General features: G+C 35.1%; 46 protein-coding genes (2 of these 46 cut by a window edge). 26 read left to right on the forward strand and 20 right to left on the reverse strand.

Features of this window, described 5'->3' with window-relative positions; all coding sequences use genetic code 11:
• From AB674_RS11405 to uvrC, 3 genes are all read right to left on the reverse strand, one after another.
• A protein-coding gene (locus tag AB674_RS11405; RefSeq protein WP_047776686.1) for a homogentisate 1,2-dioxygenase crosses the window boundary here: on the reverse strand, positions 1–390 show its 5' end (the start). It extends 768 nt beyond the left edge of the window; only the first 390 of its 1158 coding nucleotides appear in the window; the start codon lies at positions 388–390; the stop codon falls past the left edge of the window.
• Between the two features lie 211 nt (positions 391–601).
• Positions 602–2911 (reverse strand): patatin-like phospholipase family protein, encoded by a 2310-nt coding sequence (locus AB674_RS11410; protein WP_047776687.1) that lies wholly within the window; start codon positions 2909–2911, stop codon positions 602–604.
• A 9-nt stretch (positions 2912–2920) separates the two neighbouring features.
• The gene (uvrC, locus tag AB674_RS11415) at positions 2921–4714 is read right to left on the reverse strand and encodes an excinuclease ABC subunit UvrC (RefSeq protein WP_047776689.1); all 1794 of its coding nucleotides are present in this window, start codon (positions 4712–4714) and stop codon (positions 2921–2923) included.
• A gap of 137 nt (positions 4715–4851) precedes the next feature.
• Between uvrC and AB674_RS11420 the strand changes: the two genes are divergently transcribed.
• A complete protein-coding gene (locus tag AB674_RS11420) occupies positions 4852–5832 on the forward strand; it encodes a succinylglutamate desuccinylase/aspartoacylase family protein (protein WP_047776691.1) in 981 nt (326 codons plus the stop codon).
• Positions 5819–6388 carry a 5-formyltetrahydrofolate cyclo-ligase gene (locus AB674_RS11425; RefSeq protein ID WP_047776692.1) on the forward strand — a complete coding sequence of 190 codons (570 nt, stop codon included), beginning with the start codon at positions 5819–5821 and terminating at the stop codon, positions 6386–6388. Before AB674_RS11420 ends, AB674_RS11425 begins: the two co-directional genes overlap by 14 nt.
• A gap of 404 nt (positions 6389–6792) precedes the next feature.
• Here AB674_RS11425 and AB674_RS11430 read toward each other — a convergent pair whose 3' ends face one another.
• From AB674_RS11430 to AB674_RS11465, 8 genes are all read right to left on the reverse strand, one after another.
• On the reverse strand, positions 6793–7539 hold the full coding sequence (locus AB674_RS11430; RefSeq protein WP_047776694.1) for a tetratricopeptide repeat protein: 747 nt from the start codon (positions 7537–7539) through the stop codon (positions 6793–6795).
• Between the two features lie 90 nt (positions 7540–7629).
• Entirely contained in the window at positions 7630–9378 is a 1749-nt protein-coding gene (locus AB674_RS11435; RefSeq protein WP_047776696.1) for a BatD family protein, read from the reverse strand.
• A gap of 126 nt (positions 9379–9504) precedes the next feature.
• Positions 9505–10281 (reverse strand): tetratricopeptide repeat protein, encoded by a 777-nt coding sequence (locus AB674_RS11440; protein ID WP_047776697.1) that lies wholly within the window; start codon positions 10279–10281, stop codon positions 9505–9507.
• Between the two features lie 44 nt (positions 10282–10325).
• A complete protein-coding gene (locus AB674_RS11445; RefSeq protein WP_047776849.1) occupies positions 10326–11360 on the reverse strand; it encodes a VWA domain-containing protein in 1035 nt (344 codons plus the stop codon).
• Positions 11361–11559: 199 nt separating this feature from the next.
• A complete protein-coding gene (locus AB674_RS11450; protein ID WP_047776699.1) occupies positions 11560–12561 on the reverse strand; it encodes a vWA domain-containing protein in 1002 nt (333 codons plus the stop codon).
• Entirely contained in the window at positions 12561–14192 is a 1632-nt protein-coding gene (locus AB674_RS11455; protein WP_047776701.1) for a hypothetical protein, read from the reverse strand. The genes AB674_RS11450 and AB674_RS11455 overlap by 1 nt, the downstream gene beginning before the upstream one ends.
• A 150-nt stretch (positions 14193–14342) precedes the next feature.
• Positions 14343–15206, reverse strand: a complete 864-nt coding sequence (locus tag AB674_RS11460; protein ID WP_047776702.1) for a DUF58 domain-containing protein — start codon at positions 15204–15206, stop codon at positions 14343–14345.
• Between the two features lie 81 nt (positions 15207–15287).
• Positions 15288–16292 (reverse strand): AAA family ATPase, encoded by a 1005-nt coding sequence (locus tag AB674_RS11465; protein ID WP_047776704.1) that lies wholly within the window; start codon positions 16290–16292, stop codon positions 15288–15290.
• 223 nt (positions 16293–16515) lie between these two features.
• Between AB674_RS11465 and AB674_RS11470 the strand changes: the two genes are divergently transcribed.
• From AB674_RS11470 to AB674_RS11480, 3 genes are all read left to right on the forward strand, one after another.
• A complete protein-coding gene (locus AB674_RS11470; RefSeq protein ID WP_047776705.1) occupies positions 16516–17391 on the forward strand; it encodes an aldo/keto reductase family oxidoreductase in 876 nt (291 codons plus the stop codon).
• Positions 17392–17545: 154 nt separating this feature from the next.
• The gene (locus tag AB674_RS11475; protein WP_047776850.1) at positions 17546–18298 is read left to right on the forward strand and encodes an SDR family NAD(P)-dependent oxidoreductase; all 753 of its coding nucleotides are present in this window, start codon (positions 17546–17548) and stop codon (positions 18296–18298) included.
• 354 nt (positions 18299–18652) lie between these two features.
• On the forward strand, positions 18653–19792 hold the full coding sequence (locus AB674_RS11480) for an ATP-binding protein (protein ID WP_047776707.1): 1140 nt from the start codon (positions 18653–18655) through the stop codon (positions 19790–19792).
• Between the two features lie 8 nt (positions 19793–19800).
• On the opposite strand, the gene AB674_RS11485 is transcribed toward AB674_RS11480, so the two are convergent.
• Together AB674_RS11485 and AB674_RS11490 are read right to left on the reverse strand one after the other, a co-directional pair.
• The gene (locus tag AB674_RS11485) at positions 19801–20109 is read right to left on the reverse strand and encodes a hypothetical protein (protein ID WP_047776710.1); all 309 of its coding nucleotides are present in this window, start codon (positions 20107–20109) and stop codon (positions 19801–19803) included.
• 271 nt (positions 20110–20380) lie between these two features.
• Positions 20381–21124: a DUF3298 and DUF4163 domain-containing protein gene (locus tag AB674_RS11490; protein ID WP_047776712.1), complete on the reverse strand. Its 744-nt coding sequence runs from the start codon at positions 21122–21124 to the stop codon at positions 20381–20383.
• A gap of 105 nt (positions 21125–21229) precedes the next feature.
• Between AB674_RS11490 and AB674_RS11495 the strand changes: the two genes are divergently transcribed.
• Positions 21230–22372 carry a cystathionine gamma-synthase gene (locus AB674_RS11495; protein WP_047776714.1) on the forward strand — a complete coding sequence of 381 codons (1143 nt, stop codon included), beginning with the start codon at positions 21230–21232 and terminating at the stop codon, positions 22370–22372.
• Positions 22373–22721: 349 nt separating this feature from the next.
• Here AB674_RS11495 and AB674_RS11500 read toward each other — a convergent pair whose 3' ends face one another.
• Both AB674_RS11500 and AB674_RS11505 read right to left on the reverse strand, forming a co-directional pair.
• Positions 22722–23069 carry a T9SS type A sorting domain-containing protein gene (locus AB674_RS11500; RefSeq protein WP_047776716.1) on the reverse strand — a complete coding sequence of 116 codons (348 nt, stop codon included), beginning with the start codon at positions 23067–23069 and terminating at the stop codon, positions 22722–22724.
• Positions 23070–23472: 403 nt separating this feature from the next.
• A complete protein-coding gene (locus AB674_RS11505; protein WP_047776717.1) occupies positions 23473–24264 on the reverse strand; it encodes a THC0290_0291 family protein in 792 nt (263 codons plus the stop codon).
• 325 nt (positions 24265–24589) lie between these two features.
• Between AB674_RS11505 and gdhA the strand changes: the two genes are divergently transcribed.
• The 10 genes from gdhA (at position 24590) to AB674_RS11555 (ending at position 43081) form a co-directional block, all read left to right on the forward strand.
• Complete coding sequence (gene gdhA, locus AB674_RS11510) at positions 24590–25933, forward strand: NADP-specific glutamate dehydrogenase (protein ID WP_047776719.1); 1344 nt, start codon at positions 24590–24592, stop codon at positions 25931–25933.
• A gap of 543 nt (positions 25934–26476) precedes the next feature.
• Entirely contained in the window at positions 26477–28759 is a 2283-nt protein-coding gene (locus AB674_RS11515; protein WP_047776721.1) for a T9SS type A sorting domain-containing protein, read from the forward strand.
• A 91-nt stretch (positions 28760–28850) separates the two neighbouring features.
• Positions 28851–29564 (forward strand): DNA repair protein RecO, encoded by a 714-nt coding sequence (gene recO, locus AB674_RS11520; protein ID WP_047776852.1) that lies wholly within the window; start codon positions 28851–28853, stop codon positions 29562–29564.
• Positions 29565–29694: 130 nt separating this feature from the next.
• Positions 29695–33096, forward strand: a complete 3402-nt coding sequence (gene ileS, locus AB674_RS11525; RefSeq protein ID WP_047776723.1) for an isoleucine--tRNA ligase — start codon at positions 29695–29697, stop codon at positions 33094–33096.
• 7 nt (positions 33097–33103) lie between these two features.
• Positions 33104–33484, forward strand: coding sequence for a TraR/DksA family transcriptional regulator (locus AB674_RS11530; protein WP_035681592.1), 381 nt, complete (start codon positions 33104–33106; stop codon positions 33482–33484).
• Positions 33485–33567: 83 nt separating this feature from the next.
• Complete coding sequence (locus AB674_RS11535) at positions 33568–34164, forward strand: lipoprotein signal peptidase (RefSeq protein WP_047776727.1); 597 nt, start codon at positions 33568–33570, stop codon at positions 34162–34164.
• 85 nt (positions 34165–34249) lie between these two features.
• On the forward strand, positions 34250–37408 hold the full coding sequence (locus AB674_RS11540) for a UvrD-helicase domain-containing protein (RefSeq protein WP_047776729.1): 3159 nt from the start codon (positions 34250–34252) through the stop codon (positions 37406–37408).
• Between the two features lie 71 nt (positions 37409–37479).
• Positions 37480–38673 (forward strand): glycine C-acetyltransferase, encoded by a 1194-nt coding sequence (gene kbl / locus AB674_RS11545; protein WP_047776731.1) that lies wholly within the window; start codon positions 37480–37482, stop codon positions 38671–38673.
• A gap of 114 nt (positions 38674–38787) precedes the next feature.
• On the forward strand, positions 38788–40251 hold the full coding sequence (locus tag AB674_RS11550) for an OmpA family protein (protein WP_047776733.1): 1464 nt from the start codon (positions 38788–38790) through the stop codon (positions 40249–40251).
• Between the two features lie 64 nt (positions 40252–40315).
• Positions 40316–43081, forward strand: coding sequence for a PD-(D/E)XK nuclease family protein (locus AB674_RS11555; RefSeq protein WP_047776735.1), 2766 nt, complete (start codon positions 40316–40318; stop codon positions 43079–43081).
• Between the two features lie 414 nt (positions 43082–43495).
• On the opposite strand, the gene AB674_RS11560 is transcribed toward AB674_RS11555, so the two are convergent.
• A complete protein-coding gene (locus AB674_RS11560) occupies positions 43496–44269 on the reverse strand; it encodes an alpha/beta fold hydrolase (RefSeq protein WP_047776737.1) in 774 nt (257 codons plus the stop codon).
• Between the two features lie 256 nt (positions 44270–44525).
• On the opposite strand from AB674_RS11560, the gene AB674_RS11565 reads away from it, so the two are divergent.
• Positions 44526–44882, forward strand: coding sequence for a hypothetical protein (locus AB674_RS11565; RefSeq protein ID WP_047776739.1), 357 nt, complete (start codon positions 44526–44528; stop codon positions 44880–44882).
• Positions 44883–44970: 88 nt separating this feature from the next.
• On the forward strand, positions 44971–45489 hold the full coding sequence (locus AB674_RS11570) for a ferritin (RefSeq protein WP_047776742.1): 519 nt from the start codon (positions 44971–44973) through the stop codon (positions 45487–45489).
• A gap of 621 nt (positions 45490–46110) precedes the next feature.
• Here the strand turns inward: AB674_RS11570 and AB674_RS11575 are convergent.
• Both AB674_RS11575 and AB674_RS11580 read right to left on the reverse strand, forming a co-directional pair.
• On the reverse strand, positions 46111–47010 hold the full coding sequence (locus AB674_RS11575; protein WP_047776743.1) for an alpha/beta fold hydrolase: 900 nt from the start codon (positions 47008–47010) through the stop codon (positions 46111–46113).
• A 7-nt stretch (positions 47011–47017) separates the two neighbouring features.
• Positions 47018–48310, reverse strand: coding sequence for an aminopeptidase P family protein (locus AB674_RS11580; protein WP_047776745.1), 1293 nt, complete (start codon positions 48308–48310; stop codon positions 47018–47020).
• 380 nt (positions 48311–48690) lie between these two features.
• On the opposite strand from AB674_RS11580, the gene AB674_RS11585 reads away from it, so the two are divergent.
• The 4 genes from AB674_RS11585 to AB674_RS22830 all read left to right on the forward strand — a co-directional run bounded on the left by AB674_RS11585 (position 48691) and on the right by AB674_RS22830 (position 51419).
• Entirely contained in the window at positions 48691–49443 is a 753-nt protein-coding gene (locus AB674_RS11585; RefSeq protein ID WP_047776747.1) for a LytTR family DNA-binding domain-containing protein, read from the forward strand.
• A gap of 89 nt (positions 49444–49532) precedes the next feature.
• Complete coding sequence (locus AB674_RS11590) at positions 49533–50078, forward strand: hypothetical protein (protein WP_047776748.1); 546 nt, start codon at positions 49533–49535, stop codon at positions 50076–50078.
• 212 nt (positions 50079–50290) lie between these two features.
• Positions 50291–50770 (forward strand): hypothetical protein, encoded by a 480-nt coding sequence (locus AB674_RS11595; RefSeq protein ID WP_047776749.1) that lies wholly within the window; start codon positions 50291–50293, stop codon positions 50768–50770.
• Positions 50771–51242: 472 nt separating this feature from the next.
• Positions 51243–51419 (forward strand): hypothetical protein, encoded by a 177-nt coding sequence (locus AB674_RS22830; RefSeq protein ID WP_165579373.1) that lies wholly within the window; start codon positions 51243–51245, stop codon positions 51417–51419.
• A 563-nt stretch (positions 51420–51982) separates the two neighbouring features.
• Here AB674_RS22830 and AB674_RS11605 read toward each other — a convergent pair.
• Positions 51983–53344 (reverse strand): hydroxymethylglutaryl-CoA synthase family protein, encoded by a 1362-nt coding sequence (locus AB674_RS11605; protein ID WP_047776753.1) that lies wholly within the window; start codon positions 53342–53344, stop codon positions 51983–51985.
• 320 nt (positions 53345–53664) lie between these two features.
• Between AB674_RS11605 and AB674_RS11610 the strand changes: the two genes are divergently transcribed.
• From AB674_RS11610 to AB674_RS11625, 4 genes are all read left to right on the forward strand, one after another.
• Complete coding sequence (locus AB674_RS11610; protein WP_047776755.1) at positions 53665–54330, forward strand: succinate dehydrogenase cytochrome b subunit; 666 nt, start codon at positions 53665–53667, stop codon at positions 54328–54330.
• Positions 54331–54341: 11 nt separating this feature from the next.
• On the forward strand, positions 54342–56342 hold the full coding sequence (locus AB674_RS11615; RefSeq protein ID WP_047776758.1) for a fumarate reductase/succinate dehydrogenase flavoprotein subunit: 2001 nt from the start codon (positions 54342–54344) through the stop codon (positions 56340–56342).
• A gap of 19 nt (positions 56343–56361) precedes the next feature.
• On the forward strand, positions 56362–56739 hold the full coding sequence (locus AB674_RS11620) for a four helix bundle protein (protein ID WP_047776759.1): 378 nt from the start codon (positions 56362–56364) through the stop codon (positions 56737–56739).
• Positions 56740–56823: 84 nt separating this feature from the next.
• Complete coding sequence (locus AB674_RS11625; RefSeq protein ID WP_047776761.1) at positions 56824–57570, forward strand: succinate dehydrogenase/fumarate reductase iron-sulfur subunit; 747 nt, start codon at positions 56824–56826, stop codon at positions 57568–57570.
• Between the two features lie 63 nt (positions 57571–57633).
• Here the strand turns inward: AB674_RS11625 and AB674_RS11630 are convergent, their stop codons facing one another.
• A protein-coding gene (locus AB674_RS11630) for a family 20 glycosylhydrolase (protein ID WP_047776763.1) crosses the window boundary here: on the reverse strand, positions 57634–57671 show its final stretch. 2269 nt of this gene lie beyond the right edge of the window; 38 of the gene's 2307 nt are visible here — the last part of the coding sequence; its start codon lies beyond the right edge, outside the window; its stop codon occupies positions 57634–57636.

The following is a 57671-nucleotide window of genomic DNA, read 5'->3' on the forward strand; positions in this document are numbered from 1 at the left end:
TCCTTTATGGATGAAAAGCATTTCGTCGGCATCGGCATTTTTATAGAAATAATTTCGAAGTGATTCTTTAGGAGCTGCCAAACCAATAATACAGTCTTTATTGACCATCATTGCTTTACGACTGTCTAAAAAATCATTTTCCGGTTTTAATTCAAATCCTTTAAATAGTAATGATTTTATGTTTTTTCCGATTGCAATTTTAGGTTCAACCGAATAAGAATTTAAAATTTCTTTAACCTGCGTTGGTCTGTGAACATGATAAGACAAGGAGGAATGTCCGTGAAAACCTTCAGTTCCGAATAATTGTTCGTAATAAAAACCTCCGTTTGGTTTCTCGAATTGGGTGTGTCTTTTTTGAGGAAAATCTCCAAGTTTGTGGTATAATGGCATCGTTTTTCAATTAGATAATTTATAAATTAGATAATTAGAAAATGTAAATTGTGAACAGATAACTAGCTCATTTTCTAAGTTGGCTAATTATTCAATTCGATAGCATTACTCCGGATTTCTCTTAATAAGAAATTGAAGATACTCCAATAAACCTGTCCATTCTGTTTTCATTATAACAAATGTCGTAATTTTTATTGATTTAAATTGCAAATTAAAATAAAAATCCAATACTAAACCAAGTAAAATTCTTTGACATCTCAGGAGACCAGGAATGTTTAATTTCGATAGGACCAATAATGGTTTCGAGTCCGTAACCTACGGCATAGCCTGAATATTTGGGCATTGAGATCCAGTCTGTCGTGGTGAAAATATCATCACCGAGGTTGGCAAAATTGGCTGAAATATTAACGTGGTTCTTTTTAAATATTTCATAATCAACGGTCAGATCTGCTTTTATGTAACTGTTTCCGGTAATGCTTAAGAAGTCGTATCCGTAAAAATAATTGAAGTTGTTTATTTTGTTAAAGCCGTATCCTCCAAAAATATAATCGAAAAAAGGAACACTATCACTGCCAATATTAAATCCGGCATCCGTTCCGATTTTGAAGGTCGCTTTTTTATAAAGTGTGCCAGCAAAGGCAATTTCGGCCTTTGCAGTTGAGAAAGGCTTGAATGCTTTGGTGTAATTGGAAGATGTTAAATAGGTTTGCAGGTCGGTAGAAAAATACAATCCCGAATGAGGAAAGCTTTTGTTGTCAAAAGAATCATATTTCAGATAACCAAAAACACTGAAGTAGTTACTTTTCTCAATAACCTGCTCGATGTCTGCTAGAGTTGGGGAACTTATTTTTAAATATTTGTATTCTAAACCTCCGCCCATGAGAAACTTTTGGACAAAGATCGTTTGAAAATAAGCTTGATTGGTCAGGTCGGTAAAATCTACGTTGATCTGATTTGTTTCCACATTTTCCTTTGGAAGATTGTTAAAATTACTAGTAACGTTTCGGTTGAACTTGTTTAATCTGGAACGAAATCCAAAGCTGATGTTGAAACCGTTTTCAACATAATAATTAAAATCATATCTGAAATTATCTCCTAAAATAATGTCCAGAGAAGTGACATCATTTTTCAGTAATGTCTTTTTATGGGTAAGGTTCAGCAAAATGCCACTTTTGTAAAGACCATCATAGTGCAAACCAAGTTTTAGAAAAGTTTGCGTTGGATTTTCTTGTAAAGTAAGGTCTAAATCGTCCTGATCTCCGTCGGGTTCTAAACAATACGAAATCGTGCTAAAGTTTTGCGTAGCGTTCAGATTGTTTATTCCCGTTTTCAAATCGTCGTACGTTATAGTACTTCCGGGTTTAAAACGGAGTTTACCCCGAATGTATTCTTTAGTGTAATTGTCTAGTTTGTCGTTGTTTATTTTTTTTATTTGAAGGGTGTCCGTGCCTATTTTTAATTTTGGTTTTTTGTAAAAATGATTTTCGTCGGTTAACGATTTGATTTTTTCGTAAACGGCAAAGGCTGCTTCTTCTCCTTTTCGGATTATTTCTTCTCCTTTATCAAACGAAACCACACCATAATCGCGGATATCGGGTCTGATGTAAATATCGGTATCCTTTATTTTGCTTTTCATTTTATCAATCGATTGTAGATTGGTAATCTGAACTAATATTCGGGTTGCATTTTTAAGTCCCTTTCGATTTAATAAATCATCCTGAACATCGACCCCAATAATAATATCGGCGCCAAGGTTTCGAACTTCTTTTATAGGGTAATTGTTGACAACTCCACCATCTACTAATAATTTTCCGTCTATTTCTACAGGAGTAAATAAGGACGGAAAGGCGGCACTTGCTACCATTGCCTGAACGAGATTCCCTTTATTAAGTAAAACCTCTTCACCTGTTTCGATATTCGTTCCAATACACAGGAAGGGTGTTGGCAGTTTATTGAAATCGCGAATATGACGTACATTTCGTGTCAGACTGCTCAATAAATTATAATTGTACATTCCTTTTGAAAGTGCTTCGGGAATACCAATTCTGAAATTACTAAAGGGTAAAATAATGGCATATAACTCGTCATTCTTTTTGCCATAAAAGTTTTTTGACGAGCGCGGAATATAGTCGTTTATTAGTTCGTCGAAATTGGTCTTTTTGAATATCGAATCAATTTGAGCAGCGTTGTAACCGGAGGCATAAAGACCGCCAATAACAGATCCCATACTGGTTCCTCCAATATAGTCAATTTTTATTCCGGCTTCTTCTAATACTTTCAGAACACCAATATGAGCAAATCCTTTGGCGCCACCACCACTTAAAACCAAACCAATTTTGGGTCTTCTCACCGTGTCTTGTGTCGCTTTTTTTTCGTTTTCCTGAGAAAAAGAGCTTTGAGTATTTAAAAACAAGCATATAAAAAGAAGCAACGGCACATTCCGTATTGAAAGGAAAGGCTGTGGGAGACGTAAAAATCTTTGTGACTGAGTATTTGAAATGGACGGCTGAATTGGGCGCATAAAAAATAACTAGTTGGTTTTGTAAAAGTCGACAATTTTTTTGGCTTTTGATACTCCTATTACATCTGATATTTCTTTTTCTGTAGCCAGTTTTAATCTTTTAACACTTTTGAAATGTTGTATTAACGTGAGCATGGTTTTTTCGCCAATACCCGGGATGCTTTCTACAGAAGAGTTTAGTGCTGCTTTACTGCGTTTATCACGGTGAAAAGTAATCCCAAATCGGTGCGCTTCATTTCGCAATTGCTGGATTACTTTTAACGTTTCCGATTTTTTATCTAAGTACAACGGGATCGAATCTCCGGGATAGAATAATTCTTCCAGACGTTTTGCAATTCCGATAATGGCAATTTTTCCTCTTAAACCTAGTTCATCAATACTTTTTAGAGCGGCAGATAATTGTCCTTTTCCACCATCGATAATGATAAGTTGTGGCAAAGGCTCGTTTTCTTCCAGTAAACGTTTGTATCGGCGATACACAATTTCGGTCATCGAAGCAAAGTCATCAGGGCCTTCGACCGTTTTTACATTAAAATGGCGATAGTCTTTTTTGCTGGCTTTTCCATCTTTAAAAACAACGCAGGCCGCAACAGGATTTGTTCCCTGAATGTTCGAGTTGTCAAAACATTCGATGTGGCGTGGTTCAGTCGGTAACCGTAAGTCTTTTTGCATTTGTGCCATGATACGGTTGGTATGGCGATCCGGATCTACAATTTGCAATTGCTTGAGCTGTTCTATGCGGTAGAATTTGGCATTTCGAATCGATAAATCCAGAATTTGCTTTTTATCTCCAAGTTGAGGAACAGTTGTTTTGATTTTTTCTCCCAAATCAATTTCAAACGGAACAATAATTTCTTTGGATAGTAATTGAAAACGTTCCCGAAGTTCAATAATGGCAAGTTCCAATAATTCTTCGTCGCTTTCGTCCAGTTTCTTTTTCATTTCTAAAGTATGTGAACGAATAATCGATCCATGCGAAATCTGAAGAAAGTTGACATAAGCCGCACTTTCATCCGATACAATAGAAAAGACATCTACATTGGTAATTTTTGGATTTACAATAGTCGATCGCGACTGGTAATTTTCCAGAACTTCTATTTTTTCTTTTATTTTTTGTGCTTCTTCAAAATGCAAATTCTGAGCATATTGGGTCATCAGACGTTTGAAATCTTTCATGCTTTCTTTGAAATTTCCTTTCAGAATTTCACGAATAGCATCCAGCTGTTTTTGATAGTCCTCTAAAGATTGCAATCCCTCGCAAGGTCCTTTGCAGTTGCCGATGTGATATTCCAGACAAACTTTAAATTTTCCTGAATTGATGTTGGATTCACTCAAATCATAGTTACAGGTTCGTAACGGGTACAATTCTTTGATTAAATCTAAAATGGTGTGTACCGTTTTGAAACTGGTGTAAGGACCAAAATATTCAGAACCATCTTTGACCATTCTTCGGGTAGAGAATATTCTCGAAAAAGATTCTTTTTTTATGCAAATCCAAGGATAACTTTTGTCATCGCGCAACAAGACATTATAACGCGGTTGCAAGGTTTTGATTAAGTTGTTTTCTAACAAAAGCGCATCGGTTTCGGTTGGAACCACGATGTGTTTTATCGTAACAATTTTTTTTACCAGTACATTTGTTTTGGCGGTATCGTGAATTTTATTGAAATAAGAAGAAACCCTTTTTTTTAAGTTTTTGGCTTTTCCAACGTACAATATTTTCCCGTCTTTGTCATAATATTGATAAACACCGGGATTGTCCGGCAAGGTTTGGATTTGAAGATCTAAAGACGGTTTTTGCATTCTTTTTTTATTACTGAAGATAGTTACGAAACTTTTTCAAAAAGTGTTCCGATTTTGAAAATAAGCGTAACATTGATTTAGTTTCAAATTTACGAAATCAAAAGAATAATTTCTATATTTAGATTTTATAATTCTATATGAAAAATAACACGCCCATTATCATTTTTGGTGAGACGATCCTGCCGGGAGAAAGCAGAACCATAAATGTCGAAATCGCCAGATTGCATACCACTACAAAACTTAATATTCCCGTTATCGTCCGTCGTTCAAAATTAGAAGGCCCTGTAGTGTTATTCTCTGCCGGAATTCATGGAGACGAAATTAATGGTATCGAGGTGGTTAGACAGTTAATCAGCAAGCGAATTAATCGACCAAGCAGAGGAACTATTATTTGTATTCCGGTTATTAATATGTACGGTTTTGTAAATAAATCACGCGAATTTCCCGACGGACGTGACTTGAATCGTGTTTTTCCGGGAAGTAAAAAAGGTTCTTTGGCCAGTCGTTTTGCTTATAATATTGTAGAACATATTCTTCCGATTATAGATTATGCGGTAGATTTTCATGCAGGAGGTGCCAGTCGTTTTAATGCACCGCAGATTAGAATTACGGAAAATAATCCCGAGTTGAAGGTTTTGGCCGATGTTTTTAATGCGCCATTTACCTTGTACTCTAAAAATATTAGCGGTTCTTTTCGAAATACTTCTGAAAAAGCCAATGTCAAAATGCTTCTTTTTGAAGGAGGAAAATCATTAGATATCAATAACGAAGTGGCCAATGAGGGAGTGATGGGAGCGAAGCGCCTGCTTCATTATTTAAAAATGCTGGATGCAAAACAAATAGTAGAAGAGGCAGAGGATCCTTCGATTTATATTAAACACTCTGTTTGGCTGCGGGCGAAATGTTCGGGTTTGTTGCATGATTTTAATATGATTGGTCGATTTGTAACTAAAGGAACAATTTTGGCCATAATTACAGATCCCTTTGGTAAATTTGAACAAAAAGTAAAAGCGCCTCACGACGGATTTATAATCAATGCCAATCATTCGCCGATTGTTTACGAAGGTGACGCGATTTATCATATGTCTAAAAATTTCCCCGATCATGTCGACGAATAAAAAAGAGTTAAGAATACAGTATAAAAATTTCCGCAAAGAGTTACCCCTTGATGTTGCTGAAGATAAAAGTCTGGCCATCGCTAATAATCTAATCGAACTGCCTATTTGGAATAAAACCTATTTCCATGTTTTCCTCCCTATCGAAGAGCAAAAAGAAGTAAATACCGAATATATTTTGCATTTGCTTTCGGGGAAAGATAAAGAAATTGTGGTTTCTAAAAGTGATTTTGAAACCAGAGAGATGACTCATTTTTTATTGACCGATAATACCAAAATCAAAAAAAACGAATACAATATTCCTGAACCGGTAAATGGTTTGCCAGTAGCAGCGGAAATGATAGAAGTTGTTTTTGTGCCGCTGCTTGCTTTTGATCTTGCAGGAAATCGTGTGGGGTACGGAAAAGGCTTCTACGATAAATTCTTAGCAGCATGCAAACCCGAAACCATCAAAATTGGACTTTCTTTCTTTGAGGCGGAAAACCTGATTGAAGACGTTTTTGAATTAGATATAAAATTAGATTATTGCGTTACACCAGAGAAGGTATATACGTTTTAATGGTTACTGTTTTTTTAACCATATAAGTTATAGAAGTAAATATAAGTTTGGCTGCTTGTTTGTGGGAATGGCTAAGCAAGTAAATATAAGTTTAGTTGCTTGGGTAATGGCGACAATTTAAAAAACAGGAGCTTACATGCTCTTATATTTACTTCTATAACTTATATGGTTCAAAAAGAAGTTATTTTACTTCTTTGATAGTTGAAGCATCGATCCAGCTCTCAGTTCTGTCCGCTCTTCGTTGAAAGGACAAGATTGCGTAAAATAGGAGTAGGTGCTAATTCTTTAAACCATATAAGTTATAGAAGTAAATATAAGTTTGGCTGCTTATTTGCGGGAATACCGACAACGTAGAAAAACGAGAGCTTAAATGCTCTTATATAACTTATATGGTTTAAAAAAAGTTATTTTACTTCTTTAATAGTTGTAGCATCAATCCAGCCTTCACTTCCGTCTGTCAATTCTATTTTTTTCCAGCTTCCTACTGTTTCCATAACATAAACTTTTGCTCCTTCATGCAATAGGATAATTGCAGAGCCCGCCTTTTGAGGTTCGCTTCTTACTTCACTCATTTCAGAAAAAACAATGGCAGGACGGTCATTATCAAAATGACTTTTTTCAGACACACCGGCTGTAACACTTAGGACTAACGCAATCAAAAGAACAAACATTCCGATGAAATAGATTCTTTTTGAAAGGGTAAGTTGTGAAAAATAATACCCGATAAAACTTAGTAAAAAGGCGAAAGCAATTCCAACGGCAATTTTTGCCCAGGTATTGTAGTTAAAAATACCCGTAAAATTCTGAATGAGTTTGGCAAAACCGACTTTTGGAACTTCTTTGATTTCGTCAATAGTCAGTTTTTTGGCGAATTTTAAATTGTTTAAAGTCTGTTCGTCATGCGGTTTTAGAACCAATGCTTTTTCATAATTGTATATGGAAGGCGCTACTTTGTTGAGTTTGTAATAACTGTTGGCTAAGTTAAAATACAATTCAGCCGATTGTAGTTTGTCTTCCTTAATAACGTTTTCATATTCTTCTACCGCTTGCTGATATTGGCCTTTTTGATACAAAACATTTCCTTTCTCAAAGCCATTCTGGGCAAAGAAAACCTGGGAGATTAATAAAAAGACGTAAAGTATATTTTTCATTTTATGTTCTTTATTGTAACAATAATTTAAACCGTTCGAATTGGCATGCGGTCCATTGTTATCTAATTTCTTAGTGTACTGCTGTAAGCGTTAAACAATTTGTTTCTCTAATTCAGAGATAATCAAAACGGCTCTGTCATAATCCTGTTGAATTGAGGTGCTTGATGCCGGAGCATATCGCGCAAATTCACAGTTTTCTGTTAGGTTGATAAAATTCTGCACCGATTCCGGATTGGCATTTCGGGATAATAACAACTCCCTGATATTGTCTTTACTCATTTCTGAAGTCTCAATATGTAATTTGGCTTTCAGGAAATTGTGCATTGCTTTTTCAAGTGCAATATAAAAAGGCTCTTTATTAGCAAGCTGTTTTTTAGCTTCAGATAAATATTTTTTAGCCAGTTTATTGTTCATTTTAATTCTGTTTCCAGTTACGTCACCATCAATTGCTTCTTTTCTCTTTTTAGCCAGAATGATAATAGGCAGAATTACAAAAGGAAGAAACAACAATCCGTAATACAAATCCGAACCATAAAAGTCGTCTTTAACGATTGAAACTAATGTTGTTTTAGGTTTGATGTATTTGAATTGTTCTGTTTTTGAAAGAGTATTTTTCGATGCATTTGCGGTAGCACTTGCTTCAGCCTGCATAGGACCGTCTAAAACATCAACCATTATTTCTGATGAAGTAATCGTTTTATAAGAACCGGTATTCAAATCAAAATAAGAAAATTGCATTGGTTTGATCGCATATTTTCCTTTGTATTGTGGAATAATGGTATACTTATCAGATATTCTTCCGGACATTCCGTTCAACGAAGTGGTTACTTTTTCATCATGAACCGGATCGTACATTTCTAATGCATTTGGCACAACCGGTTTTGGCAAGGTAAACAATTTCATGTTTCCGTTTCCGGTGGCGCTTACAACTAAGTCCAGACTTTCACCGTTTTTAAGGGTTGTTTTAGAAGGAGTAACTCTAAAGTCAAATTTACCTACAGCACCACTAAATCCTTCGGGTTTACTCGATTCCGGAAGTGGTCTTACGTTAATTGTTTTAGCGCCGGCTGATACGACTTTGTTCCCGTCAGAGAGAATCATTTGTCCAAACATATCGCGACGATTTGTTGGAAATTGAACACCAATATCTAAAGAGAGTGGCTCAATAGTTAGTCTTCCTGATTTTTGCGGATATAAAATAGTCTTCTTCAGTACAACAAAATAACATCTTTGCCCTTGATAGTTTCCTTCTTCAATAGACAACTGTTTTACATCTATATTCTGATTCCAGAAATCATTGTATTTGGGTTTGGCCAGCTCTTTAAATCCGGTTACTCCAATGTTATTGAAATACAATTTATAAACCACTGTAATCGGTTCGTTCAGATACGGGTTTGTTTTTGAAATTTCTGCTACCAGATTCAGTGTTTCGCTTCCGGATCCCTGTGGTCGGTCGTTAGGATCTCTCTCCTGAGCAACGGCATTGGTAACCGTTATTTTTATAGGGGATGTTTTATAGGTCTGACCATTATAATCTATAGAAGATTGTTTGATCATTAGAGTTCCTTTTTGTGCCGGTTGTAAAATATAAGAGTAGATTTTCTGGAAAGAACTTCTTCCATTAACCCAAGACTGACTGACCTGCTGACTCGGTCCCGCTACGACTTTAAATCCGTCAAATGTAGGCTGATCGAAATTATCTCCGTCAACATTCATGATAAAGTCAATTCGAAGTCTTTCGTTTAGTCCAAGCGTGTTTTTACTTACTTTGGCTTCAAATTGAACTTGAGCCATAAGCCCTTGAAAAGTGAATAGTAATAGAATTAAATATCGTTTCATTAATTGTTTAACTGTTTAATCGCTTAATCGTTTAGCTGTTTATGTGTTTGGCTGTTTGGACGTTTAACTGTTTAATCGTTTATTTGGCAAATTAACAATTAAACAAATTAACGATTCAACTTATATTTACCAGTCTTTTTCGGTTTTTTTAGGACTTCCTTTTACTTTTTGAGCGTTTACTTTATCTTGAATTTTCTTCTCTTCGTTATTTACGGCATCTAATAAATTCTGAACACGTTCTTTTGAAATTCCGCCTGGCATTGGTTTTGGCTCTCCGTTGTTGTCGGACTTATCGTCTTTCTTCGGATCGTTTTTTCCGTCTTTTTTATCCTTGTCTTGATCGCCTTTGTCTTTTTTCTTCTGATCGTCTTTTCCGTCCTTTTTGTCTTTATTGTCGCCGTCTTTTTTCTGATCGTCTTTTTTGTCGTTCTTTTTATTCTTGTCCTTGTCGTCTTTGTTCTTGTCTTTTTTAGGCGGATTTTCTTTTAGCTTTTGCTTGGCCAATGCATAATTGTAACGTGTTTCATCGTCTGTAGGATCGTTACGCAACGCTTGTTTGTACGCTTCTACTGCCTGCGTATAATCTTTCTCTTTCATGAAGACATTTCCTATATTGTGAAAAGCCTTATGTTTATCAGGTCGGGTTTTGGCATTCTTTATGGCTTTCGCGTAAGCCAGTTTTGCCTCAGAAGCCTGATTTTGTTTGTAAATAGTATTTCCTAAATTGTAAGAAGCAACACTGCGTCTTGGGAATTTAGATTCCGAAATTCTATAATTTGCTTCTGCATCAACAAATTTATTCTGCTTATATTCCTCATTGGCATCAGGCAATGTTTTGTCTTTCTCTTGAGCCGAAACCGCCAGAGAAACCGTTAGTAAAATATAAAGAAGTAAATTTTTCATTCTAATTTTTTTATTTTTTTTGATCCAATTTTAAACTGGAACACTTATTTCTTTTCGTTAAATAAATTCAACTCTTTGATCCAATTTGTTTTTCTTTCTAAAAGGAAAATGTCAACAAACAGTAACAGGAATGCAAAACCAATAAACCATTGGAACTGCGATTGAAAATCTGCCATTTGCGTCGCTTCAAATTCTGTTTTCTGGATGTTATTCAGCGCATTTTTTACATATTCTAAAACTTCTTTGGTGCTACCGCCATAAATATATCCACCTTTCGTAGCTTTAGCAATGGTTTTTAGCCCTTCCTGATTTAGTTTGGTAATCACCACCTGATTGTTATTGTCTTTCTGATAGCTTTGAACAACACCGTTTACTTTTAAAGGAATGGTGCCTCCTTTTTCAGTTCCGATCCCGATGGTAATGATCTTCATCCCCATTTTATTGGCTTCTTCGGCTGCAGTTGAAGCTCCTTCAGAGTGGTCTTCTCCGTCAGAAATCAGAATTAATAACTTACTGGTTTTACTTTTTTCATCAAAATAAGTCGACGATAATCGGATGGCTTCGTCAAGAGACGTTCCTTGTGAGGAGACCATGTCCGGAGTCATGCTTTGCAAAAACATTTTAGCAACGCTGTAATCGGATGTAATCGGCAAAACCGGGAAAGCACTTCCCGCATAGGCTACAATACCAATTCGGTCACTTCCTAATTGATTTATAATTTGCGAAACCAATTGTTTACTTTTCTCTAAACGATTAGGCGCCACATCTTCGGCAAGCATACTTTTAGAAACGTCAACGGCAAAAACAATGTCAATCCCTTCTCGTTTTACGGTTTCCATTTTGGTCCCGATTTTCGGATTCACCAGCCCGATAATTAAACAAAGCAGTGCCAAAAGAAGCACAACCAGTTTTAATACCGGTTTGAAAACAGAACGTTCAGGGCTCAGTTTTTTCACCATTTCCAAATCACCAAATTCGCGTTGTTTTTTTCTTTTCCAATACATATTGAAAAGAAAAACACACACCACAATCGGGAGTAAGAATAAAAGGTATAAATATTTTTTTTCGTCTAATTCCATAATTTTTTTAAATTCCAAATGAGAAATTCCAAATTCCAACCTTTGGATGGTCTCGAGGTTTAAATTCCAAGTTCCAACCTTTTAGATTGTCTCAAATTTTAAATTTTAATCGTTGTAAACTTCAATTTATAATTTCAATTTCAGATTCCAATTGGAATTTGGAATTTTAAAAATTTGAAATTTTTTAATTTTGCAAAAATTAAATGAAGCTTCTGTAAACGGTATTTCGTAAACCAATTTCTAACAGTAATAAAAAGGCTGCGAGTAGAACAAAACTTCTGTATTTTTCGTCGTAATCGTAGAATTTTAATTCCTGAATTTCGGTGGTTTCTAATTTATTAATCGCATTGTATATCTGAGCTAATCTGTCGTTACTGGTTGCTCTAAAATAGGTTCCGTCGGTTTTTCTGGCAATGCTTTTCATCAATCGTTCGTCGATTTCTACTTTTTGCAGTTTAAATAAAAACCCGCCATTTGGCCCGTAAGCATATGGTGATTCTGCCATTCCGTTACTTCCAATACCCACGGTGTATACTTTTATTCCGTATTGTTTGGCGATATCGGCTGCTGTTTCAGGCTCAATAAAACCGGCATTATTTACACCATCGGTAAGTAATATAATAACACGGCTTTTGGCTTTACTGTCTTTAAGTCTGTTTACGGCTGTTGCCAGTCCCATTCCGATTCCTGTTCCGTCTTGCAGCGTAGTATCGTATTTAATTCCTTTGATTGCTTCTAAGATAATTGCTTTGTCGCTTGTAACAGGTGTCTTCGTGTACGCTTCAGAAGCATATAAAACCAATCCGATTCTGTCATTAGGTCTTTCCCCAACAAAGTCAGCTGCTACTCTTTTTAAAGCCTCCATACGGTTAGGTTTTAAATCTTTGGCCAACATACTTCCGGAAACGTCAATTGCCATGACAATATCGATTCCTTTTGTTGTTTTGGTCTGGTTGCTTATGTCTACGGTACGAGGTCTCGCTAATGCAATAATCAAAGAAGATAAAGCAATGACTCTGAAAACATATAAAGACGGTTTTAGCTTTGTCAATAGTGAAGCACTATTTTTAAAACCGGCTGTTGAACTCATCTTTAAAGTTGCGGTCTGCTGGTTGCGTTTCCATAAAAACCAAATGATTGCAATTGGAATTAATAGAAACAGCCAAAAAAATTCTGGATTTAAAAAAGTTATCTTGCTCATTAGTTACCTGCTTTTCTAAGTTCAACAGAATTTAATATTCGGGTAGCGATATCGTTGGCATATTTATCGCCTTCTTCATGCAAAATCGTGATTTGTTGTAATCCCTGATCTTGTTTGAAAAGCAAAATTTCATAATAAGCTTTTGCACTTGTTTTGTCAACCGGATTTATAATGGTCATTGTTCCGTACCCTTTAAGTCCCTGAACACCTTCGTTGGTTTGAAAATCTTCTTGTTTTACGATTATATTTTGTCCGCCTTGTGCTTCGATTACTTTTAAAGAACCTTCTAACGTTTTGGCTAAATCCAGTTCAACCGGATTTTTGAATTTACTGGTAGAAACTGTAATGTAGAAATTTTCAAGCATGCTTCCGTACGCAAAAAGCTGCATTTCTTTAATCAAAGCCATGGTCTCTTTTGGAAGCACTTTCTGAGCGTCCATGCGTTTCAGGACTTTTGGAGTTTCAATTAAAATACCAGGATTTCCGTATTCACTTTTTACCCATTCGCCTTCTAAAAGTCCTTTAGTGGCTTTCATTAAAATGGTGTCTTTTACAGCAGTAAAACCTTTCGTAGCGATAAAGAATAGGGTTGTTGCAACTATTAGGGAAATAACAGTACCTATCGCTATTGTAATTCGCTTGTTGCGTTGTTTTTTCAATTGAAGCTTGATTTGTTTTTGTCTCTGTGCTTCATTTAAAATTTCATCTTCTTCAGTTGGAATTTCGGTCGGAATGGCATTGTCAAGTGTCAAAATCACTTTCTGGATTTTGTTTCGGTCTTCGGTAATTTCGAAATCCAATGGTTTTGATTTTGCAAATTTCACTAAATCCGCCTGACGTAAAACACGCTCTAAATTTTCAACCGTTTCAGGTGTCAGTGTCATTTTCTTTTTGGTAGAAGCAGTCCTGATTCCCTGTATTAATTCAGAAGTAGTGCTTTCCATAGCAGGAATCTGAATGGCTTCCTCAATGTAATTACGAGCGATATCAGTTAGTTCGCTATAGTATTCTTTTACTTCTCCTTTTTGCCAAAGTTCTTTTTTCTCCAGATTGTTTAATAAGCTGGTCGCTTTTTCAATAGGAGTTTTGTAAATCTCTTCTTCGATTTTTTTCTGTTGACGTTTTTTCACAAACCAATACACAAAAACACCAATTCCGATTAGTAAAAGTAGTGCTAAAACGTATTTCCACCAATTGCCAAAACCACTGTCAACAGTGGTTATGTCTTTGATGTCGTACATCTTTTGCTGTAAAGTATCCACTTTTACATTGGCCACTTCAACCCGGATTGAATCGGTTAAGTAAGGTTTTTTATCAATTAAAATCTTGATGCTCGGAATGGTATATTTTCCCGAATCAAATTGGGTTAAACCGTATTTTTTGATCAGCTCGTAAGTGTCATTTTTCTTAACAGTATCAATTGGGTAGGATTCAATTACTTCTAAAGGTCCAATGTTTTTTAGTTTTGGAAAAACAACTTTAGATTTTGAACTCACCACCGTTTTAAGGGTTAACTTAAATTCAGCTCCAATTTTATTTTTTGTAGTATCAATACTGGTTTCAACCGGTTTGCTCTGTGCAAAAACAGTTGAAGAAAGTAAAAATAAAAATATGTAAAGTTTAAATTTCATTTGATTTATGATTTCAGATTTTAGTCTAAAATGAATGTTTAAAAATGGAACACGGATGATACAGATTTAAACGGATTTTTATTGGTGTAAAACAGAATTTTAAATTATTCGATTTCTAATAATCTAAAATCTGCCATCTAAAATTATGATTTATCTCGATTTAAAATACCCCAACAATTTGGTTACGTAATTTTCATCTACTCTTGTGTTTACGACACCTGCACCAGATTTACTAAACGTTTCTTTAAAATAATTTACTCTTGTCTGATAATGTTTTTCATAATTCAATCGAACCGTTTTAGAACCAGTATCTACCAGCTGAATTTTGCCGGTTTCAGCATCAAGCATGGTTACCATTCCTAAATTTGGGATTTTTTCCTCACGAATGTCGTATACGCGAACGCCTGTAAGATCATGTTTTTTAGAAGCAATTTTTAATGTTTGCTCATAATTTTCAGACATGAAATCTGAAATCATAAAAACGATAGCCTTCTTTTTTTGCGTCCCCGATAAAAACTTCAATGCCTGAGCAATATCTGTTTTCTGACTTTTAGGTTCGAATTCGATTAATTCGCGAATGATTCTCAAAACATGTGAACGCCCTTTTTTTGGGGGAATATACAATTCTATATTGTCTGAAAATAATATTAAACCAATTTTGTCATTATTTTGTGTAGCCGAAAAAGCCATTGTTGCCGCAATTTCGGTTACAATGTCTTTTTTGAACTGGCTCTTTGAACCAAAACCTTCTGAACCTGAGATGTCAACCATTAAAACCATGGTCAATTCACGTTCTTCTTCAAAAACTTTCACGTGAGCTTCGTTGTAGCGTGCCGTTACATTCCAATCGATGTTACGAATATCATCGCCGTATTGGTACTGACGCACTTCGCTAAAAGTCATTCCTCGTCCCTTAAAAGAAGAGTGGTACTCTCCAGAAAAGATATGATTACTCAGTCTTTTGGTTTTGATTTCTATTTTCCGTACTTTTTTTAAAAGCTCTTTTGTATCCATTTTATTTGTTTAAAGTTTAAAAGTTTCAAGTTTCAAGTTCGTTTTTTCAACAACTTGAAACCTGAAACATTAAACAAATTTTTAAGGTACCTCAATCTCGTTTACGATTTTGTTGATAATGTCTACAGAAGTAATGTTTTCGGCTTCGGCCTCATACGTGATCCCGACTCTGTGACGTAAAACATCATGTACAACAGCGCGAACATCTTCTGGAATTACATAACCACGACGTTTGATAAAGGCGTAACATTTTGCTGCATTAGCTAAATTGATACTTCCACGTGGTGATGCTCCAAAACTGATAAGAGGTTTTAAGTCTGCAAGTTTGTACTTCTCCGGATAACGGGTAGCAAAGATGATATCTAGAATATATTTTTCGATTTTTTCGTCCATGTAAACTTCACGAACCGCTTCTTGCGCACGCAAAATTTGCTCAACAGAAACAACCGGATTTACTTTTTCGTAACTTCCTTTTAGGTTTTGACGAATTACAAAGCGTTCTTCATCAATTTTTGGATAGTCGATAACCGTTTTCAACATAAAACGATCGACTTGTGCTTCCGGAAGCTGATATGTTCCTTCTTGCTCAACAGGATTTTGAGTTGCTAAAACTAAAAACGGACGATCTAGTTTAAAAGTAGTATCTCCAATAGTAACCTGTTTCTCCTGCATGGCCTCTAATAAGGCAGATTGAACCTTTGCCGGAGCACGGTTAATCTCATCCGCAAGTACGAAATTGGCAAAAATTGGACCTTTCTTAATAGAAAATTCGTTTTGCTTGATGTTGTAAATCATCGTCCCGACAACATCGGCAGGTAATAAGTCAGGTGTAAACTGAATACGGCTGAAGGATCCCTGAACCGCTTGTGACAAAGTATTAATCGCTAAAGTTTTGGCTAATCCCGGAACACCTTCCAATAAAATGTGTCCTTGTCCTAGAAGACCAATCAATAAACGCTCGACCATATGTTTCTGGCCCACAATGACTTTGTTCATTTCCATTGTAAGAAGGTCTATAAAAGCACTTTCTCTTTCAATTTTTTCATTTATCGCTCTAATGTCTAAAGTCGTCGTATTCTCTTCCATATAAATATTTTTAAAACTTTTTTAAGACGTTGATTTTTATGCCTAACTTTTGAGAGTGCAAATTGAATATTTTTTGATAAGTAAGATGTTAAAGAATGGTTAAAACTTCGACCAACGAACTAATTTTAAGGGTGAATTGTGAATCTATTTTTATATTTTTAAGAACTTTGATGATTATGCTTTACAAATGCATATTTAATACCAAAAATAACGCAATACTACCATGAGCAAAACAACATTATCGCCTATAATTTCGGGCACTATGAATTGGGGAGTATGGGATAAAAACCTTACAACTAAAGAAATGGAAAATATGATACAGGTTTGTATCGAAAACAAAATTACAACTTTTGATCACGCCGATATTTACGGATCCTATACTACAGAAGCCGATTTCGGAAAAGCATTCCAAGCAAGCAAAATTTCAAGAGAAAAATTGCAGTTAATCACCAAGTGCGGAATCCAGATGATTGCTGAAAAGCGTCCGGAGAATAAAATAAAGCACTATGAGTACTCTAAAGAATATATTGTATGGTCGGTTGAAGAATCATTAAAAAAACTAAAAACAGATTACGTTGATGTTTTTTTATTGCACAGGCCAAGTCCTTTAATGCAGGCAGATGAAATTGCAGAGGCCGTTGAAAAACTAAAAGCGGAAGGTAAGATTTTAGATTTCGGACTTTCCAATTTCACTAGTTCCCAAACCGAGCTGATTCGTCAGAAAACAGATGTAAATTACAATCAGGTTCAATTTTCGGCTACGCATTTTGAAGCGATGACCGACGGAAGTTTAGATTATATGCAGACGCATGAAATCCGACCATTATCTTGGAATCCGCTTGGAACTGTTTTTAGAGAAGACACCAAAAAAACACGTCGTCTCAAAAAATTGCTTTCGACTTTAGTAGAAAAGTACCATTTTGGTTCTGATACACTTTTACTTTCCTGGATTTTAAAGCATCCGGCCAAAGTGATTCCGATTGCAGGAACAGTTAACATCGCCAGAATTCAATCGTTGATGAAAGCAGTAGAATTAAAAATGGATAAAGAAGACTGGTTTGCTATTTGGAGCGAGAGTATGGGCGATGATGTTGCCTAATTTGTGACTCGTTAAATACGATCAGAATTTAATTTTTCTACTAAGGTAAGATTGTAAATTAAAAATATTTTGCCACGAATTGCACCAATTGACACAAATTAAATTAGTGCAAATTCGTGAAATTCGCGGCAAAAAAAACAAACAAATTTTCAGAATGAAAAAAACAGTTTTAATTACTGGAGCCACTAGCGGAATCGGAAAAGCAACCGCGCAAATAATGGCTAAAAACAACTATAAAATTATCCTTTGCGGAAGACGTACAGACCGTTTGGCTGAACTGGAAAAAGAACTTTCTGCTTTTACAGAAGTCCATTCCTTGTCCTTTGATGTACGAGATAAAAAGGCAACTTTTGAGCGTATTAATTCTTTACCGGAAGCATTTTCCGTTATTGATGTTTTAATCAATAATGCCGGGAATGCACATGGTTTAGATCCAATTCAGAATGGAGATGTTGAGGATTGGGATGCTATGATTGATATTAATGTAAAAGGACTTTTGTATGTTTCGAAAGCGGTAATGCCGCAAATGATCGAGAGAAAGTCAGGACATATTATCAACATCGGATCCACAGCTGCAAAAGAAGTATACCCGAACGGGAATGTCTATTGTGCTTCAAAACATGCCGTTGACGCGATTACAAATGGAATGCGAATTGATTTAAATCCATACGGAATTAGAGTAGGCGGAATCCACCCGGGAATGGTTGCGACCGAATTTAGCGAAGTCCGTTTTAAGGGAGACACAGAGAGAGCTTCTAATGTTTACAAAGGTTTTGATCCGTTACAGGCAGAAGACATTGCAGATATTATTCATTTTGTAGTGTCAAGGCCTTATCATGTTAATATTGCCGATTTGGTTGTGATGAGTACAGCACAAGCATCATCTACGATTGTTAAAAGGAGTTAAGATTGTTTTATGATAGTTCTAAAAGAGCTACAGTCTAGTTTATTAAGGTAAAGTTTTTGTAAATAAAAAATAACATACTTTGCGTAAAACCTTGTAAACTTTGACCTTACTTTGAGAAATAAACAGAGTTAAATTTTTCACGCAGATTTGGCAGATTGCGCAGATTTTTAATAAGAGGTAAATAAGAGCAGCCTAATCTGCCAGATCAGCGTGCAGAAAAAATTGAGCATAAAATTAAAAAAGGAGTCGTAATGCTATACTTGAACTTTGCTAATCTTGCGATTAAATTTAATAGTAAAGAGGTGAAGTTTTAATTTTAAAAATTAGTGCAATTCGCGACAAAAAAACTAAAGTATGATCAATAAACGTCTTTTAATCAAAAACTTACTCGCTCACAATGACGAGAGCAGTTTTTATGATAAAAAAAGACAGTTGAATCTGCATACCCGTGAAGGAAAAGGAAAGTTCCTGAAACACATTTGTGCCTTGTCTAATTCAAATCCTACCAATAATTCCTATATTGTGGTGGGGGTTGAAGATCAGGATAACGAGATCGTCGGTGATGACTTCTTCGATGATAGCCGAATACAAAACCTGGTGAATGCCTTTTTAGAAAATCCGCCTAAGATACAGTACGAGAATGTACCGTTTCCGAATCTTCCAAAAGACAGAGTAGTCGGATTGGTTACGATTAAACCCAAAAATAAAATTTCCTATTTTAAAAAAGGTATTCATACCATTGTTGCCAATAGTGTTTTTGTGCGACGTGGGAGTAATTCGATTCCTGTTGAAGGGGAAGTTGAAAAGAATTACCAAAATACCGAGACCGTAATCGGAATTGAAAACAGTTCCAGAAACAGTATCCAATATACGCTGGATGGTGTTATCGATTTTATGAATTTCAGACACAAAGACATGTCGCCTAAATATCATGTTTTTAAAGAATTGTTTGTAATTTGTTGGGCGGGGGTGCCAAAAAAATCAAGGGATAAGACCTTTTTATCCCGGGTAGATATCGAGTTGATTAATGAGCAAATTAAGCTTTTTTACTCCGCTCAGGATGTGGTTACCATCGTGTTTGATGATGACAGTTTTACAATAACCGAGTATGTTCCTTTGGGGTTAAATGATAAAACAAGTTACTATCCGTTGGAAGAACAAACGATTCGCTTTTTTGATAACGGTTACTATAAAATCGATCGTAAAATACTTTTTCAGCCTCCGGAATTCAACCGACGAATGTTGTATCATATCTACAATTCGAATGTGACATTGCTTCAGAAATTACAAAAAGGAGTTGTCCTTTCTGAAAGGGAATTAGTGGATTTAGAAAATCTTCCGTCTACTTTTATGATTTGTTATCTGAATGGTTTTGACGACGCCAAGCAAAAACTAATTGATGCCAAATTACTTCTAAAACCTTTTGGACAGGTCTATCTATCCTTTAAAGAGGCGTTGCGTATTCTGCGAAAAATGAAATATGATGTGCAGTAAAAGGAAGACTAGCTGTAGTTTTCGATAAATATATTTTCTATCTTTTTTAAATTATCATTTTCTTCGAATTTTAGGTGACTGATCTCATTAGTATAGAATTTTTCAATGAAAAGTTTAATGATATACATAACTTCAGATCTGTTGTCACTATTTGTCAAGAGCTCTTTAACTAGGTAATTGCTTAATTTTAGTTTTTGATTTTTATATTGATTTGACATTACAGCGGAACTGGAATTTTCATGTAAAAGAATCATTTTGTCGACTTTATCTATCTCTTCGATTAAATCCAGCATATGATATAAGGTATTGTCTTTCATCTGAAGTAAGTTAAAATTTTATTTCTAAAAAGCCTTTTGATAACCGATTTCCTCGAATCCTTCTTGTTTTTGTAAACCGATCCATCCAATAAGCTTTGTCGCTACTATATCTAAAGCTATTTACATGACTTTCGGGGACTAATAATCCTATGTTAGCATTAGAGAATGAATTAATGTTTCATTTCTAATGTACAAAATTAGAGTCTAGCTTCTTTTTTGAATCTATATCCGGCTTTCAATGTATTATAAACGTAATTGGTATAGAGATAAATTATTGAAAAAGCAGATAAGATTTGATTTTCTCATACGGAAAAAGAATTTCTTTTGGACCATCAGCATAAGAGGCAGCCTCATAGGAGTTGTAATATAAAAGCAAACCCTCTGAAGTATAAAAAATATTCTGTGGCAATTGAAATTTGTCGTTTTCAAACATCAGTCCCGTAGCATTAATGTTCGCTTTTTCAGGAATTTTGTATTTAGTTCGGAATTCTTTTTCGGCAAGAGCCTTAAATTCTTTTTGATTTTTAAAAATCTGATCGTTAAAAATTACTTTTCCGGTTTTAGGATTAAACAATAAAGAACGATACCCCTGATACCCGTGTGCTCCTCCTGTAAAAGTATAATGATCGATTTTTATATTTAAAATCTGTTCCGATTGAAATTCGACATTACCTATGATTTTAGCTTCCCAGCCAAAAGTTTCTGTTGGGAATTTTTTATGCATTTCTTCATAGGAAGCAATAAAGGAAGAGGCTAATGAATTATAGTCCGCTGATTTTAATGGTTTCTCTTCAAAGTAAACAATTTCTTTTACTACGGAGAATACTTTTTTATTGATGCTGTCTGCTACAATCGGGATGTTTTTTGCAATTGGAAGATCAATGCTGATGTTTGGACAATCTTTATCACAAGGCAAAGCTGATTTTTTTTGAAATGTTTCGTTTTCAAAAGAAAGCTCCTTGCTGCAGCTGATGAATAGGAGAAACGTAAAGACTAAAAAAAGATACTTTTTCATGTGTAAAAATGTTAATTATATACAAAGGTAAGAAGTTGTGGCAGGATTAAAATAAATTAAACGGTAAATTTGTATTCGTAAATCAGGTTAAAAAAAGGTAACTATATGAAATTCAATACAAAAGTGATACATGGTGGTCAACATCATGACCCGAGTACAGGAGCTGTTATGCCTCCGGTATATCAAACTTCAACTTATATTCAGACCAGTCCGGGGCAACCTTTGGGGGATTATGAATACAGTCGTGCATCAAATCCTACACGTACAGCATTAGAAAATGCTTTGGCAAGTATAGAAAACGGTACACGTGGATTGGCTTTTTCTTCTGGTTTGGCAGCTACAGATTGTGTATTGCGATCTTTTAAAGCAGGCGACGAAGTAATTGCCATGGACGATTTATATGGGGGAACCTATAGAATGTTTTCAAGAGTTTATAAGGATTCTGGGATTAAATTTCATTTTGTTGATATGACCGATATCGCAAAGTTGAAAGCTTTAATCAATGAAAACACAAAATTGATCTGGGTAGAAACGCCGACAAATCCGTTGATGAAATTGGCCGATATTCAGGAAATAGCAAAAATAACCAAAGAACATAAAATCTGGTTAGCAGTAGACAATACTTTTGCGACTCCTTATTTGCAAAAACCGCTTGATTTGGGTGCAGACATCGTGATGCATTCTGCTACAAAATATTTGGGCGGGCATTCTGATGTTATTGCCGGAGCACTTATTGTAAAAGATGAGGCTTTAGGAGAGCAGTTGCATTTTCAGCAATTTGCAACCGGAGCAACACTTGGGCCAATGGATAGTTTCTTGGTTTTGAGAGGAATTAAAACACTTTCTCTTAGAGTACAAAGACATTGTGAAAATGGAGAAAAAGTGGTTGAGTTTTTGGCAAATCATCCAAAAGTAAAAACGGTTTATTATCCGGGGCTTGCAAGTCACCCATTTCATGAAATTGCTAAAAAGCAAATGAAAGCGTTTGGTGGAATGGTTTCATTTGATTTTAAATCAGGTAAAAAAGAAGATTCGATCGCCTTTTTAGAGAAACTTAAAGTTTTTACTCTTGCAGAATCATTAGGTGGAGTGGAGTCACTAGCAAATCACCCAGCTTTAATGACACATGCTTCTATTCCGGCTGATAAACGAGCAGAAGTCGGTATCACCGACGACTTAGTTCGTTTGAGTGTGGGTATCGAAGATGCAGAAGACTTAATCGCCGACTTAGAACAGGCGTTAGCATAAGAACAATAAGAAACGTCTCCATAGGAGGCGTTTTTTTTATGAATAAAATGTAAGGATGAGTCTCAGTTTACAGTCTCAGTTTGCAGTTCTTAATTGAGACTGGGACTGTAAACTGGGACTCATTTCTTTTTTAAGTTTAATTAGTGTCTCGGCGTTAAAATTTAACCATATAAGTCAGGTGAGTTTGTTTTAGCTGGACTTTGTCATTTTGAAAGAAATTCTAAAAAGATCAGTTTGCAGCTTGGTTTAAAGTATGCACACGAATCTTCAAAACCAATATAGTTTTAGTACTTTTTGTAAAAATTGGAATTTGGAATTTAAAAAATTGAAATTTATTTCAAAGAAATCCTTATTCTTTTATGATTTTTAAGGTTTTAGAAAGACTCGGGGTTGTGACTTTTATAAAGTAAACACCGGGAGCTAAAGCTGACATATCAACACTTCCCTGAACCGAATGAATTGATTTTTCGATAACGGTCTGTCCTAAGAAATTAATAACCGCTATAGTCGTAATCTCTTTGTCAAAGGAAATATAGAAAACATCTTTAACCGGGTTCGGATAGTATTTTAAGTTAAGGGGGTCTGAATCTGCGGGTGCTGTATTGTCTCCTTTTTTGTGAAAAGATATTTTGGTTTGAGCAAGAGAAAAGGAGCAGGTAATTAATAAAAGTAATAATGTAGCGTAGAAGTTTTTCATAAAAAGAATATTTATATGTTATGAAAAACAAAATTCAGGATACTATTAGGTTTAACTCTTATGTGTTTTATCGGTGTTATGAATAAAATCATATTCGTTATGCGTTTTTAAAACTTTGTAATCAAGTTTAAAAGGCACCGAAATTCTTGTAAAGTGTTGTTTTGTTTGTTAGGTATTGATTAGGGTACAGATCCATTTTATTTATGGAGAGGTTAATTAAAACCTACCACTTTAGGATCAAGGAAATGAAAATACCCCACAGTATCGGTTTGAATTTTTTTAAGCTGTACCTAAAATAAAGCTACAAATAGCAGAAAAAAATCTTTAGATTTAAAACCAAAAAAGTATACTCTTCAAAAAATTTGGAATTTGGAATTTCAAAAAATTTGGAATTTCAAATATGTTAGTCCCCAAAGTAATATATGTACCCTACGTTAAGCCAAACCTGAGAGTCATTAGATTTGTTTTCTTTGTATCTGGTTTTGTTTGGGTTTAAACCGTCAACCCAGTCAGAACTAAAACCTTGATAACGTATATCCAACATTAAATCGTTTATTTCATTTAATTTGTAATGAACTCCGACACCTGTTGTCACAGAGAAAGCGACACCGGTTTCTTCAGAAAAACCATATTTTCGACCATCTGAAGGTACAAGGTATTTTGGATAAGTGGTCTCGGGAGTTCCCAAAGGACCCAATGAAGAACTTACTTTTGTGGAGTAATAACTAGCCATAAATCCTAAACTTAAATAAGGACTAAACACACCAATGCTTCTCTCATAATCATGTATTTTCATAAATGGAGAAAATTCTAATTGTGCACCAAGGTTCAATAAGGATGAACGTCCGGACATGGCTTTGAGTTGCTGAGTAGATAACTTTGATGGATTTCCTTCTACGGATGCTCCAAAATGATTTAATTTGGTAGTACTAAATGATAATTCCGATCTAACTTTAAAATGTTCTGAGAAAAAACCACCTCTGTTATTATTAGCAGAAAAGTTGATGAAGTGTACAATTCCCAGACCAAATCCTGTATTTCCTATAGTGGTGTCAAAATTGTTTCTTTCTCCATAATCGGACTGAAAAGATACAGGTCCGAATATTATTCCTACTTCTTGTGCAAAAGATTGCGCATTAACGTTGGTTGAGACTCCTAACAAGGCGAATAATGTGAGTACTATAGGTTTAAGCATGAGTTTGGGCTTTCAAATCTTGGCAAATATATAAAAAACATGCCCGATTCAAAATTTTAAATTGTGCTATTAGAAAATAAGTAGCAAAATGCTTAATTTGCTACTTTTAATTGGGTTGTTTTGATCTAAATTTAGAAGTGTAAAATAGTATTTTTCGGATTGTTTGAAAAAAATATAATTCGATGATTCAAATGAAAAAAAATAGCATTAAATTATCATTTTATCCTATCTTTGCGTGTCAAAACGAAAACGTTTTCTTAAACGTGTTTTCTAAGTTTACAAGGAGTGTAAATAAAATAATTTACTAGAATAATTTATTTAAAAAATGGAACAAAAAATAAATGAATTTATGGCTCTTGTTGAGTCAAAAAATCCAAACGAGCCAGAATTTCTTCAAGCCGTTAGAGAATTTGCAGAAACGGTAATTCCATTTATCGCTGAAAGAAAAAAGTACGATGGAAAAAACTTACTTCTTAGAATGGCTGAGCCAGAACGTTCTATAATTTTTAGAGTTCCATGGGTAGATGATAATGGAGAGATCATTGTAAACAGAGGTTTCAGAATTCAAATGAATTCTGCTATCGGACCTTACAAGGGTGGAATTAGATTTCATCATACAGTGAATTTGTCTGTATTGAAATTTCTTGCTTTTGAACAAGTTTTTAAAAATAGTCTGACAACACTTCCTATGGGAGGTGGAAAAGGAGGTTCTGATTTTGATCCTGAAGGAAAAACCGATGGAGAGATCATGCGTTTCTGTCAGTCCTTTATGACTGAATTATGTCGCCATATTGGTCCTGACCTGGATGTTCCTGCGGGAGATATCGGTGTTGGTGCCAGAGAGATTGGTTATTTATTTGGTCAATACAAAAGAATCAGAAACGAATTTACCGGTGTTTTAACCGGAAAAGGAATTGCTTACGGTGGTTCATTAATTCGACCTGAGGCTACCGGATACGGAGTGGTTTATTTTACAGACCAAATGTTACGTACTATCGGACATGAGATAAAAGGAAAAAGAGTAGCTATTTCAGGTTTCGGAAACGTGGCTTGGGGTGTTGCTTTAAAAATAAATGAATTAGGCGGGAAAGTGGTAACAATTTCCGGACCTGATGGTTATGTTTATGATGAAGAAGGAATCTCTGGAGAGAAAATTGAACATATGGTTGAAATGAGAGCAACCGGAGATAACAGAGCTGAGAACTACCTTAAGAAATATCCAAATGCTGTTTTCCATAAAGGAAAAAGCCCTTGGGAAGTAAAAGTAGATATCGCTATTCCATGTGCTACTCAAAACGAATTGAATGGTGAAGATGCTCAAAAACTAATCGATAATGGAGTATTGTGTGTAACAGAAGCTGCTAATATGCCTTCTACACTAGATGCTATTAAATTATTCTTAGACAATAAAGTATTATTCGCTCCAGGAAAAGCTGCAAATGCTGGAGGAGTTGCTGCATCTGGGTTAGAAATGACACAGAACTCTATTCGTCTGAACTGGACTAGTGAAGAAGTAGATTTAAGATTAAAAGATATCATGGTTGGAATTCACAACCAATGTAAAAAATACGGTGTTGGTGAAGACGGTTACGTAAATTACGTAAAAGGAGCTAATATTGCCGGATTTGTTAAAGTTGCTGATGCTATGCTTGCTCAAGGTGTAGTGTAATTTTAATTACAATTTAATAAATGCCTTCATTCGTCTTATGATGAATCGAAGGCATTTTTTTGTTTTAGTGTTTTTTATAGTCTGAAATCAGTTGCGAATCGAGACTATTTTTATTTTACCACAGATTGCAATGCAATACGTTTTTAGACTTTGAAAAAGAGTGGCTAACTTTTACAGCATGTCATTCAAATGGAAATAGGTAAATGAAATGGTACGCTGATTTTTGGATTAGTACTTTTTCTAAAATCTACAACGCGAGCGATAGCAAACAGACAAAGTAAATCTGCTAGAAAAAAGATCAAAATGATTAGATAATCAGTATAAATCTTTTTAATCTGTGGCAAAAAAATAATTCGAGCTAATTCGTGAAATTCGTGGTAAAAAGACCTTGCAGGAAATGACAAAAAGTAATTCGGAAAAATTAGTGGCAAAAAAAACAATTAGCCCCAATTCATGAAAATAGCTATCTGAATTATTTATGAAGAGAACAAAAATCAAATACTTTCGTTTGTAGTATATTTGTCTCTCTATAGCGATCTAATAATGAAAAAAAGGTTTTTATGTGTTTTGTTTTTGTTGCTGATGCAATTGAGTTTTGGGCAAAACACCTTGTCTTGGCAGGGATATTTTTCGTTTAACGAAATAAAGGATATTTCAGAAAGTCCAACAACTGTTTTTGCTGCCTCAGAAAATGCATTGTTTTCTAAAAATTCGACTACGAATATAATTAAAACAACGACTACTGTTGATGGCTTGTCCGGCCAAACTATTTCTGCCTTATATTATAGTGAAAGTGCCAAAAAAACTTTAGTCGGTTATGAGAATGGCTTGCTTATTCTTGTCAATGAAGCTGATGGAGGTATTGTGAAAAAAGTAGACATTATCAACAAACAGTTACCTTCGAATTTAAAGAAAATCAATCATTTTATGGAGCATAATGGGTTGGTTTATATTTCCTGTGATTTTGGAATTGTTCAGTTTAATCTGAAAACCGCTCAATTTGGAGATACTTATTTTATAGGAGACAATGGAGCACAAATAAGCATAAAACAAACGGCTTTTTTTAACGGGTCTATTTTTGCTGCAACTTCCAGTGGAATTAGAAAAGCAGAAATTACGAATCCTAATCTTATTGATTTTAGTCAGTGGAGTACAGTAAATATGGGAGATTGGTCCGGTGTTGAAGCTTTTGATACAGAGCTTGTGGCGGTTAATGGTGTGGGATATTTGCATCGCTATAACTCCAATACATTTGTTGGATTTTTTCAACTTTCTCAGCCTGCTACAGACATTCGTTCCAAAAATCATAATTTGTTTATTACAACGCCTAATACGGTTTATGTCTATAATAATCAAATGGTGTTGAATCGTCAAATTAGCAATACGCAGGTTTTGAATGATAAATTGAGTTTTACTTGTACTACTGCGGTGGGAGATGTAATTAATATCGGTACCAAAGCGAACGGTTTGTTTTCTTCGACACTTTCCGGAGTTTCGGTCTTTGAGAATAATACCCCAAGTGGGCCTGTGCGGAATAATATCTTTTCAATGGATGTAGCCACAAGTGTGCTTTGGACTGTTTATGGTGATTATAACTTATCTTACGATCCGTATCCCTTGGATAGTTATGGTGTTAGTAGATACAATGCTTCCGGTTGGTTGAATATTTCTTACGAGAGTGTTTTTGATGCAAAATCAATGACACGGGTTATCGTTAATCCAAACAATGAAAAACAAGCCTATGTCAGTTCTTTTTTTTCAGGATTGTTAAAGATTGATAATGATGTGCCAACTACGCTCTATAATGAAAAAAACAGCGGTCTGGAAACATTGACTTTTTTAGGGCCTAACTACATAGACGTTCGTATAAATGGAAACGCTTTTGATAAATCAGGGAATTTATGGATAACCAACAGTTTGGTTAAAAATGGTTTGAAAGTTCTGAAAACAGACGGTCAATGGCAGAGTTATTCGATGAGTTCAATCATTACCGATATTAACGGTACAAGTTACGGGAATATCGTTATTGATAAAAACGGTACCAAGTGGATGGGGACTAATAGAGAAGGAGTAGTTGCTTTTAATGAAAAGACAAATACATTTAAGAAAATAACAACCGGAGAGGATTCAGGAAACCTGCCGGCAGCAGACGTTAGAGCGGTAGCGGTCGATACTAAAGGACAGCTTTGGATAGGTACTACAAAAGGATTGCGGGTTTTGTCGAACGTAAGTAATTTTCAATCCGATAGTCAGCTAAAAGCAAATGCAATTATTATCATCGACGATAATTTGGCTCAGGAATTATTGTACGAACAATTTGTAACTACCATTGTCGTAGACGGTGCAAATAATAAATGGATTGGAACTCTGGATTCCGGGGTTTTTATGGTATCTCCAAATGGTCAGGAAACAAAATATCATTTTACGGTAAATAATTCACCTCTGCCGAGTAATACGATTAATGATATAAAAATTAACAGTGCAACGGGTGAGGTTTTTATAGCAACTAATAAAGGGATGGTTTCTTTTAAAGGAATAGCAACCGGTGCCAATGAAAATCTGAATAATGTGTTCGTATATCCAAATCCCGTTAGACCAAATTATTCCGGAACTGTAAAAATAGCTGGATTAATCGATAAAGCCAATATTAAAATAACCGATATAGAGGGCAATCTGGTCTATGAAACAACCTCAGAAGGCGGTACAATCGAATGGGATACAACCGCTTTTGGGAGATATAAAGTAGCTTCAGGTGTGTATATGGTTTTTATTTCGGCTCAGGACGGTGAAGAGACTAAAGTTAAGAAGGTGATGATTATTCGGTAAATTATTTTAAGTTTCAGGTTTAACGTTTCAAGTTTAACGTGAAACCTGTAACTTGAAACAACCCCTCGACAAGAACAAAAAGGAGACAAAAGTGCAAGTAAAAACCAAAGCAATAGTAATTTCGGCCTTAAAGTTTCAAGAGAAAAGTTTGATTGTAAAATGTTTTACGCTTTCAAATGGCTTGAAATCTTATTTTGTACGCGATGCTTTTTCGGGGCGTAAAGGCAGTCAGAAAATTGCATATTTTCAGCCTTTGTCTATTTTGGAAATTGAAGCAGTTCATAAAAACAAAGGTACTTTAGAGAATTTCAAGGAAATAAAAACAGCAGTTCCTTTTCAAAGCATTCATACCGATATTGTAAAAAGTACAATGGTGATGTTTTTGTCGGAGATGCTCCATTATTCCATTCAGGAAGAAGAGAAAAACGAATCGCTTTTTTTGTTTTTAGAGACCGCTTTAACCTGGTTGGATCAGCACGATGAGATTTCTAATTTTCACTTGACGCTACTGCTTGAAACGACCAAATATTTAGGATTTTATCCCGATGTTTCAGAAATGAATTTGCCCTATTTTGAAATGTACGATGGAATTTTTACCCATTTTCATGGTCTGGGTTCGCTGACGGAACACGAAAGTGATTTGTTTAAAAAACTGATTGATTTAAAATTTGATAACGATCAGAAAGTTTTTAATGTTGCTGAAAGACAAATACTCCTTAAAATTCTCATTGATTACTACCGTTTTCACTTAGATGGATTTAAAAATCCGAAATCTTTAGAGGTTTTAAAAGAAGTTTTCTCTTAAATTTTCGAAACAGACGATCTTTTTTGTTGAATTTATTAGAAATTCCGTGACTTCATTCTTTTTTCTGTCATCTTTTATCTATATTCCTCAAAATTCCTTACTTTCGCACCTCGTTTAAGAAAAGGATAAAATGAGTACAAAATTTACTGAATACAAAGGACTTGACTTGCCTACAGTGGCATCAGAAGTATTTGATTTTTGGAAGAAAGAAAATATATTTGAAAAGAGTGTAACTACACGTGAAGGTGCTGAACCTTATGTGTTTTTTGAAGGACCTCCTTCAGCTAATGGTTTACCGGGAATTCACCACGTGATGGCACGTGCTATTAAAGATATTTTTTGCAGATATAAAACTCAAAAAGGTTTTCAGGTAAAAAGAAAAGCCGGTTGGGATACGCACGGATTGCCTGTAGAATTAGGTACCGAGAAAGAACTAGGAATCACAAAAGAAGATATTGGTAAAACCATTTCTATTGAAGAATATAACGAAGCGTGTAAAAAAACCGTAATGCGTTATACCGATGTATGGAATGACCTAACCGAAAAAATGGGCTACTGGGTAGATATGGAAGATCCATATGTGACTTACAAACCCAAATATATGGAGTCTGTTTGGTGGCTTTTGAAACAAATCTACGATAAAGGTTTGTTGTACAAAGGCTATACTATTCAGCCTTATTCTCCAAAAGCAGGAACTGGATTGTCTTCTCACGAGGTAAATCAGCCTGGAGCTTACCGTGATGTTACCGATACTACGATTGTAGCACAGTTTAAAACACTACCGGAAACATTGCCTTCATTTTTACAAGGATTTGGAGACGTTCATATTTTAGCATGGACAACTACTCCTTGGACTTTGCCATCAAACACAGCATTGACAGTTGGACCAAAAATTGATTATGTTTTGGTGAAAACCTTCAATCAATATACTTTCGAGCCAATAAATGTTGTTTTAGCAAAGAATCTGGTTGGAAAACAATTCGGAAAAGGATTTTTTGCCAGTACAGAGGAAGCTGATTTTGCAAATTTCAAATCCGGAGATAAAAATATCCCGTATACTATACTAACAGAAGCTAAAGGTGCCGATTTAGTAGAGATTCGTTACGAACAATTATTGCCGTACACATTACCTTATCAAAATGCAGAAAATGCATTTAGAGTAATTTCTGGTGATTTCGTGACTACAGAAGACGGAACCGGAATCGTACATACTGCTCCAACTTTTGGTGCAGACGATGCTAAAGTAGCAAAAGAAGCAAAACCGGAAGTTCCGCCAATGTTGGTTTTGGACGAAAGTGGTACAGCAGTTCCATTAGTAGATTTGCAAGGGAAATTCACTTCGCACATGGGTGAGTTTGCCGGTAAATATGTTAAAAACGAATATTATGACGCCGGACAAGCTCCTGAGCGTTCTGTAGATGTTGAAATCGCTATTCGTTTAAAAGAAGAAAATAAAGCTTTTAAAGTAGAAAAATATGTTCACAGTTACCCTCACAGCTGGAGAACAGACGAGCCTCTTTTATATTATCCGTTAGATTCCTGGTTTATCAAGGTGACTGACGTAAAAGATAGAATGTTCGATTTGAATGAAACTATTAACTGGAAACCTAAATCTACCGGTGAAGGACGTTTCGGAAATTGGTTGAAAAATGCCAACGACTGGAACTTATCTCGTTCTAGATATTGGGGTATTCCGTTGCCAATTTGGAGAACCGAAGACAAAAAAGAAGAAGTTTTAATTGGTTCTGTTGAAGAATTATACAACGCAATTGAGAAAGCTATTGAAGCCGGTTTTCAAAAAGAAAACCCATTCAAAGATTTCGAAATCGGGAATATGTCTGAAGCAAATTATGATTTAATCGATTTACATAAAAATGTAGTAGATCAAATTACGTTGGTTTCAGCTTCAGGAAAACCAATGAAACGAGAAAGCGATTTGATCGATGTTTGGTTTGATTCTGGTGCAATGCCTTATGCACAATGGCATTATCCTTTTGAAAATAAGGATAAAATCGACGAGAATAAAGATTTCCCTGCGAATTTTATCGCTGAAGGTGTAGATCAGACTCGTGGATGGTTTTATACGTTACATGCTATCGGAACTTTGGTTTTTGATAAAGTGGCGTACAAAAATGTAGTTTCAAATGGTTTGGTTTTAGATAAAAACGGACTAAAGATGTCAAAAAGTAAAGGGAATTCAATAGATCCTTTTACAACAATTAAAGAATACGGACCTGATGCCACACGTTGGTACATGATTTCGAACGCAAACCCTTGGGACAACCTGAAATTTGATTTGGAAGGAATCGCTGAGGTTCGCCGTAAATTCTTCGGTACGTTATACAATACGTATTCTTTCTTTAGTTTATACGCCAATATTGATGGTTTTAAATACGCTGAAGCCGAAATTCCGTTAAACGAAAGACCGGAAATTGACCAGTGGATTATGTCTGAATTACATACGTTAATAAAATTTGTTGATGAATGTTACGAAGAATACGAACCAACAAAAGCAGCAAGAGCAATTTCTGACTTCGTTCAGGAAAATCTAAGTAACTGGTACGTTCGTTTGTGTCGTCGTCGCTTCTGGAAAGGCGAATATGCACACGATAAAATTGCGGCTTATCAGACACTTTATACCTGTTTGCTTACCATAAGTAAACTAAGCGCTCCGATCGCTCCTTTTTTCATGGATAAATTGTATCGTGATTTGACAGTTTCTACAGGATCTGAGCAATATGCCAGTGTTCACTTGGCTGAGTTCCCGAAATTTGTCGAAAACTTTGTTAATAAAACGTTAGAAAGCAAAATGCAGAAGGCGCAAACCATCTCCTCTTTGGTGTTGTCACTTCGTAAAAAGGAAATGATTAAGGTACGTCAACCTTTGCAAAAGGTAATGATTCCGGTACTTGACGATAATCAACGTGCTGAAATTGAAGCTATTTCCGAGTTGGTAAAAGCCGAAGTAAACGTTAAAGAAATCATACTTTTAGACGATGCTTCAGGTGTTTTGGTAAAGCAAATTAAACCTAATTTTAAAGCTTTAGGACCACGCTTTGGTAAGGATATGGGTCTGATTTCTAAGGAAATACAAGGTTTTTCTGCGGATCAGATCAATCAGTTAGACAAGGAAGGGACGTTAGATATTGTTATTGCTGGAAATAACGTAACTTTATCATTAGAAGATGTCGAAATAACCTCACAAGATATCGAAGGATGGTTGGTTGCAAATTCAGGCGGAATAACAGTGGCACTTGATATAACAATCACCGAAGAATTGAAGAATGAAGGTATTGCGAGGGAATTGGTAAACAGAATCCAGAATATTCGTAAAGATTCAGGATTTGAGGTTACAGACAAGATTAAAGTTCAGCTTAAAAGAAGTGGTCTTTTGGAAGAAGCAATTCTGAAAAACGAAGCTTACATTAAATCAGAAACATTAACAGATAGTTTGGTTTTTGTTGACGCTTTAGAAAACGGCACAGAAATTGAGTTTGATGATATTAAAACAACGATATTAATTTCAAAATAATATAAAAATGGTAGATGAAATTACAAGATACTCTGACGCCGATTTGGCAGAGTTCAAAGAGATAATCCAAAATAAAATACAAAAAGCACAAGCAGATCTTGATTTAATCAAAAGTGCTTATATGAACGACTTGAATAACGGAACAGATGATACTTCTCCTACTTTCAAAGCTTTTGAAGAAGGAAGTGAAACCATGTCTAAAGAAGCAAACTCTCAGTTGGCTATTAGACAAGAGAAGTTTATCCGTGATCTGAAAAATGCGTTATTCCGTGTCGAAAACAAAACATACGGTATCTGTAAAGTAACAGGAAAATTAATCGGTAAAGAAAGACTTAAAATCGTTCCTCATGCTACAATGAGCATCGAAGCCAAGAATTTACAGAGATAATATCTCAGATACTTAAAAATTAGCGCTCCTTTAGGAGCGTTTTTTTTATTTAATTGTTATTTTTGCCATCAAAATTTCATAAAATGTCATTACGAAAAGCGTATTTCCTTATATTTTTAGTTTTAATTGTGGATCAACTTTCTAAAATTTATGTAAAAACAAATTTTATTCTTGGTGAAGAAGTTGTTATTGCAGATTGGTTTAGAATTCATTTCATAGAAAATGAAGGAATGGCATGGGGAACAAAAATTCCGGGTGAATACGGGAAATTAATTCTGACTGTTTTTAGAATTTTTGCTGTATTCGGAATCGGGTATTGGTTGGCAGATGCAATTAAAAAACGCCATTCCAATTATTTGGTTGTAGCAATAGCGTTAATTTTTGCCGGTGCAGCAGGAAATATCCTGGATTCTGTTTTTTACGGTGTAATTTTCGATGACAGTTCACATAACCTGGCTACGCTTTTCTCACCAGCGCCATACGGCACATGGTTTCACGGTTTGGTGGTAGATATGTTTTATTTTCCAATCTGGGAAGGCAATTTGCCAACCTGGTTGCCAATCTTTGGAGGAAAGCATTTTATGTTCTTTAATGCTATTTTTAATGTGGCTGATGTGGCCATCTCAACTGGGGTTGGAATATTGTTGGTCTTTAATAAAAGAGCATTTCCTAAACACTAAGTTCTTTTGGAAGAATAGTGTTTTTAGGTTTCGAAAATTAATAGTGCTTTAAAAATGCTATTTTTGTCATACAAAAACTAAGCTTATGCAAAGTCCGTCTTTTTCCATTTATGATGCTTCTGCAGGTTCGGGAAAGACCTATACTTTGGTTAAGGAATACCTGAAGATTATCCTTTCCTCGCCAAAAAACGATGCCTATCGAAATATTTTGGCTATAACTTTTACCAACAAGGCGGTTCATGAAATGAAAAGCCGTATTGTAGGCAGTTTATCTGAGTTTACAAAAGAAATACCTTCCGATAAAGCATCCGATTTAATGGAGGATTTGTCGAGAGAAACAGGGTTTTCTATTATCAGAATCAAAACAAAATCTCAAAATATCATCAAGCACCTGATTCATAATTATGCGGCTTTTGATATTTCTACTATTGATAAATTTACACATAAGGTAATTCGTGCTTTTGCACACGATTTGAATTTACCGATGACTTTTGAGGTTACTCTGGATACCGAGAATTTACTGGTAGAAGCTGTCGATGCCATTATTGCTCAGGCAGGGCAGGACGAAACGCTTACCAAATTGCTTATTGATTTTACGATGGAAAAGACCGACGACGACAAGAGTTGGGATGTTTCGCGTGAAATTCTGGAAACCGGTAGGTTGGTTTTGAATGAAAACAACCGAAATGAAATTCTGCATTTTCAAGATAAGTCCATTGAGGAGTTTATCGCCATAAAAAAGAGAATGTCGGCTTTGTGTGCCGATCTGGAAAAAGAGAATGCGGGGTTTGCTGCCGAATTACTCGTTTTAATTGATAAAAACGGAATTGACTTGAAATCTTTTTCAAGAGGAACTTTTCCAAATCATCTGGAAAGTATTAAGGATGGGAAATTTAATCCAAAGAATAAAACCTTTCATGAGTTTGAGGATATTGCCATCAATAAAACGGCGAAAGACAAAGCAATAATCGAAAACCTTATTCCGGAATTGCTTCAAACGCTGGTTAAAATCTATAAAAACTTCGAGAAAAGAGATTTCTACAAAGCTTTTCTTAAAAATATTACGCCTTTATCATTGCTGAATACCGTTAGTAATGAATTGGCTAAAATTCAATCCGAACAAAATATATTATCTATTTCTGAATTTAATGCGATTATTTATCGGGAGATTCAGAATCAACCCGCGCCCTTTATTTATGAGCGTCTGGGAGAACGGTACCGTCATTTTTTTATTGATGAATTCCAGGATACTTCAGAAATGCAATGGCAAAACTTGATTCCTTTAATTGATAATGCGCTTGCAGGTCAGGACGATTTAGGAAATAAGGGTACTTTGATGATTGTTGGAGATCCCAAACAATCCATTTATCGCTGGAGAGGTGGTAAAGCCGAGCAGTTTATCGAATTGAGTAAAGGAGAAAATCCATTTAGCAATAAAGATCAAAAACTGGAGCATTTAGATACCAATTACCGCAGTTATAGTGAGGTGATCGATTTTAATAATGCTTTTTTTAAGTTGATTTCTGCTGAATTTTCGAACGAGGATTATAAAGATTTGTATGAGAATCATAGTTTTCAAAACGCAAATTCCAAAAAAGGAGGCTATGTCAATATCTCTTTTCTTCCTGTTGTTGAAAAAAGTGATTTTGCAGATGAAGAAGAAGTGGTCGAAAAATCAGATTTGTATGTTTTGGCTACTTTAAATACAATTCAGAATGTAGTTCGGGAAGGTTTTGAGTATAAAGACATTGTGATTCTGACCCGTAAAAGGGGGCAGGGAATTGCGATTGCCAATTATTTGACAGAACAAAATATTCCGCTATTGTCTTCAGAAACACTGATGATTCAAAATGCAACAGAAGTGCGTTTAATAATTCATCTGTTGAAATACTTAAATAATAGCGCTGATTTAGAAGCAAAAGCTAATTTTCTGCATTTTTTAACGGATACTTTAGAAACCGAAATACCGGTTCATGATTTTATTGCTCAGGGAATGAGTAAGAAATTTGAAAGTGATTTTGAAAACTGGCTTCTGACATTTGATGTCTCACTATCTTTCGAGAATATCAGAAAAAAATCCTTGTATGAGGCAGTTGAAATTATCATTTCAAAATTCGTTCTTCCAACCGAAGGGAATGCCTATGTGCAGTTTTTTCTCGATATTGTTTTAGAACGGGATATTAGAAATCAGGCCGGAATAGCAGACTTTCTTAGTTTTTGGGAGAAAAATGGAGAGAAATTCAGTATTCCGTCTCCCGAAGGAAATAATGCCGTTCGGATTATGACTATTCATAAATCGAAAGGATTGGAATTTCCGGTTGTTATCATGCCGTTTGCGGAAGAAGATTATAACAGAAAACCAAAAGACAAGCTTTGGTTAGATGCTGAAGAGGAAAATTTGGGTGTTCCAAAAGCGCTAATTGACAATAGTAGTGCTGTTGAAGGGTTTGGTGAAAGTGCTTCGGCTGTTTTTAATTTGAAAAAACAAGAAGAATTACTTGATAACATCAACGTTTTGTATGTGGCATTAACACGTGCTGAGGAACAACTTTATGTTATTTCGCAGTCTTTAAAAGAGCGGAAGGATGGAGAGTTCCCAAGTAATATGGCTTCGTTTTTTATAAAATATCTGATTCATAAAGGGATTTACGATCCGGAAAAATTAGAATATGATTTTGGAAGTAAGAAGAAACTTTCGCCCTTATCAAAAAAGGCAGATTTAGTTCGTACGATTCCAATGATTTCTGAAGTCTTAGATCCGAAGAATATAAAAATTGCGCAACGTGAAGCGCTCATGTGGGGTACGCACCAACAAGAAGCAATCTCCTATGGAAATGTAGTCCATGAAATCTTAGCTTTTGTTAAGGATAAATCAGATATTGATTTGGCAGTTGTAAAAGCAATGGAGAATGGTCTGGTAACTTTTGATCAGTCTGAAAAAGTATTGTTGACGCTTCAGGAAATTGTAAATCACCCCGAGTTGAGTATATACTTTGATGGAAAAGATAAGATTTTGAATGAGCAAACAATTGTTCAGAAGGAGGGTAAGATTTTAAAACCGGACCGTGTGGTGCTGACAAAGAGCAAAGAAGCTTATCTTTTAGATTATAAAACGGGGGCTGTTAATGCGAAATACACCAGACAAATTCAGGAATATCAAGATGCAATCGAGGATTTGGGCTATAAAGTGTTAAAAAAAGCACTGGTGTATATAGGAACAGCTGTCGATGTGGTAAATTTGTGATAAAATTAATCAGTTGTTAATAGCTTAATTAGGGTTAAGTTGTTAATTTTTAACATATTAAATAAATAAAAATGTACGGAAAAATAAAAGAACATTTGCAAAGTGAGTTGCAAACTATTGAAGAAAATGGAATTTTTAAGAAGGAACGTATAATTACTTCAGCTCAGGATGCTGAAATTACAATTTCAACAGGTGAAAAAGTTTTGAATTTTTGTGCCAACAATTATTTAGGTCTTTCTTCGCATCCAGAAGTGGTACAAGCGGCTAAAGACGCTATGGATACACATGGTTTTGGAATGTCGTCTGTTCGTTTTATATGTGGTACGCAGGATATTCATAAAACATTGGAGAAAAAGATTGCGGATTTTTATGGTACAGAAGATACTATTTTATATGCAGCGGCTTTTGATGCAAACGGAGGTGTTTTTGAGCCGTTGTTGGGAGAAAATGATGCAATTATTTCAGATAGTTTAAACCATGCTTCTATTATAGATGGTGTTCGTTTGTGTAAAGCGGCTCGTTATCGCTATGAAAATAGTAACATGGAAGATTTAGAACAACAGTTGATTAAGGCTAATGAAGCCGGAGCTCGTTTTAAACTAATTGTTACTGACGGTGTATTCTCTATGGATGGTCTTGTGGCGCCATTGGATAAAATCTGTGACTTGGCAGACAAATACGATGCTATGGTTATGGTTGATGAATGTCATGCAGCAGGATTTATCGGAGCAACCGGTAAAGGTACTCTTGAGGCAAAAGGAGTTATGGGAAGAGTTGATATTATAACCGGAACCCTTGGTAAAGCATTAGGTGGAGCAATGGGAGGTTATACTACCGCTAAGAAAGAAATTATTGAATTGCTTCGTCAACGATCAAGACCTTATTTGTTTTCAAATTCACTTGCACCGGCTATTGTTGGGGCTTCTATTAAGGTTTTTGAGTTATTAGAAAAAGATACTTCACTAAGAGATAAGTTAGAGTGGAATACAAATTATTTTAAAGAAGGTATGAAAAATGCCGGATTTGATATCATAGATGGGGATTCAGCTATCGTGCCGGTAATGTTGTACGATGCTAAATTGTCACAGACTATGGCTAATGAACTTTTGAAAGAAGGGATTTATGTAATCGGATTCTTCTTTCCTGTTGTACCGAAAGAAAAAGCAAGGATCAGAGTGCAACTTTCGGCAGCCCATACTAAAGAGCACTTGGACAGAGCGATAAAGGCTTTTGAAGTTGTCGGAAAAATGTTAAAAGTTATATAATTACCACATTGGCCGAATTTTTGTAGGTTTTTTTTAACATTTCATTTTGTATTTAAAAAATTTGGTGTTACTTTTGCTTGTAATTAACTAAATTGTAATTAAAAAAAATTAAGTATGAAACATCTTAACAAACTTTTAGTTGCTGTGATGATGGTGATGGGTTTAAGTTCTCACGCGCAAGACAGTAACAATCCATGGGCTATCTCTTTTGGAGTTAATGCCGTTGACACTAGGACTAGTGCTGGTGGAGGTAATGGTTGGATCAACCAACACTTTTCTCAGCCATTCGCTGTAAAAGACAACTGGAATATCCTTCCTTCTTTGTCTTACATCGGAGTGTCTAAATATGTTGGTAGTGGTTTCTCAGTTGGTTTACAAGGTTCTGTAAACAAAATTGACAAATACATTACTTTTAATCCATCTCATCCTAATCATGATTCAAGAGGTATGGTTAATTCCAATCCTGGTGATTTGATGTATTACGGAATTGATGCTACTATTAAATATAGCTTCCAGGAATTAATCAAATCTAAAGTAATCGATCCTTCGTTAACTGTAGGTGGTGGTTATGTTTTCTTAGGAGACAGTAGCTACGGAACTGTTAACCCAGGTGCTGGTGTTACTTTCTGGTTTACTGATGCTATTGGTTTAGAGCTTGCTACTAAATACAAATGGTCAGTTTCTGGAGATAGACAAGATGCTTCTGGTGCTCCAGATGCTCCATCTCACTTCCAACACACTGCTGGTCTTGTTTTCAAATTTGGAGGTAAAGATACTGACGGTGACGGAATCTATGACAAAGACGATGCTTGTCCAGATGTTGCTGGTTTAAAACAATTCAACGGATGTCCTGATACTGACGGAGACGGAATCGTTGACGCTAGTGATGCTTGTCCAGATGTTTTTGGTTTAGCTGCATTAAACGGATGTCCTGATACAGACGGAGACGGAATTGCTGATAAAGATGATGCTTGTCCAGATGTTGCTGGTTTAGCTGCTTTAAAAGGTTGTCCTGATACTGATGGAGACGGAATCGCTGATAAAGATGACAAATGTCCTACAGTTGCTGGTCCAAAAGAAAACGGTGGTTGTCCTTTCTTAGATGCTGACAAAGATGGTGTAGCAGATAAAGATGATGATTGTCCTACAGTTTACGGTCCTGCTAGTAACAGAGGATGTCCAGAAGTAACTACTGAGGCTTTAGAAGATCTTAAAGTTCAAGCTAGAGCGGTATACTTTAACTCAGGAAAAGCTACTTTCAAAACAGGAGACAAAGAAACTCCAGCTAGATTAGATGCAATTAAAGAAATCCTTAAAAACTATCCAAACGCGAAATTCAGCATTGAAGGACACACAGATAGTACAGGTTCTGCTAAAATCAATGACAAACTTTCTCAAGAAAGAGCTGACGCTGTATTAAACGCGTTAGTTGAAAGAGGAGTTAACAAAGAAAACTTAGAATCTAAAGGTTTTGGATCTTCTCAACCAGTTGCAAGTAACAAAACTGCTGCAGGAAAAGCTCAAAACAGAAGAACTGAAATTAAACACATTGGTTCTAAATACCAAGGTAAACTATAATTTACAGTTTAAAATAAATACTAAAAGCCATTCTTAATTGAATGGCTTTTTTTATTTTTATCAAATGATAAATACTTCCTTTCTCGAAAAAATAGCAACCGTTATCATTCAGGATTATTCCCATAAACTGGCAGAGACGACTATTATTTTGCCTAATAAAAGAGCAAAGGTTTTTTTAATTGAAGCCTTAAAAAACGAAACTTCCCATACGATCCTTTCTCCGGATATAATTAGTATTGAGGATTTTGTACAAGATGTTGCCGCTATTCGGTCTGTTGATTCAATCGAATTGCTCTTCGAGTTCTACGAAGTGTATCTTTCTATTACAGAAAAGCAACATCAACAGTCATTCGAATTATTTGCCAACTGGGCAAAAACACTTCTTCAGGATTTTAATGAAATCGATCGTTACCTGTTAGAGCCCTCGCATGTTTTGTCTTATTTGAACGATATTGAAGACATTAAAAAATGGGGGATAGAAGTAGAGAACAAAACCAAACTTTTAGAAAATTATATTGATTTCTGGAAATTACTGCCGTTGTATTACGAGTCTTTGTACAATCATTTGCTCAATAAGAGTATTGGATATCAAGGCTTGATTTACCGCGAAGCAGTCCATAATTTAAATCATTTTTCAAATACAACTGCAGGACGCAGTTTTCTTTTTGCGGGATTCAATGCTTTAAATGCGGCTGAAGAAAAAATCGTGCAACATCTTTTGGCTTTAGATCAAGCCAGAATTTATTGGGATGTAGACCAAGTCTTTCTCAATGATCCTTACCACGATGCCGGACTTTTTGTGCGCCGTTTTAAAGAAAACTGGAAACACTATAAAGCAAATCCTTTTGAGTGGATTGTTGATGATTTTTCTCAATCAAAAAACATTCAGGTTATTGGAACTCCAAAAACAATTGGCCAGGCTAAATTAACGGGAAGTATTATTGAGCGTATAATTGCAGAAAATCCAACAACATCTCTAGATAAGGTGGCTGTTGTTTTGGGCGAAGAGAATTTGTTGATCCCGGTTTTATATGCATTGCCATCTTCTGTTGGTGCTTTGAATATTACGATGGGGTATTCGAGTAGAAATAATCCTTCGCAAATATTGATTGCAAAATTGTTTAAAATGCATACGAATGCACTTTCCAGAAAAGGAGAGAGTTATGTTTTTTATTATAAAGATGTGCTGGATGTTTTAACGCATCCACTAGTAGAGCCGTACGCAAGTGCAGGTAATTTGGTTAGGATTATAAAAGAGAACAATTATACTTTTATTACCCATAACAGATTGTTTGAACTGAATCCTAAGGTATCCGATCTTTTTAAATTGCTATTTCAAAAGTGGGAAAACGGATCCATTGCTGTTCTCGAGAATATATCGACACTTTTGCTTGTGATAAAAAAGAATTTCAGTAATGATAATGAAGAGGAAAAGATAGCAAAAGCCTTTGTTTTTGCTATTTTTAAAGTGATCAATAAATTGATTAGTTATTATGCTAAACACAAACATATTGACAACATTGATACGTTGTATGCAATTTATAAACAGGTAATTGATGTAGCGGAAGTCTCGTTTGAAGGAGAGCCTTTAAGAGGGTTACAAATTATGGGAGTCCTGGAAAGTCGTGTTTTGGATTTTGATACCGTAATTGTAACTTCTATGAACGAAGGTAAATTTCCTGCCGGTAAATCTCAGAACTCATTTATTCCATACGATGTTAAAAAGGAATTAGGATTGCCAACTTTTAAAGAAAAGGACGCTATTTATACCTATCACTTTTATCATTTACTGCAAAGGGCTAAAAATATCTACCTGATTTACAACACAGAGAATGATGGTTTAGATGCAGGAGAACGCAGTCGTTTTATAACGCAATTGGAAGTAGAAAAACAAGTCAAACACAATCTTACTTTTGATATCTACAATCCGGTTTTGCCTGCGATGGCCAATACGCCAATGGTGGTTCCGAAGTCAGAGGCCGTTTTGGAGCGATTAAAAGAGATTGCGGTGAACGGGTTTTCTCCTTCGGCTTTGACGAGTTATATTCGAAATCCGATTGAATTTTACTTTCAAAAAATTCTAAAGATCAGGGAAGTGGAAGAAGTAGAAGAAAATATTGCCTTAAATACACTTGGAACTATTATACACGAGACTTTGAAAGCTTTGTATGATCCTTTTGTCGGGCGATTAATTTCAGAAATTGACATTAAGAATTGCTTTAAATTGTTGGATGATGAAGTATTAAAACAGTTCAAAGTAGTTTATAAGGAAGGGGAGATTAAGAAAGGACGTAACCTCTTGGCGTTTGAGGTAGCCAAACGGAATGTTTCGAATTTTCTGAAAATGGAATTGGATTTAATCTCAAATGGAGACCAAGTTCAGATCATTGCTTTAGAAAAAACATTTGAACGCCAACTGGAGCATCCCGCTTTGCCATTTCCGGTTTTGATTAAAGGAAATGTAGACAGGATTGAGTTGCGTAACGGAAAAATCAGAATCATTGATTATAAGACAGGAAAAGTGGAAAAAGCCAGTGTGGTGCTGAAATCATGGAATGGATTGACACAAGAGCTTAAAAACGATAAAATCATACAGGTGTTGGCCTATGCGTTTATGTTTGAAACGGAAGCAAAAGAAATTCCGATAGAAGCAGGGATAATTTCCTTTAAAAACCTGAAGTCGGGTTTTTTACCCTTCGGTTTTAAAGAAGATAAAGAATTGACGACAACTGTTTCAAAAGAAATACTTGCCAGTTATTTAGAAGAGATTGTTGTGTTGTTGAAAGAGATTTTTGATGTGACTATTCCTTTTGAAGAGAAAATAAACTAGTTTTTTGGAACGATAAAAAGAAATAGAATTCTGTTAAAGGTCTTTAGTCATTTACAAAATTGCAATACAGCTAAGTAGTTTTTCTCTTATAAAAGCGATAAAAGGCTTTTTGAGGATGCAATAGTCTCGAAAACAAGAGTTTTGTAATTGAGTTTTATGAAGTAAAATTCTATAATTTCAAGAATATATGTTGTTTTTACCGAATTTATTTACAGATGCTGTTTTTATAAGAATCAAATTATAAACTATAAACAAAAGTGATTCAGTGTGTTATGATTACTGGAGAAAAAGAATAACTTTGCCGAAATTTTTAAAAGAAATTTTACAAATTATACTTTTTGCCCCCACGAAAAGAAGAAAAAGGCTGTTTCGATATTTCGAAATGGTCTTTTTTTATTTCGTTCTTTTCAATTGTTAAAGAAAATGCGAGAGTACTATTTTTAGTTCTTCTTTATTTTCAATTGGGCTCATATGTCCGTCTTCAAAAGAAACCAATTCTGCGGTGGTGTCTTCAACTTGAGAAATAGTCTCTTCGTAATTTAAAACAGGATCTTTTTTTCCTAAAACCAACAGAACCGGAAAAAGATTTTTTTGTAAGAGTGTCTCTCTGTCTTTTCTGATTTTCATTCCTTCCAGTGAGGCTATGATTCCTTGTAAAGGTGTTTTTAAAGCATGAAGTTTGGCACGTTCAATTTCTTTAGCGAATTTAATTCTGTTGTTTTCACTAAACAAATTGGCGATTGCTAAACTTACAAAAGCGATATAATTTTGTTTTACTGCTTTTATAGCACGGCTTCTGTTTGTTTTCTTTTCCGGACTGTCTTCTCGGGCAGTTGAATTTATTAATACTAGTTTTTTGATAGCAGCGGGATACAATTCGGCGAAAGCCAAGCCTACATAACCTCCCATAGAATGACCTAGTATCGTAGCTTTTTCAATTTTTAGATGAGCTAAAACTTCCTGAACAACATGTGCATTTTCTTCCATCTCGTGTATATACCCCAAACAATCGGATTGGCCATGCCCTAACAAATCAATTGTAATAACACGATATTGATCTGTAAAAAAAGAAACATAATCTTTCCACATGGTTTTGTTTTCAAGAAAGCCGTGAAGAAATACAATTGCGTTTCCTTGTCCGTTGTCAGTATAAGATATAGTGGTGTTTTTGTATAGAAGATTTCTCAAGACTCTGAAGATGTGAATGAGGTGCAAAATTAGAGTTTTATCGATGGACTTCAAAAAGTATTGTGTTTCATTTTTGTTAATATGCTTTAAAAGCAATAGGGATGTTTTTAGCTTTTTATGTTGGTTTTGGTAGTGAGGCGTTGTGTATTTTGTGAATTTTAACGCAAAGAAAGATTCTCTTATTTTAAATTAGTCTTAATTATGTTTGAAATTAATTTAATTTATATAATTTTGTGCCCTATTATATTTTATAAGAATGGCAGAATTTAGTGATTTGAACACCAAAATATTATTTGAAACCGAAAAAGGATACAGTTATCAATGTGATTTGACCAATAGCGTAGTCATCAACTTTGTAGATACTGTATCTCATTATAAAATTCAGGATTTTTTGATTTTTCAAAGAAAGGTCAATAACGTTGATATTCTGAACATGCTTTATGATTTGTCTGATCAGTCTGATGCGCAGTTAATAGAAACTACAAAAAGAAATTTCTCCAGAAATCTTACCATTTGCGAAATAGTACAACTTAGAGAACTATTAAATGGAACCAAATTTACGTTGAACCTGCACTCTATGCTTTGCAGTGTTTTGACTGCTGATCTTGTCTAACGTTTACTTAGAATAAATCCATATTTATTGACGTCTAGTGTTGGTGGTTTTAATTTTTGTAATTTTACACGTATAAAAATTAAAGGTCATGAAAGATTTATTAAGAACAAGTTCTTCCTTAGTTGAAGGAATAGAGAAAATACTAAACTTACAATCAAAAATAGAGAGCGATGCTTCTAATAAATATTTAGCTATGGCAGCATGGTTGGATAGAAATGGTTTTGCGAATACGGCATCACATATGTATAAGCAAGCGGAGGAAGAAAGAGAGCATTTCCTTAAAGTTTTTAAATACATCACTGACATGGGCGGGATCGCAATCACGCCAACTGTTTCTGAAGTTCAACAGGAGTTTGCTTCTTTTAAAAATGTATTTGAAATTGCTTTGCAAAATGAAATTGCAGTTACTCAAGCGGTAAACAAAGTGATTGCAAAATGTAGAGCTGAGAACGATTATGCTACAGAAAACTTTATGATGTGGTATGTTGTAGAGCAAAGAGAAGAAGAGAAAAATGCAAGAAGAGCTTTAGAGCTTTTTGAGTTAATCAATGAAAATGACGCAGCCGGTAAATTTGAACTGGATTTGCAGATTTCAAAAATTGGATAAACTTCAATTTATAAGTTATAAAAAGCCCTTAATGATTTAAAATGTCATTAAGGGCTTTTTTGTTTTAAGCGACTAAGAGCGCTATAAATTTATATTGGTTTAATGTTTTTGCGATCAAGCCTAAAGACAGTGAAGAATTAAAAATCTTGCAGAGTCGTAAAGCAGCAAAGCCGCAAAGTTAAAAAAGGTTAAACGCTCTGATTATCTGCTTTCAATGAAGGAGATTATTAATGGAAGATTTAAAAGGGTGTTACTTTTTTTGCAGCGCCCTATGTATTTACAATTTCTCCCAATCCTGTCATTTCGAGCGAAGTCGAGAAATCACACTCGCAAATCGACAAAGATTGGTGCTTTTCTTTACGGAATATCTTGTGTGATTTCTCCTTCGTCGAAATGACAGACTGGGCGCGTATTTTGTGAATTTGACGTTTTCTTTGACAAATTAAATTCTCGCATTCAATTTTTTACTTCCCCACAACTTTAGGGTTTTATTCCTTTTGCGCATACTTTTATTTATTGAAAAATAAGTAAGCCCAAAAGATTCGTTTAATCTTTATGTTGAAGAAAAAGTATTTTTTGAAAACAGAAACGGCTCACATTTCTGAGAGCCGTTTGTAGTTTTTATGATTTTAAAAAGGAATTAATTTCCAGGAAGTACTTTTCTCTGGCATCGAGCCAGCCATAATGTTTGGAATGCTCGAGTAAAATCAATTTTGAATTGGGGAATGTTTTATTTACAATTTCTCCAATTTCATTGCTGATAATGTCTTCTTTTCCCTGAATGACCAAGACCGGATTTTTGAAATTTTTCAATTTTGTTTTGCAATCAAAATTCATTTTTTGCATGTCAGCCCATAATAATCCGTTTATTGTCGAGTTGCCTTGTGTTAATCTTTCGGCAATGATTGGGGCATATTTCTGGTCGTAAACATAAGCGGGAGCCATTGCCCTTCCTCTTCCGATTCTTGCGGTATAGGAAGTGTCTCCTTTTTCGATTTTGTCATTCCAGTAGTTCAAAGAATCTTTTTGAGCTTGATTTAATCCGGCTTCAATAAGGTTAGCGCTTTTTAATAAAGTCAAATCCACTCCGCCCGACGATGATAAAATTAATTTATCAATGCTGTTTGGGTAGATCGTCGCATAATAAGAAGCCAACATTCCTCCAAAAGAATGTCCGAGAATATTCCATTTCTTGATTTTAAGGTGTTTTCTCAGCGATTCAATATCATCAGCCATTAATTGCATCGAAATGGTCGTAGCATCCAATTTTACCAATTTCGATTTTCCGGTTCCCCTTTGATCGTAAATAATCGTTTCCTGATTTTCAGACAACGTTTTTGCCATAGCTTCAAAGCCATTACTGTTCATTCCGGGACCACCATTAATAATCAAAAGCGGTTCGCCTTTTCCAAATGTTTTGTAATACGTTAAACTGGCGCCATTGTTCTTTGCAAAGCCTTCGGTTTGAGCGAAAGTTTTGCTAAGAAGGAGCAGAAAAGTAAATAGAAAAATCCTTTTCATCTTGCGCTTATGTGTTCATCAAACTTTCAATTTCATCCGCCTCAATTGGAATATTGCGCATTAAGTTGAAAGGTTCTCCTTTTTCCTGAACCACAACATTGTCTTCCAATCTAATTCCGAAACCTTCTGCCGGAATGTAGATTCCCGGTTCAACCGTAAAAACCATATTGGCTTTCATTGGCTCATGAAGCAAACCATAATCGTGTGTGTCCAGTCCCATGTGGTGAGAAGTTCCGTGCATGAAGTATTTTTTATACGCTGGCCAGTCCGGATTTTCGTTTTGAACATCGGCTTTGTCAATCAGACCTAAACCAAGTAATTCAGAAGTCATGACTTTACCAACTTCAATGTGATATTGTTTCCAAAGTGTTCCCGGAGTAAGCATTTTGGTTGCCTCATTTTTGACTCTCAAAACAGCATTGTAAACTGCTTTTTGTCTGTCGGTATATTTTCCTGAAACCGGAATTGTACGTGATAAGTCACTTGAATAGTTAGCGTATTCTGCCGCGACATCCAATAAAATCAAGTCACCGGCTTTACATTGTTGGTTGTTTTCGATATAATGCAACACATTTGCATTATTACCTGAAGCGATAATTGGGGTGTAAGCAAAACCTTTAGAACGATTACGGACAAATTCGTGAATCAATTCGGCTTCGATTTCGTATTCTGTAACATTTGGTTTTACAAACGAAAGCAATCTGCGGAAACCTAGTTCTGTAATATCGCAAGCTTGCTGAATCAAATCGATTTCTTCGCTTTCTTTTATCGAACGAATGCGTTGTAAAATCGGATTACTTTTTGCCACCTGATGTGCAGGGTATTTTTCTTTCCACCATTTTACAAAACGAGCTTCACGAGTTTCTGTTTCAACAGCTGCACGATAATGTTCGTTGGTGTTAATGTACATGGTGTCGGCATACGTCATCATTTCGTTCAACACTTTATGAAAATCCTGTAACCAATAAACCGTTCTGATTCCTGAAACCTGATAAGCGCGTTCTTTGGTTAATTTTTCACCTTCCCAAATAGCGATGTGCTCGCTGGTTTCTTTAAGGAAAAGGATTTCTTTTTGGTTTTCGTAAGGAGCATCCGGAAATAAAAGTAAAACACTTTCTTCCTGATCAACACCACTCAGATAAAAAATATCTCTGTGTTGTGCAAAAGGAAGTGTACTATCGGCACTAACAGGGTAAATGTCGTTGGAATTAAAAACGGCAACAGAATTAGGTTTCATTTCTGCCGTGAATTTTTTGCGATTTTTTACAAAAAGAGCGCTGTTTATTTGGTGATATTTCATAGTAGTATTGTTTTTTGTACTTCGAATTTCAAAATTACTACTTTTTGAAGAAGCAGCACAAAATTGGTTTATTAAAGTTTTCTTATTCTTTGGATTGATGATAAAGTGAAAGCTTTTTTGATGCAGATTGCAGGTGCTATTAAAACAGAGTGAGTTTTTGCGATTTTTTTAAATAAACCATATAAGTAATATAAGAGAATATAAGTTTTTTTTAAATGAACTTACATCACTTATATGGTTATGAAATTTCCGTTTTTGGGCATTGTGAGAGAAAATTACGGTTTAAAATAGTTTGTCAATTGTGGTGTTTTGTATCTTGGCTCTATAAAACAAGCAGAAAATTAGTTAATTTCTGTTTGCTGTAAATTGCTTTAAGAAAGATGAAAGAATTGAATCCGGAAATAAAATATCATTTAATAGTAGGTTTACTTATAGGCTTATGGATTTTTATTTTCGCCTTTATCATAAAACCTTTTGATGATGGGACTCTAAATTTTCGATTATGGCTTTTAATAAGTTTTGGCTTTAGCTTGTTGGCCTTTTTATGTTATGCTGTTCTCGCTGTTCTTCAAAAAATAGTTTACCGGAAATCAGCAAAATGGAATATTGGATTAGAAATAGGAAGTATTATCTTTTTTTATCTGATCTATCTTATGGGTATTTTTGCCTATTATAAAAGTCCAATTTTAAACGGAGGGTATAGTTTTACTGCGTTCTTTTCAATAATATTTCTCAAAGTTGCGCTAATTCTAACTCCCGTACTTATCCTTGCCAGAAGATATTTGATTAAACTGATTCCGATCAAAGAAGACATTTTAATTATTAAAGGAGAGAATAAGCTGGATATTCTGAAAATCAGGAAGGCTGATTTGGTTTGTATTTCGAATGCCCAAAATTATGTCGAGATTTTTTATATCGAAAATGCTAAACTTCATTCCAAATTGATTCGTTCTTCACTTAAAAAGGTTCAGGAGGATTTTGCTTTTTTGGTTCAAATCCATCGTTCACATTTAATAAATCCATCACATTTTAAATCTTGGAAGGATCAAAATACGATTGTACTTACTCAAATTGAACTCCCGGTTTCTAAAAATTATAAAGAAACTTTACTGGCCTTACAATTTCGTACCTAAAACGATGTGTTTTGTACCTAAGTCAGTGTTGTAGGCATGTTCAGAAGTTTTTCATTTTAGTTTTGTCTCATCAATTTTAAAACTTAATTATGAAAACAAAACACATTTGCCTGCTTGGATTGCTATTTTTTCTTATCAGTTATTTTTTCTTTTCTAAGATTTTACCCAACTTTCAAGAACCAATCGATTTTCCGCATTGGTTTAATTTAATTGGAGCCTGTTTGTTGCTCTCGTTTAATGACGTGTTTCCGAAGAACAAAATAAATTCGGTTGCAACAGTTGTGACTACGTTAGGGGTTATTGCTCATGTTGGTCTTTGTACAATTGACTTTATCATGTCAAGTTTCGGGAATAACGAGCTCGCCAAAGAAGCATTAAGTCACCAGATAAGTACAACGCCATCTATTCTTTATCCTTTTGTGATTGTGGGGCCATCTTTGCTTTTTATTGGATTAGCTATACATGCATTGAATTTTGTTAAAACAAATAGGACGGGTTCTTTAATGGTGATTCTTGCTGCGCCCGCAATAGGTTTTTCGTTTTTTGTATTAAAAGATGGTGTTTGGATGTTGTTGAGTTGTGTGGTTTTTGTTTTGGGATTAGGTTTTTTGCTTTATAACATTGAAGAAAAATGAGCAAAGAAAATCTTTAGTTAAGATCTTTATGTTTTGTTTTCACGCAGATTTAGCAGATCTTACTTTTTTTTCTGCTAAGATCTGCTAAATCTGCGTGAGTATGTTTTTTTAAATTAAATGAGATTTCATCTGGATGATGGAGGTGAAATAGATGCGGAGTAAAATTGAAACTCTTGTTTTAATTTGTATTTTCGCTTAAAAGAAAATCAAATATGATTAAATCGATTGTTCTTCTGTCTTTTCTAACTTTAATCTCCTGTAATTTTTCCAAAGATGAAAGAAAGCCCGAGCGTATTAATTGGGGGACTATTGAGATTTATACGAAAAGCCAGAAAGTTTTAATTTATAAAGAGGAAGATACTGCCTCTTTTGAAGAAACTAAATATAAAAGGATTAGTGGGAAAGGATTCTCGTCTAAATATAAACTAGATACAATAGTAAAAAAAACATTCAAACTAAGTGTTTCTGAGCGGGATAGTATTTCGAAGTATGCATATCATTTAATAACTAAGCCATTTTTTACAGATAAGATGGCGACATGTTATGCTGGATATGTTTTGATAAAATTAAGAGAGAGAAATACAACAATAATGTGTGAATACGAATCTGTTGGAGAATGGTCAACAGTTTCAAATGAAACAAAAAAAATCTATGATATTTTAAAAACAAAAATTAATATTGCTAAACAATAGTTTGTAAATCTAAATTCATAAGAATAAATTGAAAAAACATCTAAAATACTTCATATATCTCTTTCTGGCTCTTGCTGTGATTGCGACTGACTGTACTTTAGATTCTCAATCAAAATCTGCGGATTATTATCAATCGTCCTATGTAATTTTAAGAAAAGAACTAGCGGTTAGAAATCTTCGATTATACAAATTTAGCCAACTAAAATCAATTGGAAAAACTTCGTTTCCAATACTTTTAAATTTTGTTCCAATTAAAGAAGCATCTGGTTTTCAAACTCGGGTTCTTTTAAGATTATGTACACATCTTCATCAAAACATAAATTCATTTATAAAACAGTCCGTTTTTGTAAATGAAATAAATACTTCAAGACATTTCGATACAAGTTTATACAGCGCTTAAGATTTTTTAAGCATTTATGCTACTCAGAGCATAAGATGATATCATAATGTCTAATCATTTATCATTTGCAAAATGTATAAACAACATAAAACACGTTTAGAGCAATCTAAGCGACCACTTCATTGGATAAAACGAAAACTCCTTTTAGTAATGACCGCCTTCATGTTAGGAATGGCAAACGGTATGCACACAGAGGATACAAGAATTAAAGGCAATAAAAATTATACGGAACAGCATAATAAAGACTGAGAATTTTGGATGATTTGTTATTTCGAAGAATGAGAAATCGCGCAAGAAACGTTACACAAAAAGCCGCTACTCTTTGTCGAATTACTGGAGTGATTTCTCGACTTCGCTCGAAATGAACAAACGACACCGTATATTTTACCCTTTTCGAGTTTCAGGTTTCAAGTTTCAAGTTTTGGACTATTACTTACTGTTTTTGGGATCATCACAATTCTGTCATTTCGAGCGAAGTCGAGAAATCACACACGTTGATCCGTTTCTATTTTCCGCAATTTTGTCATACTGAGGAACGAAGTATCTTCACAAGTAATTCCGTAAAGTGAAGTTCAGCGGTATGGATTCAGCAAACGTAGATCCTTCGTTCCTCAGGATGACAAACTGTACGGAGTTTTTTGTATGACTTCTCGACTTCGCTTGAAATGACAAAACAGACGAATTGTGTCGATTAACGCAAGCAAGATATAGACGAACAATAGAATAGTAGCATAAAAAAACCGAAGCGTTAAAACTTCGGTTTTTTTTATAAGCCACAAATTGGAATTTGGAATTTAAAAATATTGAAATTTTTAGTTCTCCCATTTATAATAACGAGCCCCAATCAAATTCGGGATTTCTTTTTCGATTCGATCTAAAACCCATTCGTTTTTAGGGGTTCTGATGCTTGCTTTTTGTTCTTTTTTGTGAAGTCTTTCGTAAGTTTCAAAATCAATTTCTACACTTTCAGTTAAGTTTTCAAAAAGTTTGGTTTGGCTTAAAGCCGATTGCCATTCGGGTTGAATGGTTCCTTCAAAAACTTTTGATTTTGATCCGCTTCCGTAAGCTAAGAATCCGAATTTAGTTCCAGAAATATCTTTTTTGGTGTCATAAAAATGCGCCAAAGTCGATAGTAATCCCATGAAAATAGAACCTGTGTAAAGATTTCCGATTAAAGAAGAAGCCAATTCTGCGGGTTGCAATTTTTCGGTTACAAATTTTCGGTAGTCTTCTGATTTTCCAACTTCTTTAATTTTGTTCTGATAATCTGCTGGTTGGATGTCATCAGCTATAATTTTTTCGGCACTGTCTAAAACATAAATTTCAGATAACATTCGACGTCCCTGAAAAGAATAAGGCAAGTGCATGATGATACTGTGCCAGGTGTTGTATAAAGTTTCGGTAGTGTTTTTTAATTTTTTGAATGAAAAGTAGGCATTACGCGTACGATCCATATAACATTGATTTGAATACTGGCCGTCAAAAACCGGTTGATCTTTATGGATTTCGATTTCGGCTTCTAAATTATCAAACCAAGGGTCGTTGTTTTCGTTCTGGGCAATTGTTTCTTTCGAAATGCTTCGGTATGGCTTGAAAAAGTCAAAAACGCCTTTTGTACTTGTGGCCCAATTTTCATCAAAAGCAATAATTCTTGGGTTTGAAGTTACCAACATGGCCAAAGCTCCGGCGCCTTGTGTGTATTCTCCAGTGGAGTTTAAATCGTATTTGGCAAAATCAGTCGTAACTACAATTGCTTTTTTGGTTGGATTTAGTTTTACAAAGTCCATACAGTTTTGCAAAGCATCAACACCACCAATACAAGCAAACGTAAAATCGACAACATCGCATTCGGCTAAAGAATCTTCACCAAACTTTTGTTCCATTAAAGCAATCAGGAAAGAACTGATCGGTTTAGAACTATCGATAGCACTTTCTGTTCCGACATAAATCCGGCTGATCTCGTTTAGGTTTATTTGATTTTCGGTAATTAGTTTGGTTAAAGCGTTGGCTCCAAAAACTACTGCATCCTGGTGTGCATCCGGTAAAGTCATTTTGATTAACCCAAGTCCTTTTTCTAATTTTTCGGGTTCTATATTTCTGGCGGTTGCCAAAGTTTTGATAGGTAAATGTATGTTGGCTACATCAAAAGAAATAGCGTCAATTCCTGTTTTCATTCTCATTTTTTTTGAAGCGGATAAAGGTAAAATTATGCTCTTAGAATTCTGTTGTTTTAAAGCAATAAAATTAGGGTCTCCTATATTTTTGAGGAAAACAAGTCAAAAAGTACTAAAAAATAGCAATTTGATAATTATATAAAATGCAGGTTTTGGAGAAAATGGCCGCGTAATGAGACTTATTTTGTTGTTTTATAAGAATTTGAATAATTGTCGGAGAGACTTTTTAAAATGATTATAAATAAGAGTGAAATGGTTGTAGTTCACTTGTATTTACTTTATTTTTGTATAATTTTTTAAAACAAACTACTTAAACTCTTATGGCACAATCTGCACTATTGAATGCTTCCATCTTAAAGAAAGTGGCTATGGCTCTTTCGGGAATATTCTTAATCACGTTTTTAGCGCTGCATGTTTCCTTAAATTTTATTTCTATTATTAGTGAAGACGTTTTTAACGAAGCTTCTCACTTTATGGGATACAATCCGCTGATACAATATGTAATGCAACCTGTTTTGGCAGTTGGTGTAATTTTCCACTTTGTAATGGGATTTATATTGACAGCACAAAATAGCGCAGCAAGACCAATTGCATACGCAAAATACAATGGAGCGGCTAATGCTTCTTGGACTTCAAGAAATATGATTATTTCTGGACTGGTTATTTTAGCATTCTTAGGATTGCACTTTTATGATTTCTGGTTTCCTGAAGTTTCTTATAAGTATATAGCAGGAACTGCACCGGATGCTACAAGATATTATGGTGAGTTAGTTCACAAATTTCACGATCCAATTCGTACAGGAATTTACTGTGTGTCTTTCGTTCTTTTAGGGTTCCACCTTTGGCACGGATTCAGTTCATCTCTTCAATCAGTGGGGATGCACAACAAATATTCCAGATTCTTAAGTAAAATCGGTTATGGATTTGCGGTTGTAGTACCGGCACTTTTCGTGATAATCGCTTTAGTTCATCATTTCAATAATTAATATCAATTATAATGGCATTAGATTCAAAAATCCCAAAAGGTCCAATCTCGGACAAATGGACAGATTATAAAGATCACATTAATTTAGTAAACCCTGCTAATAAACGTAATTTAGATATTATTATCGTTGGAACAGGTTTAGCTGGAGGTTCTGCTGCGGCTACTTTGGCTGAATTAGGATATAACGTAAAAGCATTTTGTTTTCAGGATTCACCAAGACGTGCGCACTCTATTGCGGCACAAGGTGGTATCAATGCGGCAAAAAATTATAAAGGTGACGGTGACTCGGTTTACAGATTGTTTTACGATACTGTAAAAGGAGGAGATTACCGTGCACGTGAGGCAAACGTTCACCGTTTGGCTGAAGTTTCGGCTAATATTATTGACCAGTGTGTGGCTCAAGGGGTGCCATTGGCTCGTGAATATGGCGGATTATTAGACAACCGTTCTTTTGGAGGAACTTTGGTTTCTCGTACTTTTTACGCACAAGGACAAACCGGACAACAATTATTGTTAGGAGCTTACTCTGCAATGAACCGTCAGATTGGTCGTGGAAAAGTAAAAATGTACAACCGTCACGAGATGTTAGACATCGTAATCGTTGATGGAAAAGCAAGAGGTATTATCGCTCGTAATTTGGTTACAGGAGAAATAGAAAGACATTCTGCGCATGCTGTAGTTATTGGTTCAGGAGGATATGGAAACGTATTTTTCTTGTCAACAAATGCTATGGGAAGTAATGCAACAGCAGCTTGGAAAATACATAAAAAAGGGGCGTTTTTCGCGAATCCTTGTTATACACAAATTCACCCAACTTGTATTCCGGTTTCAGGAGATCATCAGTCAAAATTGACTTTGATGTCTGAGTCGTTACGTAATGACGGTCGTATTTGGGTTCCTGCAAAACAAGAAGATGCAAAAGCAATTCGTGAAGGAAAGAAAAAAGCAACTGATTTATCTGAAAGCGAAAGAGATTATTTCTTAGAAAGAAGATATCCTGCTTTTGGTAACTTGGTACCACGTGACGTTGCGTCTCGTGCTGCAAAAGAAAGATGTGATGCCGGTTTTGGTGTTAACAAAACAGGTGAAGCAGTTTACCTTGATTTTGCTGCAGCTATCGAACGTTACGGAAAAGAGGCAGCTTACGTAAAAGGTTTAGATGCTAATGATACGGCGGTGGTTACTAAATTAGGAACTGATATCGTAAAAAGTAAATACGGAAACTTATTCCAAATGTACTTGAAAATCGTTGATGAGAATCCTTATGTAACGCCAATGATGATTTACCCGGCGGTTCACTACACTATGGGTGGAACTTGGGTTGATTATAACTTAATGACTACAATTCCTGGATGTTTCTCAATCGGAGAGTCTAACTTCTCAGATCACGGAGCAAACAGACTTGGAGCTTCTGCCTTGATGCAAGGTTTAGCAGATGGTTATTTTGTATTGCCTTATACTATTGGAGATTATTTAGCTCCGGATATTAAAATGGGTGAAATTTCTACAGATTTACCTGAATTCGTAGAAGCAGAGAAAAGTGTAAAAGATCAAATCGACAGATTTATCAATAATAAAGGAACTCATTCTGTAGATTATTTCCATAAGAAATTAGGAAAAATCATGTGGGATAAAGTAGGTATGGCTCGTAATGCTAAAGGTTTGACTGAGGCGATCGAAGAAATTGCTGCTTTACGTGAAGAGTTTTATAAAGACGTAAAAGTACCTGGAAGTGCTAATGAATTTAATCAGGAGTTAGAAAAAGCAACTCGTGTTGCCGATTTCCTTGAGCTAGGAGAATTGTTCGCAAAAGATGCTTTACACCGTAATGAATCTTGTGGAGGTCACTTCCGCGAAGAATATCAAACAGAAGAAGGAGAAGCGCTTCGTGATGATGAGAATTTTGCATACGTTGCAGCTTGGGAATACAAAGGAAAACCAAGTGATGCCGTATTACACAAAGAAGCTCTGGTTTATGAAAACATCAAATTAGTACAACGTAGTTATAAATAGAAGTTAAGAGTTAAAGGTTATGAGTTCATTAAAGTCATTCGAAGATTTGGAGTGCTGGAAAGCTGCAAGAGATTTAAGAATGTTTGTTTCTCAACATATACTTCCGAAATTTCCAATTGACGAAAAATATGCCTTAACCAGTCAGCTTAAACGATCTTCAAGATCTGTTAGTGATAATATTGCCGAAGGATTTGGAAGATATCATTATCAAGAAAATATTCAATTTTGCAGAATAGCCAGAGGTTCATTAAGCGAATCATTAAATCAGGTAATTACTGCTAAAGACGAAAATTATATTGAAGAAGATTTGTTGCAACAATTTAGAGAAAAGTTCGAAAGAACTAAAGCAATATTAAATGGATATATAAATTATTTAGCTAAGACAAAAATGGAGTAGCAGGGAAAGAATCAAGACAGTTAAGCTGTCGAATTCTCGTAACCTCAAACGTTTAACTCTTAACTTATAACCCATAACAAAATTATGAAACTTACACTAAAAATATGGCGTCAGAAAAACGCCCAAGATAAAGGAGCAATCGTTGATTACCCAATTGACGGAATTGAACCAGATATGTCTTTTCTTGAAATGCTTGATGTTCTTAATGAACAATTAATCAATAAAGGAGAAGAGCCAGTAGCATTTGACCACGATTGTCGTGAAGGAATCTGCGGAATGTGTTCTTTGTTTATTAACGGAGAAGCGCACGGACCAGACAGAGGAGTTACGACTTGTCAGTTACACATGCGTATGTTTAAAGATGGTGATACGATTTTTATCGAACCATTTAGAGCAAAAGCATTCCCTGTAATTAAAGATTTAGTTGTTGACAGAAGTTCTTTTGACAGAATCCAACATGCAGGAGGATTTATCTCGGTAAATACTTCAGGAAATACAATTGATGCTAATACTATTCCGATTAACAAAGACGATGCAGATAAATCTTTTGATGCTGCGGCTTGTATTGGTTGTGGAGCTTGTGTAGCTACTTGTAAAAACTCATCAGCAATGTTGTTCGTTTCTGCAAAAGTATCTCAATATGCTTTATTGCCACAAGGTCAGGTAGAGGCGGTTGATCGTGTTTTAAACATGGTTCACCAAATGGATGCTGAAGGTTTTGGTAACTGTACCAACACCGGAGCTTGTGAAGTAGAATGTCCAAAAGGAATTTCTCTTGAAAATATCGCACGTATGAACCGTGAGTATTTAGCAGCAAGTTTAAAAGGATAATAAAATAGCATTTAGTTTATAGAAAAAACGCATCCGCCTTGGCAGATGCGTTTTTTTATGCGCTTATTCGTAATACAATTGCGAGCTGTTTATTTCCTGTT

Source organism: Flavobacterium sp. ABG, from assembly GCF_001027725.1.
In the GTDB taxonomy this organism is placed as follows: Bacteria; Bacteroidota; Bacteroidia; order Flavobacteriales; family Flavobacteriaceae; genus Flavobacterium; species Flavobacterium cupriresistens.

What these genes read in the sequence shown, in the direction of transcription:
- AB674_RS11410 (WP_047776687.1), bottom strand. Translation starts at nt 2,911, where the DNA reads ATGCGCCCAATTCAGCCGTCCATTTCAAATACTCAGTCACAAAGATTT.
- uvrC (WP_047776689.1), bottom strand. Translation starts at nt 4,714, where the DNA reads ATGCAAAAACCGTCTTTAGATCTTCAAATCCAAACCTTGCCGGACAAT.
- AB674_RS11420 (WP_047776691.1), top strand. Translation starts at nt 4,852, where the DNA reads ATGAAAAATAACACGCCCATTATCATTTTTGGTGAGACGATCCTGCCG.
- AB674_RS11425 (WP_047776692.1), top strand. Translation starts at nt 5,819, where the DNA reads ATGTCGACGAATAAAAAAGAGTTAAGAATACAGTATAAAAATTTCCGC.
- AB674_RS11430 (WP_047776694.1), bottom strand. Translation starts at nt 7,539, where the DNA reads ATGAAAAATATACTTTACGTCTTTTTATTAATCTCCCAGGTTTTCTTT.
- AB674_RS11435 (WP_047776696.1), bottom strand. Translation starts at nt 9,378, where the DNA reads ATGAAACGATATTTAATTCTATTACTATTCACTTTTCAAGGGCTTATG.
- AB674_RS11440 (WP_047776697.1), bottom strand. Translation starts at nt 10,281, where the DNA reads ATGAAAAATTTACTTCTTTATATTTTACTAACGGTTTCTCTGGCGGTT.
- AB674_RS11445 (WP_047776849.1), bottom strand. Translation starts at nt 11,360, where the DNA reads ATGGAATTAGACGAAAAAAAATATTTATACCTTTTATTCTTACTCCCG.
- AB674_RS11450 (WP_047776699.1), bottom strand. Translation starts at nt 12,561, where the DNA reads ATGAGCAAGATAACTTTTTTAAATCCAGAATTTTTTTGGCTGTTTCTA.
- AB674_RS11455 (WP_047776701.1), bottom strand. Translation starts at nt 14,192, where the DNA reads ATGAAATTTAAACTTTACATATTTTTATTTTTACTTTCTTCAACTGTT.
- AB674_RS11460 (WP_047776702.1), bottom strand. Translation starts at nt 15,206, where the DNA reads ATGGATACAAAAGAGCTTTTAAAAAAAGTACGGAAAATAGAAATCAAA.
- AB674_RS11465 (WP_047776704.1), bottom strand. Translation starts at nt 16,292, where the DNA reads ATGGAAGAGAATACGACGACTTTAGACATTAGAGCGATAAATGAAAAA.
- AB674_RS11470 (WP_047776705.1), top strand. Translation starts at nt 16,516, where the DNA reads ATGAGCAAAACAACATTATCGCCTATAATTTCGGGCACTATGAATTGG.
- AB674_RS11475 (WP_047776850.1), top strand. Translation starts at nt 17,546, where the DNA reads ATGAAAAAAACAGTTTTAATTACTGGAGCCACTAGCGGAATCGGAAAA.
- AB674_RS11480 (WP_047776707.1), top strand. Translation starts at nt 18,653, where the DNA reads ATGATCAATAAACGTCTTTTAATCAAAAACTTACTCGCTCACAATGAC.
- AB674_RS11485 (WP_047776710.1), bottom strand. Translation starts at nt 20,109, where the DNA reads ATGAAAGACAATACCTTATATCATATGCTGGATTTAATCGAAGAGATA.
- AB674_RS11490 (WP_047776712.1), bottom strand. Translation starts at nt 21,124, where the DNA reads ATGAAAAAGTATCTTTTTTTAGTCTTTACGTTTCTCCTATTCATCAGC.
- AB674_RS11495 (WP_047776714.1), top strand. Translation starts at nt 21,230, where the DNA reads ATGAAATTCAATACAAAAGTGATACATGGTGGTCAACATCATGACCCG.
- AB674_RS11500 (WP_047776716.1), bottom strand. Translation starts at nt 23,069, where the DNA reads ATGAAAAACTTCTACGCTACATTATTACTTTTATTAATTACCTGCTCC.
- AB674_RS11505 (WP_047776717.1), bottom strand. Translation starts at nt 24,264, where the DNA reads ATGCTTAAACCTATAGTACTCACATTATTCGCCTTGTTAGGAGTCTCA.
- gdhA (WP_047776719.1), top strand. Translation starts at nt 24,590, where the DNA reads ATGGAACAAAAAATAAATGAATTTATGGCTCTTGTTGAGTCAAAAAAT.
- AB674_RS11515 (WP_047776721.1), top strand. Translation starts at nt 26,477, where the DNA reads ATGAAAAAAAGGTTTTTATGTGTTTTGTTTTTGTTGCTGATGCAATTG.
- ileS (WP_047776723.1), top strand. Translation starts at nt 29,695, where the DNA reads ATGAGTACAAAATTTACTGAATACAAAGGACTTGACTTGCCTACAGTG.
- AB674_RS11530 (WP_035681592.1), top strand. Translation starts at nt 33,104, where the DNA reads ATGGTAGATGAAATTACAAGATACTCTGACGCCGATTTGGCAGAGTTC.
- AB674_RS11535 (WP_047776727.1), top strand. Translation starts at nt 33,568, where the DNA reads ATGTCATTACGAAAAGCGTATTTCCTTATATTTTTAGTTTTAATTGTG.
- AB674_RS11540 (WP_047776729.1), top strand. Translation starts at nt 34,250, where the DNA reads ATGCAAAGTCCGTCTTTTTCCATTTATGATGCTTCTGCAGGTTCGGGA.
- kbl (WP_047776731.1), top strand. Translation starts at nt 37,480, where the DNA reads ATGTACGGAAAAATAAAAGAACATTTGCAAAGTGAGTTGCAAACTATT.
- AB674_RS11550 (WP_047776733.1), top strand. Translation starts at nt 38,788, where the DNA reads ATGAAACATCTTAACAAACTTTTAGTTGCTGTGATGATGGTGATGGGT.
- AB674_RS11555 (WP_047776735.1), top strand. Translation starts at nt 40,316, where the DNA reads ATGATAAATACTTCCTTTCTCGAAAAAATAGCAACCGTTATCATTCAG.
- AB674_RS11565 (WP_047776739.1), top strand. Translation starts at nt 44,526, where the DNA reads ATGGCAGAATTTAGTGATTTGAACACCAAAATATTATTTGAAACCGAA.
- AB674_RS11570 (WP_047776742.1), top strand. Translation starts at nt 44,971, where the DNA reads ATGAAAGATTTATTAAGAACAAGTTCTTCCTTAGTTGAAGGAATAGAG.
- AB674_RS11575 (WP_047776743.1), bottom strand. Translation starts at nt 47,010, where the DNA reads ATGAAAAGGATTTTTCTATTTACTTTTCTGCTCCTTCTTAGCAAAACT.
- AB674_RS11580 (WP_047776745.1), bottom strand. Translation starts at nt 48,310, where the DNA reads ATGAAATATCACCAAATAAACAGCGCTCTTTTTGTAAAAAATCGCAAA.
- AB674_RS11585 (WP_047776747.1), top strand. Translation starts at nt 48,691, where the DNA reads ATGAAAGAATTGAATCCGGAAATAAAATATCATTTAATAGTAGGTTTA.
- AB674_RS11590 (WP_047776748.1), top strand. Translation starts at nt 49,533, where the DNA reads ATGAAAACAAAACACATTTGCCTGCTTGGATTGCTATTTTTTCTTATC.
- AB674_RS11595 (WP_047776749.1), top strand. Translation starts at nt 50,291, where the DNA reads ATGATTAAATCGATTGTTCTTCTGTCTTTTCTAACTTTAATCTCCTGT.
- AB674_RS22830 (WP_165579373.1), top strand. Translation starts at nt 51,243, where the DNA reads ATGTATAAACAACATAAAACACGTTTAGAGCAATCTAAGCGACCACTT.
- AB674_RS11605 (WP_047776753.1), bottom strand. Translation starts at nt 53,344, where the DNA reads ATGAAAACAGGAATTGACGCTATTTCTTTTGATGTAGCCAACATACAT.
- AB674_RS11610 (WP_047776755.1), top strand. Translation starts at nt 53,665, where the DNA reads ATGGCACAATCTGCACTATTGAATGCTTCCATCTTAAAGAAAGTGGCT.
- AB674_RS11615 (WP_047776758.1), top strand. Translation starts at nt 54,342, where the DNA reads ATGGCATTAGATTCAAAAATCCCAAAAGGTCCAATCTCGGACAAATGG.
- AB674_RS11620 (WP_047776759.1), top strand. Translation starts at nt 56,362, where the DNA reads ATGAGTTCATTAAAGTCATTCGAAGATTTGGAGTGCTGGAAAGCTGCA.
- AB674_RS11625 (WP_047776761.1), top strand. Translation starts at nt 56,824, where the DNA reads ATGAAACTTACACTAAAAATATGGCGTCAGAAAAACGCCCAAGATAAA.